Consider the following 56,047-nt stretch of genomic DNA (forward strand, 5'->3'; position numbering starts at 1 on the left):
GTTGTGATTTGTTATTGCAATACAGCTCAGATCTGCTTCACTAACGTATTTTTGTAGCACTTCCATGCTAAACGAAAAATCCCGATCTTGGATGCTGGATTTCGTGTGGATATGCAAATCAATCTTTTTCATAAATCTTAACTCTTGTCACACAGATGCCTCTTGCCCGACGGACAAGGCAACTTGCGTTACCTGGAAGTTCTTTCGTTCATTCGCCCAAGGCGCTCAACAGATAGTCAATCTTATCCTGCACCGCGGACGGCAGATCGGCAACCATATGTTGTGTATTCATTGTGGCAATATGCCCTTGATCGTAATTCGCTTGGCGAGATTTGATCGCTAAAGTACTGACAACCTTGTCGCTGACAGTCCGGTTTGTCTAAGTCTGGTACGGCAAATTCGTCCGCGGACTATGAGTTGGCCCACGCCTCGATTTTGCGTTCGCAGCGGACGACCGGTTGGGTGGGTCGCACCGCAGCATCTTTGTTGCCTGCGAATGTCCGGAAAGGGCCGTCAGTGCTCGCCGCGCTGTCGGTCCTTAGCGAGACGTCTGCCATGACGCCGAAGGTCTGCTTCGAGCCCATTGTGTAATTTGAAAAGGATTGCGATACAAACCCCATGAACACATGCCCCGAACCCGGCTGCAGGTTTTGCCTTGAAAACGATCTACTGGTTGATCGACCATTACTCGTTTTGCAGCACCTCTTTATCTTGGGATCAATTGAAGAACATAGACCCCATCAGGCTATGATTGTTCCTCACCGACATATAGAAACTCCATTTGATCTAAATGCACAGGAGTGGTCGGAAATTTCTGAGGCGCTTGCGTTTGTCAAAGCAAGCTTCGACAAGGGACGTGCCGATGGTTTCACAGTTGGCTGGAATGTGGGCGCCGCTGCAGGCCAGGATGTTTTTCATGCTCATTTGCATGTGATAGCGCGCTTCAAAGGTGATCCATCCGAGGGCCTAGGGATCCACGCGCTGTTCAGAACGGGAATTTGAGGGACGGCAGCTTCGTCCGCCCAGCCGACCTTCAGCCTCCGAAAATGCCCCGAGATCGACGAACGGCCGGTTTGGTGCAGCTGCACCGCAGCGAACTACTTGAGACTGAACGGCAGGATTGGGCCGTGTCCGACTTCGAACGGTCGGCCGGCCTGAACCGTTTATCGATCTGGTATCGGCGTTTCACCCTCGCCGTCTTGCACCTCGGGTTTCGGTTAAGCGTGGCTCGGCAGGTTCAGCAGATGGATTGGTGCGCTCTGGATAAACCTCTCGACTCTTTCAGGATCCGGTTCCGTGTCCCAGGCAGTTCGGCGATACGCGAGCGTACAGCTGATCAGGACGCCGACGGCGATGGAGGTGTCGGCGATTATGAAAAATATGTCCATCACGCTGTTGGTCCTTTCGAACTCCCCGTGCCTGACGATACCCGAGCTGGGCTGACCGGTCAAAGTCGAGGTCGATGCGCATACGGGTCGTCCAGTTGTGGCGGCGATGCCAACGCGGGTATTGCCTCACAAGAAAAGATCGGACGGATCGACCTGTGGAATGACCGCCGCAGCCGAGATCTGCATCATGGTCGTCGCCTCCACCCGGATGAAGTGCGCCCATGCAATCTGGTCTAGGCGTGCGGATCCGGCGTCCAGACAGACGCGGCGGCACGGATCGACCACATCACAGGCGGCGAGGCTCGATGCCCCCGCTGACATGGGACGGGTGATCGCCGGCGAGTGCCCGTGGACGACAAGGGCGTCGCCATTTCCATATTGATTTGATGTGGGATCCCAGGTCCACCCCCGGGACCACTCCAGGAAACTGCGCCTGATCCAGGCCCAATGCAGGTCATTGTCCGCATGCGCGCGATGACGGTCGAGATGTATGTCCGGTGCCGAGCACGGATCGAGGCCGGCATGGACGAACAGGATGTCGCCGATCCTGAAATGCGACGGCGCGCCCCGGATGATATCCGTGAAACCTGACGGCATCCGCGCTTCGACGGCGCGCATCGCGTCGGCCCACGGGAGGTCGCGCCAATCGCGATCCACTTCATCCATGACATCAATCCCACCGTTCATCAGCCAGAGGGACGGTGCGCCGGCGACGGCATCAGCATACATGAGTTCATGGTTGCCGGGCAGCAGGTGGGTCACGTCTGCCTTGGCAAGTTCCCGGGCCCGGACGGCGAGGTCCACTGCCTCGAGGCTGGCCGGACCCCTGTCGAGGATGTCACCGAGAAAGATGACAGTGCGCCGCACGCCCTTGGTTCGGGGCTGTGAAGCGATATCGGAGAGGCAAGAGCGGAGCGCACCCGCGCGGCCATGCACGTCACCGATCGCGAAGATCTCCTCCTCCACCGGGATTGCGGAGGGGATGGGCCGCGGTGGCCGCTGGATGAGTTGATAGCTGTCGCGCATGGTGTCCGATTATCGAGTCCCCGGGGCCGCGCCCCGTGAATTGTGGGCCGGGAGAACGCGAGGCTACCTCGCTGCTGCCGTCAAGGCTACCGGGCGTTCGCCCCTTACTCGGGGTCACGATTTAATAGCTACAATTCTATCGACACCGATGCGAAAGCGCGGATTTTCTGCGGGCTTTCGCTATGCGGCGCCTGACGGAGCCGTCCGTCGAAATTGAGCACTGTCCTGTTTTTCGCAGCATTTCCGTTGTCGGGCCTTTAACGGCGGTCGGCCCATCACGGTCACAGGCAAGACGCCTCTCATAAAACACCGTCTCCGACACCCGGCGCAGCATAGCTGCCGTCGGACCTGTCGAGACATGCCGTGAAAGGAAATCGAAATGGCATCTGAAGAACAAGCGCGCCGCACCCTCAACCGTTTCATCACCAGCTTCAACGCGGCCCTGGCTGGGCCGCCCACCGACCCGCTGGATCCAGAGGTCGCGCATATCGAGCTTTGGGCAACCGCCGTGGTCGGGTCGAACCTGGTCCTGGCCGGTTGGACAGAGCGTCATCCGGTCTTTGGAGAGACGAAGGTCTGGACCTCGCGGTTGATCCACATCACGGATGACCAAAAATGGGCGAGGACCGCGAGTCGCTGGTACAGCCTCGGAAAACCGTTCTCGGCGGAAATGGAAGAACTCTTCCCCGGCGCCCAGGACCTTGAAGCTGCCATCTCCTCATCCCCGGACTTCGTCACGGTCCCGATGGAGGTGGCCGTCCGTGCGATGGCGGACTTCCCCAACCTGATGACGAAACTCGCCGCAGGCAGTGCCTGCAAGGATCTTGTCCCGCAGTTCGAGGAAATCGAAGCAAAGTGGCCGCCGATGGATGGAGTCGCAAGGCATTGAAATAAAATAGAAATGACCGCGCCGAAAATGCTGGCGAGAAAAAATGTGGTCTCCCGCCAAATTTTTTTCTGCGAACTTTCAGTACCTCCTCATAGCTCTGATCGTACCGGCACCGAGGGGTGCCCAACGACAGAAAGGAAGGACCACACGCCCATGACAACCGGCTGATCGCGAAATCGGCCACCGGCATTCCGCCACTGCCTGGAGAGGTTCGAACACAGGCTCAGCGCCACGACCTCGGGCATCCCAACATCACTCGCAAGCTCGGCTCCCGTCTGAATCCAGCGATTCAGGCGACGGGATCGGCTTGTCCAAAGAAACGAGAAAATCATGTTCGACGAAAACTACTTCCGCAGCCGCGCCGTCCGGAAGATCCCCAAGAGCTCCAAGCTGCACTCCGTGGGCACGCTGACGTTCATCCGCCATGACGGTAAATCGCAAGAAGTCGGCTTCGGTAGCGGGCTGGAGCACGACGCAGCCCTGTGCTGCATCTATCACCCCGAATTCCTCGACCTTGAGGAGCAGCTGGAAAGGATCATGGCGCGCAAGACCGGCACCGTAGCAACGCCGTACTGGTTCGACTACCGGCTGACCCTGGTGGGCGGGAAGCGCATTGCGCTCTCCGTCAAGTACGCGAAAAAGGCCAGCACGCTGGCCTACCAGAGAACCATGGAGGCCGTACGCGCCGTTGCCGTGCCCGAAATCGCTGATCAGGTGAACACGATCTCGGAACGCAACATCGACCCGACCCTCCTGGCCAACTGCAGGCTCTTCCATGCGGCACGTTTCCCGGAGGAGGTGCTGGATGACCGCGTCAAAAAGGCACTGACCCAGTTGGATCGTCCCATGGCAATTCATGAGGCTCTGGAGCAGGCCGGCATCGGCCCAGACGGGTTTTGGAGCGCAGTGCGCGCGATCCGCTGGGGTGATGTCGAGGTCCTGTCCCGTGGCATCATCGACGAGCATGCTGTCATCCGGCCCCTCACCGCAATCGAGGAGGCTGCATAATGCCGGTTCATGTCATCAACGAAGAAAACTTCGACATCAGCTTCCTCGAGGTCGGCTGCGTCATTCGCCAGATCTCGCGCAACGGCAAGGTCACAGAACTCCGTGACAACGGTGTCGTGGTCGACTGGGAGGAGTGGACCAACCCGGTGACCGGCAAGGTGAAAGACGCCGGACCCGAACTCTACAAGACGGAGGTGATCCACCAGGATCACCTTTACGGCCAGCTTGAGGTGATCCGCCGCCCGATGTCCTTCGTGCGCTCCCGCTCCATCACAGAGGTGCGGCGCGATGAGCGCAACCACAAGGAAACGGCGCGCATGCTCGTCCGCAAGGCTTGCGTTCTTGCCAGCGAAGAGCTGATCGCTGAGGGCCTTATGGGGACAACCCGTGCGGAGCATGAGCGCAACTCCCTGCAGCTGGTGCATCGCGCGCGCACCATCCACGCGCGCATCGCCGAAGCGGCGCTGGCGCCCAACCGCCCGCACCCGATCCTGTCCTCGTGCAGCAAAGCCCTGCACGGCTCCCAGACCGGGCTGAAGCCCTACACGTTCGACCTCAAAGGGGAGAATGCCCATTGCGCGCGTGACGAGACCAAGATGGGGGCGACAATTTACAGGTGGGCGAGCAAGCATCGGGACGAGGGCGAAGACGGCCTGTACGACAAGTTTCGCAATTGCGGCGCCAACTCCGGGCACACTGATCAGCTTCGGGACTTCGTGACGAAAGTCCTGATGGAGCTTGAGGATCAGGAACGGCAGTCACTGGCGAACCTGCATGACAGTGTCAATGCCGCACTGCTGTTCGAAAACTGCGAGCGTCTGGCGAGAGACACCAATGCAGGGCTGCTGCCACAAAGGGTCAGCAAGGAGTTCGTCCAGACGCAGCGCGTGCTTCTTGGGTACGTCAACCGTGGCATCCGCAACCGGGGCTATGATGTGGCTTACCGCGACATGCATGCGGGCGGTCTGGGGATCGTCACCTCGCGCGCCCTCGAACGGGTCGAGATCGACGAGTACACCATCGACCTGCAACTCCTGATGAAAATCAGCGGTGCGTTCGATTACCTGTCGCCTAAAGAAGCGAAGGCCATGGGTCTGGATGGCACGGCACAGCGCGTCAAGATTTCCGCCGCGATCGATGTCCACACCCGCTGCCTGCTGGCCCTGCTCGTCGTCCCGGAAGGCACCGTGAACTCCCTGGCTCTGACGCTGGAGATGGTCTACTCGGACAAGTCCGATATCTCCGACGCCATGGGATGCACTTACAAGTGGTTGGAATACGGCGCGCCCGAGCTGATCGCTGTCGATCGCGGCGCCGCCTATATCACCGACCCAGCCTACCACATCCTGAACTCGCTCGGGATCACCAACATGGGGGTCCCTGCGGGAAAACCCTGGCTGAAGCCCTTCATCGAACGGGTGTTCCGGACCATGCACGAAAAGCTGCTCGCCCGGTTCTCGGGCAGGACCTTCGGTGACGTGGTCAAGCGCGGTGAAAACGATTCCCAGGGACGAGCGACCCTGGAACTGTCCGAGTTCCTGAAGTGGATGGTGCGGTGGGCCGTCGACGACTACCACAACGACCGCCACAACGCCTTGGGAACGACGCCGCGCGAAGCCTGGCAGGAGGCGACACGGTACAAGCGCCCTCGGACCCTGACCAACAAGGAAATGCGCCAGGCCTTTGGCGAGATCGTTCAGCGCCGACTGGGATCGTCGGGCTTGGTCATCGACAACATCAAGTACCAGTCCGACAACCTGATCGACATCTGGAGAAGCGAGGGGCACCAGCTGATCGAAACCCGCCGTTGGGCCGGCAACATCGGCACCATCGATATCCGCAAGGTCAGCGACAACGGTAAGGGCAAATGGGAGACGGCTGTCGTGTGTGATCCGGATTGGCTCGAAAAGACCGCCTTCGACGTCCGGGTCTGGAACGAGGATCGCCGGAAGATCAACCCAGAGGCAGAACAGACGCGCCTTCTGGAAATCGGGCATCGTGATCAGCGGTCCAAGGAGCTGAAGGCCCAGTCCAAGCTGTTTGCGCAGCCGCGCAGCGCGACGACCGGCAAGGAACTGACCGACGAACACATCGACACCTACACCGACACGGCAGAGCGGCGGTATCAGGCGGGCGAGCATCGGGGGCTTCTCGATGATGTCGTCGAGGGTGACGAACCTCAGGTCCCCGCCCGGCCGGAACCCCAGAAGCCCTATACGCCGCCGGACGCGGGTTTCCTGGACGATGACGACGTCCTGGAATGACCTCTCGCCACACTTACAACGCCGCCCTCTGGGCGGCGTTTTTCGTCGCCTGAGTAGCTTGGTTGCGGTCGATCTCGATCAATTCCCATCTCTCGGGGATGATAACTTGCACGGTGCAAGTATTGCTATATTTTTCAATTACTTGACTCAAATAGCCTCTCGGAAATATGACGATACGACCTTGCGAATCGGGCCACACGGAAGCGCCTTGATCGCATAAGTGGCATCCGCCTCCGGACCGGGGGGAATGCAGCAAGATGAGAGGACTTACATCTTGGAAAACCACCCCAATGATATCTGGCTCACCTACTACCGAAGCCACCTCCTCAACGTGTCATCAGAGCGATACGCCTACGCGGCTGACCGGGAGGTTTGGGAAACGGCATCCCCGAAATCGCTTGAATGGCTCGATCAACTGACGATGCCAAAGAGCCGTCGGCCGGTTTCTCTGGAGCAGGTCGATACAGCGTTCGCCACAGTCCTCGAAATGAAAAAGTGGGACCGTGAAACCATCGCAGCGATCCAGCGCGTCGTCCGGAGCCACGTTGAAGAGATCGCGAAAAACGCGGAATACGAAGGCCCGGCGTTTCCAAACTTGATGTTCACCGGGGAACTGGCATGGGAGTTCGCCGACGCCTTGGCCAGCGCGCTGACGCCGGGCGATGTTCACAGGAAGGACGACCTTACCAAAGACTGGGGGCAACCTCTGGTCGACGACCTTCTCCGCGCGATGGCCGCAAGCGAATACGCCCAGATCATTGTCCTGACGGAACCGCTTAATAGAACCGCGGCAATCTACCTCGACGGCCTCTTCATTGACGTGCCGGACAAGACAGTCAGCGTTTCGCGCTGGTCCGTGCAGGTGGACATTTCGCACGTCACCTGGTTTGGCGTACTCGACGTTCCGCTGGAAGACGTTCCCGAGACCCTCCTTCCGGCATTTCACCTGTTCCGGATCGATGCGATCAGTGATGAGGAGCTGGTGGAGCACCTGGTCGGTGTCGCCGTGCAACAAACCGGCGGCGAGCACATCGATGAAATTCGACAGTACGCCGAGCAATTGCTACGGACAACAACGTCACGCGATCCCGGAGGTCTCGCCGACGTGATGCTGGCCTACGTGCGCGACGAGCTTTAGGAATCGAGGTCAAAGCGGGCCGACGCCAGCTGTCACCGATTACTGCGCTCCATCAGGGTCGCCATTAATCGGCAGTGTATGGCGCCCCTACAGAGCAGAAGTTCGCTGCGGCCACCATCAGCGGCGGCAATGCGCAGGAAGCGGACGCTGCAAAACTGTAAACTGTGGTCGCCCGTCACGAGACACCTGGCCCAATCCGGACATTGATCCAACCATGCGCCGCCGCGCCGCAGCTCCCCCGAAGCGGTCATTGGAACAGTTGCGCAGCATTTTGGCCCGTTCGATGCCGGCAATGCGGACGAAGCCGCGATCAATAATCGCTGATCCTATGTCTGATCTCATATTCTGGCTGATAGCGATCTGTGGTAAGTCCACCGGGAACGCAGTTGCCCGAGGCTAATAACACAGTGTACCTACTTAGGTTTTCCAAAGCTGAATATCACTCGGAAACATTGAACAACGAAGAACTTCGTTTCACGCCAATCGAAGCGTGGAAGAACCTTGAAGGTTTAGATCCGGCTCGAGGAGACGCATGGGAGGGCGCTGATCGTATCGACCAACCTGACAACGTCAAGCATGTGAGAATTCGATTTGGCTCCGATCCTTCCCTGGGTTGGGTAGAACACAAAATTGCGGGGCCAATTATCACTCGTAACGGCCAAACTAAGTATGCTGCAACACATGGACTTTGCTTCAACATAGTTGATCGCAGAGTGCTTTCCGAAGCTATAGCTCAACGTTCTGAAGTATTGAATTTCCATCGATTTTGTTGTGAATTTGGGCCAAGCTTGTTGGTGGTCACCAACGTTTCGAATTTTCTCGATCTGACAATCGAGGCGATTAAAAAAGCCTTTCCACACAAGATCGAATCCTCGTCACACGGACCAGTCACATATGTGGCAGATAACCATCATGGAGAATATTCCATCTATTGCAAGCCAGCCCGCTTTGATTGGCAGCGAGAGTTTCGAGTCGTGCTGAATGCGCCAAGTTCAAAAGGTTGTCCCCTCATCCTGCCAGTCCCTGGGTTGCAAAATGCATGCCAGCTTATTGGCGAGCTGGAGCCAAATGCCGAGATTGTGCAAGACGAAGGTGGAGAGCCAACGCTCTCCTTTTCAGCAAAAGAAAAATCCGCAACGACCTCCTAAGCGGCCGTTCGTGATCTTCACGGCATCGGTCAGTCTGGGCTACAAACCGTCATGCGGCGATGCGGCAACCAATGGAGCCGACTGTGGTTGAAGCCACCGATGCTTTCGGCCCAAAGCCGACCTTGGTCAAATTCACTGTTGCCGCCGCCCAGCTTCCTCATACCGGACCTTCATGCCAACGCGTAGCAAGATCCAGGATCCCAAGGTCCGCAGTGCGGACTTTGCCGACGTTTGGCTATACTATGTGAAAGTCTGCTTTACCTTTTCAGTGCTCGCGTTTGCAAAGGCTATGATCCGACAAAGAAGCCAAAACATAGCAGTCTTCGGTCACTCCGCCGCCATCGCAGCCCTTGGAAATCCGCACCAGTTCTTTCTCAAGCGCGCGGAGGCGTTTGATCTTTGTGCGCACGTCCGAGAGCTGAGCCGACGCAATATCGTTGGCCTCTGCACACGACCGGTCTGGGTGGCTCTGTAGCTCGATCAAGGCGGCAATAGCTTCAATCGAGAAGCCAAGGTCGCGGGCATGCTTGATGAAGCTCAGGCGCTCCAGCCCCGCCGCATCATACCTACGCTGATTGCCTTCCGTGCGCTCCGGTGCGTCGAGAAGCCCAGACTCTTCGTAGTAACGGATCGTTGGAACCTTGACGTTCGTGCGTCTTGAAAGCTCACCAATAGAAAACATCAAAATACCTCTTGAACCTCTAGTCACTAGAGATCGTATATGAATTGGGACGCTGAAACCAGAGTGAACCATGTCCCAGAAATATCTCGCCGAATCCCCCATACTCGATTTTCGATCCGATGCGATCCAGGCGTTGATCGCCGAGCGCGGATGGTCTTCTCTTGACCCCGTCGCGCGCATCGGCGCGGCCTATGATTTCGCCCGAAACGAAATCCTGTTTGGATACAACAGCGACGATGCTCTGCCAGCCTCCCGCGTGCTGGCGGACGGATACGGGCAGTGTAATACCAAGGGTACGCTGCTTATGGCACTGCTCAGGGCGTTGGATATCCCCTGCCGGTTTCACGGCTTCACTATCGACAAGGGCTTGCAGCGTGGCGTCGTACCGGAACTGGTCTATCCACTTGCCCCCCGGAACATCATCCACTCTTGGGTCGAAGTTTTGATAGACGGCAAGTGGATCAATCTCGAAGGCTTTATCCTCGATCAAGGCGTTCTGAGAGCGCTTCAGGAGACCTTCCCGGATCGTACGTCGCTCTGTGCCTATGGTGCGGGGACAGATTGCCTTCAAGCTCCCCTCGTCGAGTGGTCTGGCCAAAGCACATACATACAGAAGACCGGGATCAACCACGACTTCGGTATCTTTGACAGTCCGGATGACTTCTACAAGGACCACCGCCAGCTGTCCGGTTTGCGCGGGCTACTCTACCGTTTCTTTGTTCGGCACTGGATGAACCGGCGCGTAGCGCGGATCAGGCAAGGCCATGTGCCAATCATCCCCGGTGGCGCAGACAATCTTCTTCCCAAACAGGCATCGATCATTCTGAAGGAGACCGTATGATGTCAGGGTGTTGCGGACATGATGCCAAGTTCGATGGCGTATCGGACGACTACAAGCGGCGGCTGTGGATCGTCATCGCACTGAACGCGATGATGTTTGCCGTCGAGATGACGGCAGGCCAGGTCGCACAGTCGCAAGCTCTGAAAGCCGACGCGCTCGACTTCTTGGGCGATGCTCTGACCTATGGCATCTCACTTGCCGTCATCGGTGCTTCGATCCGCGCACGGACGAATGCAGCGCTCGCCAAGGGCATCAGTCTTCTTCTTATGGGCCTGTGGGTCTTCGGCTCGACAGTCTACCGGGTTTTCTATGTCGGCTTGCCGGAAGCCGAAATTATGGGCGTTGTTGGCGCACTGGCATTGGCGACAAACCTTGCGAGCGTGCTGCTGCTGGTCAATTACAAGGACGGGGATGCGAATGTGCGCTCTGTCTGGCTGTGCTCGCGAAACGACGCCATCGGCAACGTCGCTGTGATGTTTGCAGCTTTGGGCGTATGGGGCACGGCCACCGGCTGGCCTGACCTGATCGTCGCTGCGATCATGGCAAGCCTGTTTCTGTCTTCCGCTTTCCAGATCGTGCGCCAGGCGCTCGCCGAACGCCGGGAGTTCAATTCACACGGTCATGCCGAAGTCTGATGGAGGCCTTTCTTACTCTACTTGGCTTGGGGATTGCCGCGGGAACCTTGGCCGCGCTCATTTGGTCGATTGCGCGTCCATCGCAGCGGCTCTGGCCTCCGGACGAATACACGAGCAGAACGCCTTTCCTTGTCTGGCTTCCAACATCCACTTTGTTCGGCGTGCTTGTTCTGCTTGGCATTCTTGGATGGGCGACCCTGCCATTTCCAGACTGGATGCGGTACTGGATCGGGGTGCCTTTAACTCTCATCGGAAACGCAGCCGTCTGGTTTGAAGTTACGCGCTTCGGGATTGCCCAAACCGGCGGTGCCGTTGGACATCTGCGAACCGACGGACTTTATCGCTACTCCCGCAATCCACAGTATGTCGCAGATATCCTCATGATCATCGGATGGATGCTGCTGACGGCCACGCCGCTCGTCGTTCTGGTCGGAAGTACCGCGATCCTCGTGCTGTTGGCCGCACCATTCGCGGAGGAGCCTTGGCTTCGCGCCCGCTACGGCGCGGACTTCGAGGAATACGTCTCGCGCGTTCGGCGTTTTCTCTGAAGCGGTCTTTCGCCACAACGCAGAAACTTGGAAGGTATGGGCTCGAAGCAGACCTGCGGCTGCGCAGCATGTCGTAAGCCTTTCAGGCAGTCGGCGACCGTCGTTCCCGGCCCTATGCGGGCCTTCACCTGACAACTGCCGCCGCAGCGCGGCGTCACCGAAACGGCCTTCCATGCTCGCCGCAGCATTTCCAACGGACCGAGTTCGGCAGTGCGGACTTTTCCGACATCGGGACTACAACCTCATGGGTAAGTGATCGAAACGCGAGAGGTATATGCTGGGGCTCGTCGAATGCCAGGTTCATGGTCGTCAGGGTATAGGGCTGGTGTGCGAGCACATCGCCCATGCCGTTGATGGCGACAATCCAAAAGTCGGGTTCTTTCATGGAAATGAAATAGATACCGCTCGGCCCGATGCATGGTGCAGGGCATGCGAAGACAGCCTCATCGAGCTCGACGGCGATCAGGGAGATCGCTGGTTCGATAATGCTGATTTCAAGGTATTTTGTCAGTGTTGCTGGGACGAAGCCGCCGCGGTCTGTAAGTGATCTGCAGGAGAGGGATCCCAGTCAACATGCGGCGCTTTGGCGTGTCCCGTACCCAGCCGAAAGGGTCGACATGGCGCGAGCGGCCCAATGCTGACATTGACGCGCGCCTATCTGGCTGCCGCGCAGCTTCCCCGAACCAGGCGTTGGACGCATCGCGCAGCATTTCGGTCGGGCCGAGGCCGGCAGTGCGCAGGGAGGCGAACGTGCTCTCCCAGTCAAGCCGAACCTTCAAGACCTAGTTGCTAGCCCCAAAGACCATACATAAAGAAATTTTCCTCTTCCTTGCATCAACTTATGGTTGGACGCATAACAACGATATCAGAACAAAGGCTCGGAGTGGCAGCTTGGATCTCGTCGAAACCCTGCGAAATAAGATTGGCTCCCTCAGTGACGGCGACCACACATCGGGCCTAAACGCTACTTTGGGTCATATTGAGGTTGCTTTTCGCCATTTGGCGCGAGGGCAAAGCGACGGAGATGAGACAGCATTTACGGATGCAATCTATCGTACCAACCAGGCTTTTGAAGGGGCGATTAAAGAGGCATACCGCGTCTTAACGGGGAAAGACCCTCGACGGAAAACCCCGCACAATATCGAAGAGTATCTCGAAGGAAATGGAACCTTTCGTGACAGGGTGCTAAGCCAGTTTAGAAATTATCGAACTGAATGGCGCAACCCCTCGACCCACGACTACAAGCTGTACTTTGACGAAAGTGAGGCATTTTTAGCGATTGTATCCGTTTCAGCTTTTGCTTGTTTGCTATCAGACCAGATCGCCGCAAAGATTGCATTTGACGCGAGCAAAACCGCGCTTGATAACTCCGTTTGTGCTCCCTCGAGCGGTCAGGGGGATACAACGCTAATTAATCAAATCTCAAAATTTGTGCAGAATTTCGGCTCAACTTTCACTCGGAACAAAGTTCATGGTCCTATGAGCGAAGGGGAGATGATTGGGTCACTGCATGGAGCGATTGCTTCCGCATTGCCCGAAGTCGAAGTTTCTTTGGAGAGTCGGCTGTCCCCCGAAAGTCAATATCGCGCGGACATGATACTAAAACGGGGCGATGAACGGGTGCTTTTGGAAATGAAGCGCTTCTCGCGTCATGGAGGGTTGGTGGTGGCTCGAGAGCAAGTCGAAATGTACTTGGAAGAATCCGGAATAAATCAGGCATTGCTTATATTCATGCCAGAAGCTCCTGAGGAAATTGAGATCACTGAATACAACCCAGCCGAAAGAAATTCTCAAATAAAAATACTCTTGCCCAAGAGTGTGATTAGGCATGGCTAGCTCGAAGACTATTTGGGCAGATAGCGGACTTGCGGTAATCCAGCAACAGGAGCCCAATTTCGCCTGAGGCTGACGCCGATCTTGGCCCTCTGCGGCCCTTAATCGGATGGGCTGTCGGTGCGACCGAGCTTCCCTGAAGTAGACGCTGGAATTCGCCCCGGACTTATGCAGCATTCCCACTGCCCAATTTTCTTGGACCTTCTGATGTTGCAAAAGCCAAGAGTTGTGCGCCACAAGTGGGGTCATTGGCTGCGTTAAGCCAATTTCCTTAGACTATTCGTGTGGGCAATTATGGCACTAGACTGTCAACGGGCATAAAGACGTCTCCGGTTTCAGCGGCATGCCTGACTTTGAGTGAAATCGCCCGGTCTATCGCGATGCCAAGCCTAAGCGCCTCATGAATATCGCGCCCGTCCATGCAGACCAGGCGGCGACCACGACCAAACCCTTGCAGGCCCACTTCAGTGAACCCTCCAAAGCTGACAAAAAGGCCACGGGCCCAAGATGCTTTCTGATCAAGTTTCGAATGAAATGCACCAAGCTCACCAATGCCGACCTTCTTATTCAGCCATTTTGCTTCTAGAAGATATGTCTCGCCTTCGAGCTCAAAACTACCATCAATCTGCTCTCCTACATTTTTGAATGGCTCCCGAGCGGATAGCCGAAATGCATTGAATAGGTCCTTGAGAAACTTCTCGAATTCATATCCGCGAGTATGTGGCTCAAGGTCTCGTATCGAAATTAGACGACTTCTAAAGCGATCAAATTCAATCTCTTCTACCTTGGGAGCTCCGACGACATTCACCGGCGTCGTGACCGTGCCGCCTTCCAATTTTGTGATCAGTGCCGAGAACTGCCCTGATGCGCGTGGAAACGGGTCGGGCGCGTTAGTAGGGCGGATTGCCTCCCTATGTTCCCACAGGGCACGCAGCGCACGCGCGGCAGTCCCATCGTCCACTTTGCCTAAAAAGCACTCAAGCCTTTTGCCCTTTGAGGTGCCGTTGGTGGCGTAGATGGGTGCATCGATATCAATATCGAGCTCACGAACGAAAAAATCTGCAAACGTCCTGTTGGAAAAATCCAAGACATAGCCTTTCGATTCGCCGCGCAATATTTGTTCAATCAGGCTTAAATCAAAAGAGCGCAAGCTACTCATAGAAAATTGTTCCTCTCTGTGCAGCGCCGACGAAGAAAAAATTCGAACGCCTTCTCGAATGGACTTCAGCATAGTTCCGCAGGTTAGCCAAGGCCAAGTCCAGAAGACCGCGCTTTGGAGTTCACACCCATTGCCAATCAGCAAGTGGTAGGCGCATACGTCCATCTATGTGAAGTCGCGTTGTTTCCATCGTCTGCTTCGCCCGACGCAAGGGTTGTCTGGTGGGTCAGCAGCCAATGTCAGATTTCCGCCCTTCCTGTAGGCAGGGCCACCGGATGCAAAAGCAGAACGAATGTCGTGATTAGGCTGGGTGCGGACCTTCGTCAGATCTGGGACGAACGTCCGGTCTTATGCACTTACCAGCAACCGTAGGCTGCAACGGCGCCCTGCAGCATGGCGCATACTCGAGTTCTTCGCCTGAACCTTGACGCGGCTTTCCATCGTTGAGGCAATAAGCCAAGATTGGAGCAGGCCGAAGACGGGCGAGGTTTCATCGCGACGCCCAAAGAATTCCAGGGAAAGGCATCTAATCGCATGAGCCTTTGTATCTGCCCGTTGGACAACGCCATGGGCTTCGATCCTGCACATTTCGAAGACCACCCGAACCCGGTCCGGCATGTCCTGATTGTCGAGACGATCTCGCCGTCGCAGGGGCTCTTCATGAACGCGATGCGCAAGGCCTTTGGTTCCGGTGCGACGTTCCACTACGAGGTTATCGACGATCTAGGCATCGTCGATGGCAGACTCGTCCATGTCCCCGCCGAACCGATATCTCCTGAAATGCTGATCAGGCGCGGATTGGACAGGGTAAAGGCTGCCGGAGCGAAAAGTGTGGCTTTCCTGCATTCCGGTCAAGCCGCCGCGGAAATTGATGAGTTGCTAACCCGGGCGCAGATCGATGGCCTCGAAGTCGTCGTGGCGGATTGGTCAGACATCGCGACCATGTGAGAGCGCGCGGTTGCCACCTGATCACCCCCTCAGGCGTCAGGAGACTACGCCTTCGTGATGGCCGGGGTCTGATCCGAGTTGTCGTCCGTCATCACGTCATCTCAGCTGATCATCCCTATCGTCCGGCCCCGTGCAGGTCGTGAAGTTCAGATGTTCACGACATCCGCGAAGCCCGGGACGCAAGCCGGATGCCTTAACCCACCGTTTCCGGACATTTCTTCAGCCTAAACACGCAAACCTGGACATTTTGCCCCGTGTGCGCGCCGTTAAACCCTCGCCTCCTGACATTACCCTCGGTGCCTTCCGGCGCCGACTTCGATCCAAGTCAGGTCCCCATGATCGTCGCCGTCAAGAGCCGACGCATGATTCCGTGCTCTCACGAGGCGTCGCTGCCGACGTCGATCTTCCTCGGTGCTAGTGCCCTCCTAACGCGGTAGAAAATCCAGACAAGTCTACCTTCCGTGATGCGAAGGTGCGGTTTCGACAGCGCGCCGCGCCTTTCGCTGCCTGACAAAGCCGGCTCTCGAGTTTCAGGACTGCAGGGCTTTTCGCAGCGAGATCGTCGTTGCGCGGGCGAACTCGGCCCGCCATGAATAAGGGAACACCAGCACCTATCCGACTGTCCGGAACGGGCCGCTTACGCGGCGCCGACCGCGGACCTGCGGCCAGAATTTCGCACGGATGCATCACGAAAAGCGGCTGCAACGCCCGTCGGGCGCAGGAATATCTTTATGATTACAATGACTTGTAAAAAAGTTGAAGAACCTCCCCTGAAAACGCTGCTCCTTTTCACGACCTGCTCATACTTGAGTCGTGTCAGCAGAAACATGGACTGACGGAAGCAACGCGGGAGCACGAAACGCATGGACAGGAAGACCGAACCCATCCTGAGCTGATCAGGGCCGGAGGAACCGCATCGCGGTCCTCTGATCGTGCCCCCGCAAACCACGACACTCACCGAAATCCCACCTAGCCCTCCTGCGGAAGCCCGCCAGGAGCCGGTGGCCCCTTGTCTCGAACGAAGAAGGAACTGCACATGTTTGAATTCCATGACCCCGCCCTCACCCCGGAAAGCTCCGTCGCCGAGAAGTGCGCTTGGCTGACCAACCGCTACATCAAGCTCGACCGCGATGTCGCCTTGGAGGAGCAGATCGCAGGGCTCTTCAAGATGGGTGACGATGACGCCCGCACGGCCGAGCCGATGATCGATTCCCTGACCGGCGAGACCCGCGGCATGATGGTTGTCGGCAACTCCGGCAGCGGAAAATCGGCCCTGCTCCGGCGCACCCTGCGTTCGAGCGGCGTCCTGTCGATCGCGGGACGGGAAACCGAGGGCAATACGCTCTACCTCACGGTTCCGCCCGAGGCGACCATCAAGGCTCTCGCAACCAGCATCGCCGAAGCGACGGGATATCCGAAGGTGAGCTCCCGCGCGAAATCCTATGAGACCTGGAGCATCGCGCGTCATCGGCTCGGCGAACGCGGGATCGGTCTTCTGGTCATCGACGAGGCGCATCACCTGATGCGGCGTGGCTCCGGCAAGGATGTCGAGGGCGCGATCCAGACGATGAAGAGCTTGCTTCAGGGCGAGCATCCCGTGGCAGTCATCATCGCCGGGGTCCAGAAGCTCCCGGACGCAATCATGGAGGATCCGGAAACGGATAGCCGCTTCCCGAAGTTCGAGCTCCCTCGGTTGCTCGAGGGCAGCAAGGACGCCGCGAGCTTCGCGCGCGGTATCCAGACGTGCGCACGCGCGCTCGGCCTGCAAATGCCGGAAGACGGCACGCTGACCGACCGGATCCTCTTCGCCGAGGCCGGGTCGATGGGGCGCAGCGTCAGGCTGGCCAAGAACATTATGATGAACGTGCTCATGGACGGGCGCAGTCAGATCCGGCTTCAGGACGCCCACCGGGCCTTTGCGATGCGCTACGGCAGCTTCCCGCAGTCGCCTTTCGACGCCTACGAGTGGCTCGCCCTGCGGCAGGACCTGATCGATGGCGGGTGGTCGCGCTGATGGCTCTCTATCCCCACATCGCCATCGATCCGCGCGAGACCGTGCTGTCCTACGCTGCGCGGCTTGCCGTCATTCACACCGGCATGGGCATCGACCGCCTGCTGCCCGACCTCGGCCTGCGGATCGAGGACCTGGTCCTCGGCAAGCTGGATGCGCTTGATGTGTTCGCAGGGGGCGTCGGCGTGCCGGTTACCGACCTCATCCCCTCCAACCTGCAAGCCTTCGGCAAGGACGCGATCTTCCGCGGCGAGGCCTGTCAGTGGAGCTTTATCGCCCGCAACGCCGACAAGTATTGCCCGGTCTGCCTGGCCGAGGATGGCGGGCCGCGGGACTGGAAGCAGCGGCTGATCTGGTGCTTCGCTCCGGTGCAGCGCTGCGCGTGCCATGGCGTCTGGCTCGAGCGGCTTCCCGCGTCAACCCGGACCCTTCAGGAAGCACTCGGGACGACCGATGATTTCGACGTCCCGCGTCCGACCGGGACGCCCACGCCTGGCTACCTGTCGTGGCTGCAGGGCCGGCTCGAGGGCACCGTCGAGGATGATCCCTGGCTCGCGGGTCAGGGGCTTCAGCAAATCCTGGACGCGGCTCTGATGCTCGGCGTCGTCATGGCAGAAGGCCACAAGGTCGCGCCCAAGACCCTGCCGCCGGAGCGTTCCGAGGCAGCGGTCGAGACGGGGTTCCAGATCTACGCGCAGGGGCCGAAGGCCGTCACCAAGGCGCTGGACCTGATCCGGGAAACCTCTCCAGCCCAAGCCGCGCAGGCGGGGCCGTTAGCCAAATACGGCAAGCTCTACGACTGGCTCGACCGGCAGTGCAACGGACGCGATCCCGGCCCGATCCGCGACCTGCTGCGAGAGCACATCATCGAACACGATGTTCTCGATGTCGGCGCCAAGATCCTTGGGCATGAGATCGAATTCCGCCGGTTCCACAGCGTTCAGAGCCTCGGCGACACCCTCGGCCGGAAATCCATCCAGATGGCGCGCATCCTGAAAAAGCTGGGCCGTATTCCGGCGGATACCACCGCCGAGGAGTGGAACCGTATTCGGTTCGACGCCACCGAAATCTCGGCACTGGTCGCGGATTTCGAGACCGCGATCCCGCTGGAGGATCTGGCCGACTATATCGGGGCGAGCTTTTCTCAGGCACGGACGCTGTATTCCGAGGGCATCGTGAAGCCGTTGATCCCGGCGGATAAGCCCGGGGCAGTTCGCAACGTGGTATTCGCGCGCAGGACCCTTGACGCGTTCCTTGCCCGGATCGCCGCCCTCCCCCTGGCCGAAGGGAAAGACCTGCATCCGATCAGCTACGTCTGCCAGCGCAAGGCCGGGACAACGGCCGAAATCGTGAAAGCCGTCTTGGCCAGCGAGCTGCCCGCCTTCCGGAATCCTAAGTCAACCGGGTTGGCATCGGTGGTCATGCCGGTAGATGAAGTTCTGGCGATCCGCGCCGCGTAAAGTCGTCCCGATTCCGTAATTCTGCCAAGGGTCCGCACTGCGGACCCTTTGTCGTTTTCAGATTGTGGCGAGGCCTGGGTTCGGGACAAACTTCCCCCGGTTTTGGGACGATCTTCACCTCGTTAGATTTGAGACGTTTGCAGGGCATTGATTTCATTGGGTGAATCAGGGTGAATCCGGCGGACGGGACAAACTTTTCCAAGTTCTTCACTGTTTGAAGAAGACGGTCAAGTTCGTCCCGAATCCGGGTAAGTTTGTCCCAAAGCCTGTATATAGGGGTGCCGAAAGGCGCCCCAATTTCAATCGCATTGGCTAATATGGATGAAGGCCGCCATAGGCCGCCGTTTTTTGCTGCGCGTTCTGGACTGCGCTGGACCTTGCGCGACCACGCCGCTGCGGATGAGTTATTTTTTCAACTATCAGCCAAGATCTCCTGTCGGTTTCGCCGATTGCGCGGCACTGCGGTCTACGAGAAAACGGTCCGACAGCGGCAGGCTCGCGGCGCCAAGTGCGGGGGCCTGTGGTCCAACCGTACCGGGGCGGATCTGGGGGCTGGTGATGCCGGCGAGCGGGTGGCGCTTTATGCGGTCGGTAACCTCTTGCACCAATCGGGTGCGCACCTGCTGTGCCATTTGCCCGTCAATCAGCACCGTATCAAAGTCGATGACACAACAGGTCATCGTGATGGCGCGGGCGATCCCCTCGGCGGCTCCGTCGATCCAGTCGTCCAGAATGTCAGGCGAAATATCCCAGTCTTCTGGCTGATCCCATGGCAGGCCTCCCTGTCCCCCGGCATCACGCCTCATCCTGTCCAGTGTCGCAAGGGACGCGACATCGACCAATTGCATCGATGCGCCCACCGGCAAGGACCCCAGCGCGGCAGCATTGCCCGAAAGGCCGGTATAGAGCGCATCGTCCAGAACCATACCGGCACCGATAAAGAACCCGATGAAGATATACAGGAAATCACGCGGGCGGGTCTGATCGCCAAACACCAGTTCCGCCCCGCACGCCGCCGAGGCATCGTTGCGCAGATATACGGGCATGTCCCAATGGGCGGCCAGTTCGGCGTCAATCTCGCGGTGGGCCCAATCGGCCATCTTTTCGGGGGCCACGCCCAGCGGTTCGGCCCAGTCCTGCAGCTGGAACGGGATCGCAATACCCAGACCCGCCACGCGCGCCCGTTGCCCGCGGTCCAGCCCATCAAGGACGTCTGTGATGGCATCATTGGCAAAGGCGATGACCCCGTCTGGTGTGGGGTAGTCGTAGCGCGCCTGTCTGCGCTGGATCACAGCGCCGGTGAAATCTGTCAGGCACAGGGCGATGCTGCGCCGTTCCACATGCAGACCCAGAAAATAGGCGCCTTGCGGGTTCAGCCCCAAAGGCACCGACGGCTGCCCCACCTTTCCGCGCACTGGCGCCCCCTTGATCAGCAGGCCTTCGGCCTCCAGCGCGCGCATGATGACAGAGATCGTTTGCGCGGACAGCCCCGTCATGCGCGAGATCTCTGCCTTGGCGAGCGGCCCATGTTGCCGGATCAGCGTCAGAACCAGCCGTTCATTATGGGCGCGCATGCCGGACTGGTTCGAGCCGCGCGTGTGCTCTGCCGATGTCGCTGTGGGGCGTCCGTCGTGTCCCGCCAAAAATCTGGAGGTCATAGGCCATACTCCGCACCGAGGATGTGATACCCTACGATCACCGCCAAGTGCCCTTGGGTCAATATAAAACATCGGGCAATTTCAATATGATGATGCTTTGTCAGGCCCGAACCCCTCGCAAGCTGACCCAAGGCTGGCTATAGGGAAACCTGTACGGGCAGGGAGCGGACAGGATGGAAGCAGGAAGCTGGGAGCTGTGGGCGCAGGGGGATCTTGCGCTGGTGCTAGACGTCGATCCACATGTGGCTTTTGCCTATCTGCTGCGCAACGGGGCGATGCTGTCATCGGTCTGGTTGTGCAATCTGCCCGGCCCATTGCCCGACACCGACGATGAGGACGCGCTGCCGGTCGTGGCCGCAGCCTTTGTGCTGCCCGGCCAGACCCCGCCGCGCAGTCTCGACGATCTGGATGTCAGCGCGACTGCGAACCGCTGGACAATTCGCTGGCCCGCGGGACGCGCGGTGCTGTCGCGCGACAGCGCTTTGGGCTGGTCGAGCGGTATACGCAGCGATGCGCCATTCGCCCACCCGCTGCGCGATCTGCCGCCGATCCCGCAGTGACAGCCGCCACCTGTTCACTGGTCACGCGCAGGCCAAGGTCTAGCTCAACCGCGACGCGCCACCCGATAGCGGCTGGAACAATGCGGCAGAGTGCTGGATAGTCGCGCAAAAGACCCGGCCTGAAAAACCAAAGGAATTTGATTCATGGATATTGTCACCCACCAGATTTCCCCGTTTGACGGACAAAAGCCGGGCACCTCTGGCCTGCGCAAGAAAACCCGAACCTTTATGGAGCAGGGCTACCTCGAAGCGTTCGTGCAATCGACCTTCAACGCGATCGAAGGCTGCACCGGCAAGACCTTTGTCATCGGCGGGGATGGCCGCTATTTCAACGCCGAGGCGATCCAGACCATTTTGCGCATGGCCGCTGCCAATGGCGCCGCGCGCTGCATTGTCGGCCAGAATGGCCTGCTGTCCACGCCCGCAGCCTCGAACCTGATCCGCAAACGTCAGGCAGACGGTGGCCTGATCCTGTCGGCCAGCCACAATCCCGGCGGCATCGACGCGGACTTCGGCATCAAATACAACATCGCAAACGGTGGCCCTGCCCCCGAACAGATCACCGCGGCCATTCATGCCCAGACCAAGACCATCACCGGCTACAAAACGCTGGATGCGGCTGATCTGGACCTGTCAGAACCTCTGAAGACAGAGCTCGGCACCATGGTGGTCGAGGTCGTCGATCCCGTTAGCGATTATGCCAGCCTGATGGAAAGCCTGTTCGATTTCCCAGCCATTCGCGACCTACTGGCCGGCGGCTTCGCGATCAAATTCGACGCTATGCATGCGGTGACCGGCCCCTATGCGCGCGAAATCCTCGAAAACCGGCTGGGCGCTCCGGCAGGAACGGTGCTCAACGGCACGCCGTCGGTTGATTTCGGCAAGGGCCACCCGGACCCCAACCCGATCTGGGCAAAGCCCCTGGTCGACATGGTCATGTCTGACAATGGCCCTGATTTTGCGGCGGCCTCGGATGGGGACGGGGATCGCAACATGATCCTTGGCAAAGGGGTCTATGTCACCCCGTCCGACAGCCTCGCCGTGCTGGCCGCCAATGCCCATCTCGCGCCGGGCTACAGCCGCGGCCTTGCAGGTGTTGCGCGCTCCATGCCGACCTCACGCGCGGCAGACCGCGTTGCCGAAAAGCTCGGCATCAATGCCTTCGAGACGCCGACAGGCTGGAAATTCTTCGGCAATCTTCTGGATGCGGGCCGCGCCACGATCTGCGGCGAGGAAAGCGCCGGCACCGGCTCGGATCACGTGCGCGAAAAGGATGGCCTCTGGGCGGTTCTGCTCTGGCTGAACATCCTTGCCGCCCGCCGCATGTCCGTTGCGGACATTATGCGCGACCACTGGCAGACCTACGGGCGTGACTACTATTCCCGCCACGACTACGAGGCCGTGGACAAAACCGTGGCCGAAACCATCATGGCCGATCTCGCCGCCATCACGGCGCTCCCCGACGGCATCGAAAAAATCGACAGCTTCGCCTACACGGACCCCGTCGACAACAGCCGCTCGGAAAATCAGGGCATGCGGGTCTTCTTCACATCCGGTGCCCGCGCCGTGATGCGTCTCTCCGGCACGGGGACCGAAGGCGCCACAATCCGGCTCTACCTGGAACAATACGAACCCGCCGACGGCCAGCTTGACCGCGAACCGCAACAGGCGCTCGCCCCCTTGATCGCGGCCATCGATGATCTGACCGATCTCAAGACCCGCACAGGCCGCGCAGGGCCCGACGTCATCACCTGAGCCGCGCGCTTTTTCTTGGGCAAAATACCTCGGGGGAGACCCCGCAGGGGGCGGGGGCAGCGCCCCCTCCCACGGGGCTGGGGGCGAATCCTCTTGCCATTCGCCCAAGCCTCGCTTATATCGCCCTCAACAGCGAGGTGCTGGGGCCGCAGGGTCCAGCCCCACCGATAGTTTTAGCGGGCCGCTGGCCCGCTTTTTTGTTTCTGCGCCCGAAAGGCCCGACATGAACCAGATGATCGCCAAAACAGGCATGGACAAGCGCATCGCCGAGATCGTGGCTCCGGTGATCGAAGACATGGGATTCGAGCTGATCCGCCTGCGTCTGCAGGGCGGGGAGACACCCCTGTTGCAGATCATGGCGGAACGCCCCGGCGGCGGGATCCACGTCGATGAATGCGCCGAGATCTCCACCGCCGTGTCTGCCGTGCTCGACGTCGAAGACCCTATTTCCGACCAGTACACCCTCGAGGTGGGCAGCCCCGGCATCGACCGTCCGCTCACCCGTCTCAAGGATTTCGACACCTACGAAGGCTATGAGGCCAAGATCGAGACCGCCGAGATGATCGACGGGCGCAAACGCTTTCGCGGTGTGCTCGCCGGTGTGGAAAACGGCGAGGTGCTGATCAACCTCGACGAGGGGACCATCGGTCTGCAATTCGACTGGCTGGCCGACGCCAAGCTGGTCATGACCGACGAACTGGTCCGAGAAATGCTCAAGGCCCGCAAGGCCAGCGCTATTGACGAAACCAAATACGACGACATCGAGGCCGAGGGGCCCGAGGAGGAGTAAGAGATGGCAATCACATCCGCCAACCAGTTGGAGCTCCTGCAGACGGCCGAAGCCGTCGCGCGCGAGAAGATGATCGACCCGGGTCTGGTCGTGGAGGCGATGGAAGAATCGCTCGCCCGCGCGGCCAAATCCCGCTACGGCGCAGAGATGGACATTCGCGTCTCGATCGACCGCAAGACCGGTCGCGCGACCTTCACCCGGGTGCGCACCGTGGTCGAGGAAGAAGAGCTCGAAAACTATCAGGCGGAAATGACCGTCCAGCAGGCTAAGCAATACATGGCCGACCCGCAGATCGGCGACACCTACGTCGAAGAGGTCCCGCCGGTGGAGCTGGGCCGGATCGCGGCGCAGTCGGCCAAGCAGGTCATCCTGCAAAAGGTCCGCGAAGCAGAACGTGACCGCCAGTACGACGAATTCAAGGATCGCGCCGGCACCATCATCAATGGTCTGGTCAAGCGCGAGGAATACGGCAACGTCATCGTCGACGTGGGCCGTGGCGAAGGCATCCTGCGCCGCAACGAAAAGATCGGCCGCGAGGCGTATCGCCCCGGTGACCGCATCCGCTGCTACATCAAGGACGTGCGCCGCGAGACCCGTGGCCCGCAGATCTTCTTGTCGCGCACCGACCCGCAGTTCATGGCAGAGCTGTTCAAGATGGAAGTGCCGGAAATCTATGACGGCATCATCGAGATCAAGGCCGTGGCCCGTGACCCCGGTTCGCGCGCAAAGATCGGCGTGATCTCTTATGACGGCGGCATCGACCCTGTCGGCGCCTGTGTCGGTATGCGCGGCTCGCGCGTGCAGGCCGTGGTCAACGAACTGCAGGGTGAAAAGATCGACATCATCCCGTGGAACGAGGACATGCCGACCTTCCTTGTGAACGCGCTGCAACCGGCCGAAGTGTCCAAGGTGGTTCTGGACGAAGACGCCGAACGCATCGAAGTCGTGGTGCCCGACGAACAGCTGTCGCTGGCCATCGGCCGTCGCGGCCAGAACGTGCGACTGGCGTCGCAGCTGACCGGTCTCGACATCGACATCATGACCGAGGAAGAAGAATCCAAGCGTCGTCAGGCCGAATTCGAAGAGCGCACCAAGCTGTTCATGGACACGCTGGATCTTGACGAATTCTTTGCCCAGCTTCTGGTGTCGGAAGGCTTTACCAACCTCGAAGAGGTGGCCTACGTCGAAGTGGACGAACTGCTGGTCATTGATGGTGTTGACGACAGCACCGCCGAAGAGCTTCAGACCCGTGCCCGCGAATACCTCGAAGAGCAGGCGCGCAAGGCGCTGGCCCGCGCGCAGGAACTGGGTGTCGACGAAAGCCTGATCAACTTCGAAGGCCTGACCCCGCAGATGGTCGAAGCTCTGGCAGAGGACGGTGTTCTCTCGCTTGAGGATTTCGCAACCTGCGCGGACTGGGAACTGGCCGGTGGCTGGACCACCGTTGACGGCCAGCGCCAGAAGGACGACGGCCTGCTGGAGAAATTCGGCATCGATCTGGCCGAAGCGCAAAACATGGTGATGACCGCCCGCGTTCTGCTGGGCTGGGTTGACCCCGATGATCTGGTGACCGAGGCCGAGGAAGACGACGCCGAAGCCCAGACCGAAGAAGCCGAGGAGTAAGCGATTGACCCGAGGGGGCCGCGACCATACCCGCGAGGACGGGCCGGAACGGAAGTGCCTCGCCACCGGCGAGGTACAACCCAAAACCGGCCTGATCCGTTTTGTCGTTGGGCCCGAGGGACAAATCGTTCCTGATCTGGCTGGAAAACTGCCGGGAAGAGGCCTATATGTCTCTTCCGAACGGACTGCGCTTGACAAGGCGGCAAAGAAAAACCTCTTTGCGCGTGGGGCAAAGCAGCCGGTTCAGGTCCCCGAGGGGCTATCGGATCTTCTGGAACAGATGTTGGCCAAACGGGTGATCGAACTGATCTCTCTGGCTCGGAAGTCCGGCGAGGCGGTTGCGGGGTATGAAAAAGTCAAAGGCTGGCTCCAGACGGAGGAGGCCACTGTCCTTATTCAGGCCGAAGACGGTTCTGGCCGGGGCAAGACGAAACTCAGCACGCCGTATGGCGGGCGATATATCGGTTGGCTGACGGCCGATGAATTGGGATCGGCCTTTGGTCGACAAACAGTGATACACGCTGCGCTTGGCACTGGCGGACTCGTTCCGCGTATTGTAGAGGATGCCATGCGTTTGAAGGGACTCCGAGGTCCGTCGCAACCGGCGACGACATCGGGTGATCGCGGCGGCAAGATCCGCCGGAAAGGATGAAGACGTTTTATGAGCGATAACGACGGCAAAAAAACTCTGGGTGTTCGTGGTGGTGGCGGCCGATCCGGCAACGTGAAGCAAAGCTTCTCCCATGGGCGCACCAAGAACGTCGTGGTGGAAACCAAGCGCAAGCGCGTTGTGGTGCCCAAGCCGGGTGCCGGCGCAGGCGCAGGTAAGGGCGGCCAAGTTGGCGGCTCTGGCGCGAAGCGTCCCGCGGGCATTTCCGATGCGGAAATGGAACGCCGCCTGAAGGCGCTGCAGGCCGCAAAGGCCCGCGAGGCCGAAGAAGCCGCGAAACGCGAGGCCGACGAAAAGGCGCGCGCCGAAGAGCGTGACCGCCTGCGGGCCGAAAAAGAGCAAAAGGAACGCGAACAGCGCGAAGCCGAAGAGCGTCTCAAGGCCAAGGCCGAAGAGGAAGAGCGCATCGCGCGCGAAGCCCGCGAAGCTGAAGAGAAAAAGGCCAAGGCCGCTGCAGCAGCTGCTGCGCAGCCCGCGCCCGAGGACGCCGCCCGCAAGGCGCCGCGCGGACCTGACGCCAAGCCGGGCAATGCGCCCCGTCGTGACAACGATGACGACCGTGGCCGTGGCCGTGGTGGCAACAAGGACGGCAACCGCCGGTCCGGCAAGCTGACGCTGAACCAGGCTCTGTCCGGTGGCGAAGGCGGCCGTCAGAAATCCATGGCCGCGATGAAGCGCAAGCAAGAGCGCGCGCGTCAAAAGGCGATGGGTGGCACGCAGCAGCGTGAAAAGGTTGTTCGTGACGTCAAACTGCCCGAGGCGATCACCGTCGCCGAGCTGGCAAACCGTATGGCAGAACGCGTCGGTGACGTGGTTAAGGCCCTGATGACAAACGGCATCATGGCGACCCAGAACCAGACGATTGACGCCGATACAGCGGAACTGATCATCGAGGAATTCGGCCACAAGGTTGTCCGTGTCTCTGACGCCGACGTTGAAGACGTCATTCAGGCGGTCGAAGACAAGGAAGAAGACCTGCAGCCGCGTCCGCCGGTCATCACCATCATGGGCCACGTCGACCACGGGAAAACCTCGTTGCTCGACGCGATTCGCCAGACCAATGTGACCTCGGGCGAAGCCGGCGGCATCACCCAGCACATCGGCGCCTATCAGGTGAAAACGAAGGACGGTCAGGTTCTGTCGTTCCTCGACACACCGGGTCACGCGGCCTTTACGTCCATGCGTTCGCGCGGTGCTCAGGTCACGGATATCGTGGTTCTGGTTGTCGCGGCAGATGACGCCGTGATGCCGCAGACGATCGAGGCGATCAACCACGCCAAAGCGGCCAAAGTGCCGATGATCGTGGCGATCAACAAGATCGACAAACCCTCTGCGAACCCGACCAAGGTGCGCACGGATCTTCTGCAACACGAAGTGATCGTTGAAGAAATGTCCGGTGAAGTGCAGGACGTCGAAGTGTCGGCGCACACCGGTCAGGGTCTGGATCAACTGCTGGAGGCCATCGCGCTTCAGGCGGAACTTCTGGAACTCAAAGCCAACCCCGACCGCCCCGCCGAAGGCGCGGTGATCGAGGCGCAGCTTGACGTGGGTCGCGGCCCCGTTGCGACGGTTCTGGTTCAGCGCGGTACGCTGCGTCAGGGTGATATCTTTGTTGTGGGTGAGCAGTACGGTAAGGTCCGTGCGCTGATCAACGACAAGGGCGAGCGCGTCAAAGAGGCCGGCCCGTCCGTCCCCGTCGAGGTGCTTGGCCTGAACGGCACGCCCGAGGCCGGTGACGTGCTGAACGTGACCGAAACCGATGCGCAGGCGCGTGAGATCGCGGAATACCGTGCCCATGCGGCCAAGGAAAAGCGCGCGGCTGCCGGTGCGGCCACAACGCTCGACCAACTGCTGCAAAAGGCCAAGGAAGACGAGAACGTCTCGGAGCTGCCCATTCTGGTCAAATCCGACGTTCAGGGCTCTGCCGAGGCGATCACTCAGGCGATGGAAAAGATCGGCAACGACGAGGTCCGCGTGCGCGTTCTGCACTCTGGCGTCGGCGCGATCACCGAAACCGACGTTGGCCTTGCCGAAGCATCGGGTTGCCCGGTCATCGGCTTCAACGTCCGCGCCAATGCGCCGGCCCGTAATGCAGCCAACCAGAAGGGCGTGGAAATCCGTTACTATTCGGTGATCTACGATCTGGTGGACGACGTGAAGAAAGCGGCCTCCGGTCTGCTGTCCAACGAGGTCCGCGAGAACTTCATCGGCTATGCCAACATCAAAGAGGTCTTCAAGGTCTCGAACGTGGGCAAGGTCGCGGGCTGTCTGGTCACCGAAGGCGTCGCACGTCGTTCCGCAGGTGTTCGCCTGCTGCGCGACAACGTCGTGATCCACGAGGGCACGCTGAAAACGCTAAAGCGCTTCAAGGACGAAGTGGCAGAGGTTCAGTCGGGTCAGGAATGCGGTATGGCGTTCGAGAACTACGACGACATCCGCGCAGGCGACGTGATCGAAATCTTCGAACGCGAAGAGATCAAGCGCACGCTGGACTAAGCGTCGCTTGTCCAAGGAAATCAAAGGCCGCCCCGGTGATCCGTGGCGGCCTTTTTTATTGCGCCGGGGGAGGACAGGCGTGTCGTACAGAGCGGGACAGGGTGCGACGAGAGCATAAAAAAGCCCGCGCGATGGCGCAGGCGGTACTATCAGACGCTATTTTGGCGATCAGGCGCTAACAGGACGACCTGCATAAACCGAAGAGCCGACACGGACTGTCATGCGACCATCCGGCAGGATCTTTTCCATGATTCCCTGAACTGCCACGTGGTTGCCGATTAAAATTGTTTTCAACATGACCCTATCCCTCCCAAGGTGTTGATTGGGACATGTTACTCTGACGGGGAATTTTGTACACTGTATAACTGTGTATAAATTTTCACATTTCCCGTTGAAATTTTAATCAATCGCCGACTTCTACCCGAATCTCCGGCTTTTCGATGGGTTGAATGTTGACGTTTGCTACGTCCGCGTCAGCTTGAGTGATTCGGGAGTGCGGCTGCTTCACTGTAAAACGCCGCCGATTTCCGGATGTGGCGCCACCTGCGCACTTTGGACCGAAAGTGCCCGTTCAGACGCAGTGCCACGTCCAAACTAACAGGAGCCCTGAAGGCAAATAAGCCGCTAAGACCATGTCTCAGCGGCTTATTATGGTGCCCAGAAGAGGACTCGAACCTCCACGGCCGTTAGGCCACTGGTACCTGAAACCAGCGCGTCTACCAATTCCGCCATCTGGGCACTGGAGTTGGTGGAGCGGTGTCTAAGGTTATGCGCGGGGGGTGTCAACGCGATTTTCTCAAAAAAATGACAGTCGAAGAAATTCTTTTTGCAGCGGGTTTTGGCCCCTCGATAAGGGGCAGCAAACAGGTCCGGAAAATCGCGTCAAACGGCCATCTTGCCCCGCAGCGCACATGGCCCTAAACCTGCACCAAAGGCGCAAAGGAGACGCATATGTCCAAGCTCGTCACCATCTACGGCGGTTCCGGTTTTGTCGGTCGCTACATTGCCCGTCGCATGGCCCGTGATGGCTGGCGTGTGCGGGTCGCCGTTCGCCGCCCGAACGAGGCGATTTTTGTCAAACCCTACGGTGTCGTGGGCCAGGTCGAGCCGGTGTTTTGCAACATCCGCGACGACAGCTCTGTGCGCGCGGCCATGCTGGGCGCAGACGCGGTTGTAAATTGCGTCGGCACGTTTGAGGCCAGCGGCAAGAACAACTTTGACGCGGTGCAGGACGAAGGCGCGGAACGGATCGCGCGGATCGCGGCAGAGCAGGGCATTGCACATATGGTGCACCTGTCGGCCATCGGCGCGGACGCATCGTCTGATAGCGGCTATGCCAGCTCCAAAGCCGCAGGCGAGGCTGGCGTGCTGCAGCATATGCCGGATGCGATGATCCTGCGGCCCTCTGTGGTCTTCGGGACCGAAGATGCGTTTTTCAACCGTTTTGCGACCATGACTCGGTTTAGCCCGTTCCTGCCGGTCGTCGGCGGCAGCACCAAGTTCCAGCCGGTCTATGTGGATGATGTGGCACAGGCGGCGTGTCTGGGGATCAAGGGGCAGGCCAGCGGGATCTATGAGCTCGGCGGCCCGGATGTTGCGACCTTCCGCGCCTTGATGGAACAGATGCTGGGTGTGATCCGGCGGCGCAAGCTGATCGTAAATATCCCCTTCGCTGCGGCGCGTGCGCTGGCTTGGGTCATGGGGATCGTGGACACACTGACGCTTGGCCTTGTCCCACAGCAGATCACGGCAGATCAGGTGATCCAGCTTCAGTCCGACAATGTGGTCGCTGGGGGGGCCAAGGGCTTTGCCGATCTGGGGATTCAGCCGACGGCAATCGCGGCGGTGCTGCCGGATTATCTGTGGCGCTTTCGCCCATCGGGGCAATACAACGCGATCAAGGAATCAGCCAAGAACCTTCGGACACACTAAGCCCGAGACAGCAAAACCCCCGCATCTGGCGGGGGTTTTTATTTGCGCCGATCCTGCCTGCCGCGCAAAACATCCAGCGCAGATTTGTTGACGCAAGGGGCGGGAACCGCCTGCACATCGTTCGACTGCGCCAACCATGTGTCACACTCCGCGGCCCAGCGGCATCCGCGACAGCGTGTCACCATTCCGGCCCATGTCTGCTGCGATAACGCGCCGCTGCGGGTGGCGTCTGTCAGATCGATGCCGCAGGCCTTGGCCATACGCTGAATCAGCCAGAAGTGGCGTCTTACGGGGCCCAGGGGGTGTGGGCGGTTCATGATGCACGCTCCGCCGCCAGACGCTGTAGCAGGTCCCTGTTGCGGCAAAAGGCGGGCACCGTATTCGCGCACAGATCCATCATATCGCTGCAATAGCCGGGCTGCGAACAGCCGGTGCAGCGCAGCACCGCATCGCCAAGCTCATCCACGCGAAGCGCACCGCGCGCAATGGCATCATCCAGTGCGACGCCCATGGCGGCGGCGCTGCGGTCGACCAATGCGGCGTGTCGTTTGATCCGGTCTGGGTCCATCATGGCACCACCCCTTTCCTTTGGGGAAACCGATAGCGGGCCAAGAAAAACGCCGCCTTGATTCAGGTCAAGACGGCGTTTGTCGGTGTTACAGCCCCGCAGCGGTGCGGCGCACGACCTCTTGTCGGGACGCGTTGGGCGGGTGGGTGCCCAGAAACTTGTCGCCGGGATCAGGGATGCGGGCAAAGAATTCGGCACCGCGCACAGGGTCATACCCCGCCCGATGGGCGATGATGGTGCCCAGCTGATCGGCCTCCAGCTCGAACTCCTTGGAGTAGGTGCGCGCCCCCACGGCGGCCCCCACCTGTTCGGCATTGCGGATGACCTCTGCCTCGGCGCCCAGAACAGCGGCGGTTCCGGCAAAGATCACGGCGCCCAGCGTCGCGCTTTCACGGGTTTTGGTCAGATGGTTTTCGATGTGATGGGCCGCTTCGTGTCCCATCACAAAGGCCAGCTCATCGGCGTTTTGTACCGAATTGATCATGGCAATGTTGAACGCCAGAATCGGGCGGCCAAAGCTGTCGACGGTCTGGAATGCGTTGGCAGGCTGATCAGGGCGATCATCCACGACGATCTGGAAATCGCAGTTCAACCCGCGTGTGCGATCGCGACACAGCCGCTCGGCCACGGGTTCTACGGTCTCGACCACCTGCACGAATTGCCGCGCGGCGGCATTTGCGCCCAAGTTTCCGGTAGTCGGGCTGGCAGCGCTGGGGCGCGTTTCCGTCTGCGGGGCAGAGCTGGTCGCGACCTCACAGCCTGCAAGCGCAAGCGCGGACAGAGCTGACAGGGCAAACAGGCGAAGCGAAGGGAGGGAGCGCATCAATTATAAAGTCCGGTGCAAACGTTTGTTCCCTCAATCATAGGGCGCAACGATGCGCTCTGCCAGAGCGGGGTGAACACAATTGCGCCAATCGGCAGTTTCGCGGTTCCCCCCGCCGCCGCCGCGCGCTACGGTTGGCGTATGTTCAGCATCGAGCACGAATTTGACGCCACTGTCGTCACCCTAGTCGACGAAGGTAGCACGCATCTCAAAGAGGATGTGGTCATCACCTCCTTCGAGGAATGTGTGACCGTCGTCCAATATGACCCCCGCACGGATCGCGAAATGACCGTCACGCTCAGCCTGTCGCAGATGCAGGATCTGGTGGCGGCCGTGAACCTGCCCGAAGGCATCTACCGCCGTGAGGAAAGTTAACCTTTCAGGGTGAACACCTTGTCGCGGCCGCGCGCGCCTGACACCAGCGTCAGGTCCGATTTCGCGCAGCCCAGTGCCCGTGCGAGCAGCTTTATCACCGCCGCATTGGCTTTGCCGTCCTCGGGCGCGGCGGTCACCGAAATCCGCAACAGATCGCCCTCGCGCGTGATGGCATTGCGCCCCGCCTGCGGGGTGACACGCACCGCCAACCGCGCGCCTGCCGCGGCCATATCTGCCAGTTCACCCTTTTTCATGGCTCGCGCGGTAGCAGTGCGCCGGTCATGGCGCAAGATTGGCGGTTGAAACTGGCGGCCAGACATCTTTCATACGTCACACCTGATGAAGGAGAGCATCTTGCCCCAGCCGAACCCCGCCGCGATGGATTTCCTGCTGACCCGCCGGTCGCGCCCCGCCAAGACCCTGACCGGACCCGCGCCGGATCGGGCCACGCTGGAAACCCTGCTGACCGCCGCCGCCCGCACCCCCGATCATGGCAAGCTGGAACCGTGGCGGTTTGTCGTGCTGCAGGAGGCGGCGCTTGTGCGCATGGCGCAGCAGGTGGAACAGGCCGGCGCGCGTCTGGGCAAGGATGCCGACACAATCGCCAAAGGGGCGGACGCCTTTCGCAACAGCCCGTTGTGCGTGGCGGTGATCGAGGTGCAGACCCCCTCGGACAAGATCCCGCCCATCGAGCAGACCTATTCCGCCGGTGCGGTCTGTCTGGCCTTGCTGAACGCGGCGCTGGCGTCGGGCTGGGGGGCGAACTGGCTGTCGGGCTGGGCCAGCCATGACCGTGGCTTTCTGACCGATGCGCTTGGCCTTGCCGGGCACGAAAGCCTTGCGGGCTTCATCCACATCGGCACCGAAAGCAGCACCCCGCCGGACCGCCCGCGCCCGGATCTGGACGCCATCACCACATGGCTCGACGCATGATTTTGCAGGCGTTTCTAAAGGCGCTGGCCCAGCTCGACGATCCGCGCTTTCGCCGCGTTCTGGCAAAGGGCATCGGCATCACGCTTTTGGTGTTGTTCGGCTTTGCCACCCTGTTGGTCTGGGGCAGCGGCTGGCTGGTGGGCGACAGCCTGACGGTGCCGTGGATTGGCGAGATCACTTGGGTGGACAACGTGATAAGCTGGGCCATGGTGCCGGTCACCGTGGTGCTGTCGATCTTCTTGATGGTGCCGGTGGCCTCTGCGGTGACGGGTCTGTTCCTCGAAGACGTGGCTCAAGCGGTCGAGGACCGGCATTACCCGCATCTGGGACAGGCCCAAACCGTCAGCTTTGGCGAAGCCATCCGCGACGGGCTGGGGTTTCTGGGCGTGTTGGCGCTGGCCAATATCGTGGCGCTGGTGCTGTACCTGCTCTTTGCGCCCTTTGCGCCGTTTATCTTCTGGGGGCTGAACGGCTTCTTGCTGGGGCGGGAATATTTCATCCTTGCCGCCATGCGCCGTGTCGGCCGGATCGAGGCAAAGCGCCTGTGGCGTCGCCATATCGTGACGGTCTGGATCGGGGGCGTGTTGATGGCGCTGCCGCTGAGCATTCCGCTGGTGAACCTGTTGGTGCCGGTTCTGGGCGCTGCGACCTTTACCCATGTGTTCCACCGCCTGACCGCTCAAGGCCCGCGGGGCTAGACCGGGGCGCGCTCAGGCCCCGGCCGCTCTGGCATCACAGCTCTTCGCGCGCGGGCATCCGGTTGAACATCCAGCCATCGATGTCACGCACGGTGATCAGCTCCAGCAGGATGATCGCCGCAAGGATACCCCAGATCACCAGCGCAATGCCGGTGGTGATCCACGCCTTGCGCTTCAGGTTGTGCTGCTCGGGGCTGCCCGCATGGGTGCCCGGAACCACATCACCCATGTCGCCCTGTGTCTTCAGTCGGACCGGAATGACGCAAAGAAACGTCATAAACCAGATCACGGCGAACAACACGATGCCAGAGGTCACACCCATCAGACTTGCTCCAGTTCCACAAGGCAGCCATTGAAATCCTTGGGGTGGAGGAACAGCACAGGCTTGCCATGCGCGCCGATCTTCGGCTCTCCGCTCCCCAGAACACGCGCGCCGCTGGCCTTGAGACGGTCGCGCGCTTCGATGATGTCGTCCACCTCATAGCAGACATGGTGCATGCCGCCAGAGGGGTTCTTTTCCAGAAACGCCTTGATCGGGCTGTCATCCCCCAGCGGGTAAAGCAATTCGATCTTGGTGTTCGGCAGTTCGATAAAGACGACGGTCACCCCGTGGTCGGGTTCGTCCTGTGGCGCCCCCACCTTTGCCCCCAGCGCGTCGCGGTATTGCGCCGACGCGGCCTCAAGGTCGGGCACTGCGATGGCCACGTGATTAAGCCGTCCGATCATGACATCTCTCCTCTCTGTCGTTGCGCCTATATGGCCCCTGCCGCCCCGACCGGACAAGAGTGACGCCCCGCGACACACCGCCCCGACGCAGCGGCGACCTTGGCGCGCGGACGACAGATTTACACCGTTCTGTTAAGCTTAACGCCTTCTTCACCCTGCTCCCCGCATCATGCTTGCGACTCGCCCGAGTCCTTTTGCCTGGAGGGACCAATGGATAAAAATGCTCAACTCGCCGCGCATCTGCGGCCCACGGCCAGCCGCCCGCTGCTCGGGCTGACCGTTCTGGTTGTCGAAGACAGCCGCTACTCCTGTGATGCCATGCGGCTGCTTTGCCTGCGCTCCGGTGCGCGCATCCGCCGTGCCGACTGCCTGAAATCCGCGCGCCGCCATTTGCAGGTTTATCGCCCCTCGGCGGTGGTGGTGGATCTGGGCCTGCCCGACGGCAGCGGCGCGGATCTGATTTCCGAACTCACCGTGGCCAATCCGCGCGTCGATGTGATCATCGGCTGCTCTGGCGACACATTTGCCGAGGATGTGGCGCTGGCCGCCGGGGCCGATGTCTTTCTGGGCAAGCCCGTGACCTCGCTCGCCGCCTTCCAGAATGCGGTGCTCTCCGGCCTGCCGCCGGAACGCCAGCCCAGCGGCCCGCGTCTGGTGGCCGACGATCCGATTCTGCCCGACCCGATGGCCTACCGCGATGACATGGCCCATGCGGCGGATGTGCTCGACGATCGCGACAGCGAGCTCAGCATGGCCTATGTGACGCAGTTTCTGGCCGGCGTGGCGCGCAGCGCGGGCGACGGTGCGCTGCAAAAAGCGGCAGAGGAGCTTGCCAATGCCCGCCGCGATGGCCGCCCCACCCAAAGCGGGCTGGCCCGTGTGGCCGCCCTTGTGCAGGACCGTCTGGCCGACCGCATGGCCATGTGATCAGCCCAGCAGGCCGGGGTCGGCGCCCAGCTCGACCCCCGGAAACACCACCTGCTCGATGTCGCTGACGCTCAGCCCGTACAGCCCACGGATCAGCCATCCCAGATGGGCGCGCAGATCGCGTGTGGGCATCAGGTCGCGCCCCGCATACAGATCCGCGCGCGCCAGACCGGGCCAGTCGGTGATCACACGCCCGCCCTTTAGCGCGCCTCCGCCAAGGATCATCGCCCCGCCGGTGCCGTGATCGGTGCCGCCCGTGCCGTTGATCCGCGCGGTCCGCCCGAATTCGGTGACCGCGGCGACCACCGTGCTTTGCCAGTTCTTGTCGCCCATAAATTCCTTGAGCGTCAGCATTGCCGTGGCCAGTTCGTCCAGCGCACGGCCCAGCACGCGATCCTGTTGCGCGTGACTGTCCCAGCCATTGATGCTGAAACAGGCGACCGAGGCCTCCTTGCGCAGCTTTTTGCCCGCGAACTCTGCCACGCGTTGCGTCTGGCTGCGGCCTCGGGTGGCTTTCATATCGGCCATCATCTCGTCCATGGCGGCCTCGGCCCCGCCGATCATGGCCACCGCATCGCCGTCGCTGTCCGCCAGATCAAAGGCCCGCGCCAGAGCGTCGGCCATGGCGGGATCGTCGGCCATGATCAAATGCGCCAGCCGCATGGCCTGCGGCGACAGCGCCAGATCCGAATCCGGCGACCAACGGGTGATCGGTTGCGCCCCGCTTGCAATGGCCAGCGGCCCGTTGCCCAACGCATATGTCGATTGCGCCGTGACATTGGGCAGCAGGCCGGCCATGCGGTTCAGCCATCCGTCACGCGGACCACCGGGCCCGTCGCCGCCCGCCTCCAAAAGATCCTGCCCGTCGAAATGGCTGCGTTTGTCCCTGTACGGGGTCGACACCGCATGCACAAAAGACAGCTCTCCCGCCTGCCACAGCGGCATCAACCGCTCCAGCCCGCGATGCGCCGCCCACATCCCGCCATCCAGCGCGATCAGATCGCCGGGTGTGCCACGCAGGGTGGCGAAACCGGGATCGCCCACCGGCGCCACCGTGCCCAGCCCGTCCATGCCGCCACGCAATAAGATCACCACCAGCCGCCCCTGACCGGGCACCGAGGCAAAGCTCAGCGGCGTGACCAAGGGCGAGGCCGCCAGCGAGCAGCCGATCACCCCGTTCAGAAATCCGCGTCGATCCATCATTTCGGCATCCTTTGGGTCACACCCGTTGAAAGGCGGGGCTGGCCAGAACCAGCCCGACGCCGTCGGCCACGCTTTCGGCGGCACCGGCGGCAAAGCGCACCGCCTCCGGCACATCCGGCCCCAGCGCCACATCCACAAAACGGCGCGGATCGGGCAGGGCGGGCATCAACATCTGCGGCATGGTCACTGCCCACTGCAATCGCGCGGCCATGGCCTGCGGCGTGATCCATGCGCTGTCTTCCTCGGGCAGCCCGTCGGGGCCATCGGGCTTTTGCCACGTGTGCCCCATGTGCCGCATGGGCAGCACGAACCGCTGGCGAAACGGGTTCTCGCGCAGCTCTGTCAGCGCGGCTGCAGACATATCCAAGGCCCGACAGGCGGAGGCGATAAAATCGAACGGTGGTTTCACGTTGCGCCGCCCCGGCGTCCAAGCGGCAGGGTGATTCAGCAAGGCTGCATAGACCGTCGGCAGATCACCTGCTGATTCGCGCCACGCCGCAGCCACCGCCGCCACCAAGTCCGGCGGAGGCTGATCGGACAGAAAATGCACCGCCAGCTTCCACGCCATGTGATCGGCCACGGCGGGGTGGTTGGCGATATCGCGCAGCGCCGCCTCGATGTCGCGGATATGGGCGGCACCGTCCCCGCCGTAGCTTTGCCCCAGAACGGTTTCGGCGCCCGGCTCTGCCATATTCTTGCGAAACTTGCGCCCCGATTTCGCGTCAAAAGTCAGCCCCGTCAGCAGCTCGGCCAGCTCGCGCACGTCGTCTTGGGTATAGGGGCCATCGGCGCCCAACGTGTGCAGCTCCAGTATCTCGCGGGCGAGGTTTTCGTTCATGCCGCGCTTGGCCGGTTTGCCCTGCGTGAACGGCGCATTCGGCCCCGAGGAGATATGCTGGTCAAGGTATTGCTGCATCAGCGGATGCGTGACCGCCGCCACCAGCAGATCCTCGAACCGCCCCGCAATCAGGGGCCGCAGCGCGCTTTGCATATAGGGCGAGGTGCCGCGGCGTATAATTCCCGCCTTGCCGGTGGCGGTGAAATGATCGGCCCAGAAAAACACCAGCCGTTCGCGCAGCGGCGTCTGCGTGTTCACCCGCCGCAGAATATGCGCGGCCATCCATTGCATCGACTCCTCGCGCGCATCGCGCTGCAACAGCTTGATCTCCTTGGTCAGAACCTGACCCTCGGGCGTGTTGCGGATTTTGCGCCGCTGTTTCTCCAGCGCCTGTTTGGCCACCATGCGCTGACGGAAATCGTCAAACCCCTCGATGGGGAAGGCCGCCGCCATCGCATCCGGCCCTGTCACACCGTCAAGCATGTCGTCCACGCTGGAGGGCGGGGCGATACGGGGCGACAGGCCACAGCCAAACCGCGTGTCTGCAATCGTGGGATCAAAGGCCATTGGCGGTCTCTTGGTCACTGCGTCTGGCGACAGTGTACAGCCTGCGCCGCCATCGCCACAGGGAAAGTTTGCGGGCGGCGGAACCCTGCGCGTGCCGCAGCGTTAAGGATCTGATCGCGCCACGGGTGCGCGTCAGCGGGGCGGTATCGCGCCTCTGCCAGCCAAATGGGGGAGACCATGACAGACATCTATACCGCCATCAAAGCCGACCACGACCGCCACCGCGAACTGCTGTCCACAATCGAGGACACCACTGGCGCATCGGACGCGCGCAAGGCCGCGTGGGATGAATTCTACCACGATGTCAAAGCCCACGCAGCCGCCGAAGAAGAGACGTTTTACGCCAAATTGATCTCGAAAACCTGGGGTCAGGACAGCGCCCGCCATTCGGTCCACGAACACCAGCAGCTCGACGATCTGATGGAAGAGCTCAACGAGATGGACATGGCGTCCTCCGGTTGGCTCAACAAATTCAAAACCTTGCAGCATGATTATCTGCACCACGTGGACGAGGAAGAGGACGAGGTGTTCTCCCGCGCCAAAGAGGTGATCAAGGAGTCCGAGATCAAAGGCTACGGCGAACGCTTCTTGCAGCGCAAAGAGGAAGAAGCCGGCCTGATCGAGGAAAAGAAAGAGGATTCGCTCGAAGATTGATCTGTGCATCCGCCGCAGAGGACGCGCCGCCCTTGTCCCGAGGGCGGCGTTTGTCGTTTTGATGCCTTAACTAATCGTTAACTCGCCACGGCCATGTCCGTTTTCGGACACATTATTTGTTAACCATAAGAGGGCACTCAAAACGGAGAGACGACCATGGCAACTGATGCAGCTGTGATGATGGCCGCCGCGATCATGTCGATGATCCTGCCGCTGACCGCCCTGAAATTGCTGGTCAAACGCGTGGTTCGCCGCACCCGTGGCGATGATGTTGCCGAACGCCGCGATGATGCCGCCCGTGCCGCCATTGTGTGCTGCTCCGCTCTGGCGATGGCCGCGTCTGTTTACCTTGTGGGCCCTGATGTGATCGGCACCGATCTGGTCGCCGCGCGCTAAACAAAAAGGGCGCCCCGAAGGACGCCCCGAAACCAGAGTTGCCGCAGCCTATTCCGCCAGATGCCCCAGCGCGTCATGCGCCACATCGGGCGTCTTGCGCGTCGGGAAATACGGATTGCGCGGGTTGATGAAAATCCCCAGCGCGATCAGGGCAAAGGCCAGTTCGTAGACCTCCCATTTGCGGCTGACGGTTAGCACGCCAATCACAATGGATGTCACCAGCGTCGCCACCATGTGATGCTTTTGCGGCACTGGCACCGCCAGCCAATCCGCCAGACCACGCACCCATGCGGCACGCGACCACAGCAGCGGCAGCACGATCAGATAGCTCAGCAGAACCACAGACAGCAGGTTGCCAAAGATCACCTCGTCCAGCTTGACCCCGCCAACCACCATGTTGTGCAGCGTCAGCTCTTGCTGGTCGTTGTGTTCCAGAAAGATTCCGGTCGTTTCCAAGCCGAAAATCCGCTGTCCCCACGAAATCTCCTCGCCGGAGGCGAAAAAGAACAGCGCGGCATACAAGCCGGACAGAATGGCAAACCGAAGACCCGCGCGCGGCGCACCGGCAACCGCGCGATAGGTCAGAGCAATGGCACCAAACAGCAAAAAGACCGAGGTGCCGTATTCGACCAGACGATCTTCGGCGGCAAAGGTGTCGCTGAAGTAGTCCGGCGCAGCGATCGCGATCACAACGGTCGCGGTCATCAGGATGGCCAAAAGCACCATCAGCAGAGTGTTGATTCGGGGATATGTGTACATTTTATGACACCTAGACCGATGCGGTGTCCGCACAAGGGACGCAAGGCGGCAATCACGCGTAGTTGAACGAATCGGCGAAAATCCCCACCATACCAGTGGGTTGCGGAGTCAACCACTTGGCCGTGAACGCGAAAAGGGCGCCCCGAAAGGCGCCCCCTGATTGTGAAGTTTTGGTGAAACTTAGTCTTGCGGGATCACCCGCAGGCCCAGCTCCATCAGCTGATCGCTCGTCGGATCGGACGGCGCGTTCATCATCAGGTCTTCGGCACGCTGGTTCATCGGGAACATGATGACCTCGCGGATGTTCGACGTGCCCGCCAGCAGCATGGTGATGCGGTCGATGCCCGCAGCACAGCCACCGTGCGGCGGCGCGCCGTAGTGGAAGGCGTTGAACAGCGCACCAAAGCGGTTCTTCACCTCGTCGGCGCCATAGCCCGCGATCTCGAACGCTTTCAGCATCAGGTCGGGCTGGTGGTTGCGGATCGCGCCCGACACCAGCTCGTAGCCGTTACAGGCCAGATCGTACTGGTAGCCCTTCACCGCCAGCGGATCGCCGTTCAGCGCATCCATCCCGCCCTGCGGCATGGAGAAGGGGTTGTGCTCGAAATCAATGGCGCCGGTTTCCTCGTCCTGCTCGTAGATCGGGAAGTCCACGATCCACGCAAAGGCAAAGCGGTTCTCGTCGATCAGCTTCAGCTCGTGGCCCAGCACGTCGCGCGCCTTGCCCGCGACCTTCTGGAAGGAGGCCGGTTTGCCGCCAAGGAAGAAGGCCGCGTCGCCCACGCCCAGACCCAGCTGCTCGCGGATCGCCTCGGTGCGCTCGGGGCCGATGTTCTTGGCCAGCGGACCGGCGGCTTCCATGCCCTCGCCCTGATCGCGCCAGAAGATATAGCCCATGCCCGGCAGACCCTCTTTCTGCGCCCAGGAATTCATCCGGTCACAGAATTTGCGGCTGCCGCCTGTCGGCGCGGGGATGGCGCGGATCTCGGTGCCATCTTGTTCGAGCAGCTTGGCAAAGATCGCAAAGCCGGAGCCGCGGAAGTGTTCGGACACGTCCTGCATCTCAATGGGGTTGCGCAGGTCGGGCTTGTCTGTGCCGTATTTCAGCGCCGCCTCTTTGTAGGGGATCTGCGGCCATGTGTCGGGCGCATCCACGGTCTTGCCGCCGCCGAATTCCTCGAACACACCGGCCAACACGGGCGCGATGGTGTCGAACACGTCCTGCTGTTCGACGAACGACATCTCAAGGTCGAGCTGGTAGAAGTCGGTGGGCGAGCGGTCGGCGCGCGGGTCCTCGTCGCGGAAGCAGGGCGCGATCTGGAAATACTTGTCAAAGCCCGACACCATGATCAGCTGCTTGAACTGCTGCGGCGCCTGCGGCAGCGCGTAGAACTTGCCCGGATGCAGACGCGACGGCACAAGGAAGTCGCGCGCCCCTTCGGGCGAGGACGCGGTGATGATCGGCGTCTGGAATTCCTTGAACCCTTTGTCCCACATACGACGCCGCATCGACGCCACAACATCGGAGCGCAGGGTCATGTTCTTCTGCATCGCCTCGCGGCGCAGGTCGAGATAGCGGTACTTCAGCCGCGTCTCTTCTGGGTATTCCTGATCACCAAAGACCAGCAGCGGCAGCTCGTCCGCTTTGCCCAGCACCTCAAGATCACGCACAAAGACTTCGATCTCGCCGGTGGGCAGCTTGGGGTTCACCAGTTCGGGATCGCGGGCTTTGACGTTGCCGTCGATGCGGATGCACCATTCCGACCGCACTTTTTCCATCTGGGTGAACACGGGGCTGTCGGGATCGCACAGCACCTGCGTGGTGCCGTAGTGGTCGCGCAGGTCGATGAACAGAATGCCGCCGTGATCGCGGATCCGATGAACCCAACCGGACAGGCGAACGGTGTCACCGACGTTGGCCCGGGTCAGGTCAACACAGGTATGGCTGCGATAGGCGTGCATGGTCTCTCACCTTATAAAGGGAATGGCAAAGTCACTGGCGGATACACCGTCCCGCGCGGTCAAAGTCAACCCGCCTAAGGGTCCAGCGCCCCCACGACAAGGGGGTTTTCCGCACGATGCCTGTGAAATTTCGCAAATTCAAAGGATGGAACGCAAGTCCGCGCCCGCGTGTTGATGTGCCGACGCGGCAGGTGCGCCCTGCGGCGAGACATTAACAAAAGGACGATCCGATGAAGATTCTGATGGTGCTCACCTCGCATGACAAACTGGGCGATACCGGCGAAAAGACCGGCTTCTGGCTCGAGGAATTCGCCGCGCCGTATTACGTCTTCAAGGACGCAGGCGCCGAGATCACGCTGGCCTCTCCCGCCGGTGGGCAGCCGCCGCTGGACCCGAAGTCCGATGCCGAGGACAGCCAGACCGACGCCACCCGCCGGTTCAAGGGCGACGCCGACGCACAGCAGGCGTTGGCCACCACGCGCAAGCTGTCCGACGTGACCCATGACGCGTTTGATGCGGTGTTCTACCCCGGCGGCCACGGCCCGCTGTGGGATCTGGCCGAGGACGCCCATTCCATCGCGCTGATCGAACGCACGCTGAACGACGACCGCCCCGTGGGGCTGGTCTGTCACGCGCCGGGCGTTCTGCGCAATGTGCGCGGCACAGACACCGAATGGCTGGTCAAAGGCCGCAAGGTCACCGGTTTCACCAACGGCGAGGAAGAGGCCGTTGGCTTGACGAATGTTGTGCCTTTCCTTGTCGAGGATATGCTGAAGGAACGCGGCGGCAGCTACTCCAAGGCCGATGATTTCGCAGCCTACACCGTGGTCGATGGCAAGCTGGTCACCGGCCAGAACCCCGCGTCCTCGGAAGAGGCGGCCAAGGAACTGCTGAAACTGGTCTGATCACGCCCAAAGCGTTGCACATTTACAAGGGAGGCGGTTGATCCGTCTCCCTTTTTGCCTCCTGCGCCGGTCCACAGGCGCACGCCACATTATCGCCACATTCAAAACCTACTCGAAAGTATAAATTAGATTAAACCTTTGCATATAAACATGGGGGCCGCCATGAAACCCACGCCAGCCCGCCCGATTGAAGGGCGTCCCGGAAAGCCGCTGACCGACGACACGGTGCATCTGATCCATGACCTTGTGGCCGAGGCGGACAGGTTCGACCGGATGACTGACGCCGAAAGCCGCGCGCATCGCAATGCGGCCTGCGCCTCGCTGCGCGTCACACCGACACCTCCGCCCGCCAAACCCCAGGCCCACCTGTCCCGCGTGCCCGCGCATATGTTCGAGGATCTCGCCCCCGCCGATCCGCCGCTGCCCCATCCGCCACGGCGGCGCGGGTTTCTGGCGCGTTTGCTGGGCCGCGGCTGACCTGCGGGAAGGGCGCGACAAACAAGCGGCTTTTGAGGGGTTGAACCCCACCTTTTGATCTCTATAACGCAGGACAATTTGGGCGTTGGCCGAGTCACCGCCCTCTGTCCCGCCGCGCTGTTTCAAGAGGTCTGCCCATGCCCAAACGTACCGATATCAAATCCATCATGATCATCGGCGCCGGTCCCATTGTGATCGGACAGGCCTGCGAATTCGACTACTCCGGTGCTCAGGCCTGTAAGGCGCTGCGCGAAGAAGGCTACCGGGTCATTCTGGTGAACTCGAACCCTGCGACGATCATGACCGATCCGGGTCTCGCCGACGCCACCTACATCGAACCGATCACGCCCGAAGTTGTTGCCAAGATCATCGAAAAAGAACGCCCCGACGCGCTGCTGCCGACCATGGGCGGGCAAACCGGCCTGAACACCTCTCTCGCGCTTGAAGAAATGGGCGTGCTGGCGAAATACAATGTCGAGATGATCGGCGCCAAGCGTGAGGCCATCGAGATGGCCGAAGACCGCAAGCTGTTCCGCGAGGCGATGGACCGTCTCGGCCTCGAAAACCCCAAGGCGGAAATCGTTACCGCGCCGAAGCTGGACAACGGCAAGCGCGACCTTGAGGCCGGTGTGAAAATGGCGCTGGAAACGCTGGAGCACATCGGTCTGCCCGCGATCATCCGTCCTGCCTTTACCCTTGGCGGCACCGGCGGCGGCGTGGCCTACAACCGCGAGGATTACATCCACTACTGCCGCTCGGGCATGGATGCCTCGCCAGTGGGTCAGATCCTTGTGGATGAATCCCTGCTGGGCTGGAAAGAATACGAGATGGAAGTCGTCCGCGACAAAGCGGACAACGCGATCATCGTCTGCTCCATCGAAAACGTCGATCCCATGGGCGTGCACACCGGTGACAGCATCACCGTCGCGCCCGCGTTGACCCTGACCGACAAGGAATACCAGATGATGCGCACGGCCTCGATTGCCGTGCTGCGTGAAATCGGTGTCGAAACCGGCGGCTCCAACGTGCAATGGGCGGTGAACCCGGAAAACGGCCGTATGGTCGTGATCGAGATGAACCCCCGCGTGTCGCGTTCGTCTGCACTGGCGTCCAAGGCGACCGGCTTCCCGATTGCGAAAATCGCGGCGAAACTGGCGGTGGGCTACACGCTGGATGAGTTGGACAACGACATCACCAAGGTCACGCCTGCCTCGTTTGAGCCGACCATTGACTATGTCGTCACCAAGATCCCGAAATTCGCCTTCGAGAAATTCCCCGGCTCGCAGCCTTATCTGACCACCGCGATGAAATCCGTGGGCGAGGCAATGGCCATTGGCCGCACCATTCACGAATCCATGCAAAAGGCTCTGGCCTCGATGGAATCCGGCCTGACCGGCTTCAACGAGGTGGCCATCCCCGGCCTGAAGGAAGGCCCGTGGGAAGCCGTCGGCAGCGATGGCAAGGCCGCCGTGGTCAAGGCGCTGTCCGAGGCAACCCCCGACCGTCTGCGCACCATCGCCCAAGCCATGCGTCACGGTCTGTCCAACGACGAGATCCAGGGCGTCACGTCCTATGATCCGTGGTTCCTCGACCGTCTGCGCGAAATCGTCGAGGCCGAGGCAGAGATCCGCAAGAACGGTCTGCCCGTCACCGAAGACGCGCTGCGCGAGCTGAAGATGCTCGGCTTCACCGACGCCCGTCTGGCCGAACTCACCGGCCGCACCGAAGGTCAGGTCCGCCGCGCCCGTCAGAACCTCGGCGTCAATGCTGTGTTCAAACGCATCGACACCTGTGCCGCCGAATTCGAGGCGCAGACCCCCTACATGTACTCCACCTACGAAGAGCCCATGATGGGCGAGGTCGAATGCGAGGCGCGTGCTTCGGACCGCAAAAAGGTGGTCGTGCTGGGTGGTGGTCCGAACCGGATCGGGCAGGGCATCGAATTCGACTACTGCTGCTGTCATGCCTGTTTCTCGCTGTCCGATCAGGGCTACGAGACCATCATGATCAACTGCAACCCCGAGACCGTGTCGACCGACTATGACACCTCGGACCGTCTGTATTTCGAGCCGCTGACCTTTGAACACGTCATGGAAATCCTGCGTGTGGAACAGGCCAACGGCACGCTGCACGGCGTGATCGTTCAGTTCGGCGGCCAGACCCCGCTGAAGCTCGCCAACGCGCTGGAGGAAGAGGGCATCCCGATCCTCGGCACCTCGCCCGACAGCATCGATCTGGCCGAAGACCGCGACCGTTTCCTGAACCTCGTCAATGATCTGGGCCTGAAGCAGCCGAAGAACGGCATCGCCTCCACCGACGCCGAAGCACTTGAGATCGCGGCGAAAATCGGCTTCCCGCTGGTGATCCGCCCGTCTTACGTTCTGGGTGGCCGCGCCATGGAAATCGTGCGCGATATGGACCAGCTGAAACGCTACATCGCCGAGGCGGTTGTGGTCTCCGGCGACAGCCCCGTGCTGCTCGACAGCTACCTGTCCGGCGCGACCGAGCTCGACGTGGACGCGCTGTGTGATGGCACCGACGTGCATGTGGCGGGCATCATGCAGCACATCGAAGAGGCGGGCGTGCACTCCGGCGACTCTGCCTGCTCGCTGCCGCCCTATTCGCTGTCGCGTGACCTGCTTGATGAAATCGAACGCCAGACCGTGGCGCTGGCCCGCGCGCTCAACGTGGTCGGCCTGATGAACGTGCAGTTCGCGATCAAGGATAACGAGATCTACCTGATCGAGGTCAACCCGCGCGCCTCGCGCACCGTGCCCTTTGTGGCCAAGGCCACCGACAGCGCCATCGCGTCGATTGCCGCGCGCCTGATGGCCGGTGAAAAGCTCTCTGCCTTCCCGATGCGCGAAGCCCACGCCGAAGCGACCGACTACGACACCGACGTGCCGATGGCTGATCCGATGACGCTGGCCGATCCGAACATGCCGTGGTTCTCCGTCAAAGAGGCGGTGCTGCCCTTCGCCCGCTTCCCCGGCGTCGACACGCTGCTTGGCCCGGAAATGCGCTCCACCGGCGAGGTCATGGGCTGGGATCGTTCCTTCCCCCGCGCCTTCCTGAAGGCACAGATGGGCGCAGGCACGCATCTGCCCACCGAAGGCACGGTCTTCATCTCCATCAAGGACGAGGACAAGACCCCGCTGATGACCGAGGCGGCACAGACCCTGTCCGATCTCGGCTTCAAACTGGTGGCCACGGGCGGCACCGCGTCCTTCCTGTCCGGTGCGGGCATCGCCTGTGACACGGTCAAAAAGGTCTACGAAGGCCGCCCGAACATCGTCGACATCATGAAGGACGGCGGCATCCAACTGGTGCTGAACACCACCGAAGGCGCGGCCTCTGTGTCGGATTCGCGGGAAATGCGCTCCGTCGCGCTGTACGACAAGATCCCGTATTTCACGACCGCCGCCGGCGCCCACGCCGCAGCCCTCGCCATGAAAGCCCGTGAAGAGGGCGAACTGGTGGTGAAGTCGTTGCAGGGGTAAGCGCAGCTGAGACAAACAAAAAGGGCGGCCCGATCTCTCGGTGCCGCCCTTCTTCATTCAGATGACTGAAAGCTTACCAGGACCAGTCGAATTTACGGATCGCCATGATGCTGACGGTGCCTGCGTCCTCGTTCTCGACCACGGGGCTGTCGCCCGCATCGCCCACAAGACGGGTCCAGCCCAGCGAGCCTTCGACCGCCCAGGCGTCGTTGAAATCATGGCGCACGGTCATTTCCAGACCGGCTTTGTACAGGCCGCCGTCGCCATTGTATTCCGCCAGCGACGCGCCTGCGGGCACGTTGAAATAGGTGTCCATATATTCTTCGTCGGCAAAGGCCAGACGCGGGCCAAAGCGGACTTCGGTGTTCTGGCCATAGGTGCGGATCATGTCCGAGCCAATATCGCCCACAACGCCGTCATGGCCGGTCACACCCTTGCGGACCGCGCCCCAGACTTCGACATTGTCCCAGCGATAGGAAATCCGGCCACCCAGTTCCAGCGCGGCGTCGACATCGTCGATCCCCTCCAGCCGGTCGTATTCGTCGGCATCGCGTTCCGCGAGGTAGCGGAAGGACGGGCCGAAGCCAAAGCCCAGCTCGTCGCCGCGATCCACGGTCAGGCCCAGCAGGTTCAGACCCGTCACAGCGCCGGTGCCGGTGGGGCCGGTCAGGTATTCGTCGGACCCTTCATAGGCGGGGGCGGCCTTGGCACCCAGACCCAGCTCAAAGGCAAGGTCGGCGGCAAAGGCGGGGGTCGTGCTGGCGATCAGCACCAGCGGCAGGGCGATGCGCATGGGCGGGCTCCTTTGAATGCGTTTGTCCGCCATCTAGCACGGCTTGGGCCGCGCGCTAGGGGGAATCGGCGGCAAAACGCTGCTTTGGGCGATCCCGCGCTCACGTTCGCGCGACGGGGGTTAACAACCGGCCGGTTTTTGCGCCGAACCGGTCGGTTCGCAGGTAAAGATGTGGTTAATCGGGCAGGGTTAAGGCATCGGTCGGGGCGTTAACACCTGCGCTCTCCACATCGTCTGCGGGCTCTGTTAAACCGCGATCAAAGTTATTCAGGAGAGCCGCCCATGAAGCCCGTCATTCTCACCATTCTCGACGGTTGGGGCCTGCGCGAAGACAGTGCGAACAACGCTCCGGCGCTGGCAAAAACCCCGACAATTGATCGGCTTATGGCAACATGCCCCAATGCCACGCTGATCACGCACGGGCCGGATGTGGGGCTGCCCACCGGCCAGATGGGCAATTCCGAGGTGGGGCATACCAACATTGGCGCGGGCCGCGTGGTGGCGATGGACCTTGGCCAGATCGACCTGTCGATCGAGGACAAAAGCTTCTTTGAAAACAAGGCGATCTTGGATTTTGCCGGTGCCGTTAAGACCGCAGGCGGGCAGGCGCATGTGATGGGACTGACCTCTGACGGGGGGGTGCATGCCCATACCGATCACCTGCTTGCAGCGGTAAAAGCGCTTGTGGATCAAGGGCTTGAGGTTCTGGTCCATGTGATCACCGACGGCCGCGACGTGGCGCCCACCTCTGCTGCGGATCAAGTGGCCGCCTTTGACGCAGCCTTGCCCGAGGGCGCAAAAATCGCAACCGTTTCAGGGCGTTACTACGCGATGGACCGCGACAACCGATGGGAACGTGTCGAAAAAGCCTACCGCGCCGTGATGGAGGGCCAAGGCGCCAGCACCCACGCCACAGCTGTCGATGGAATCAAAGCCAGCTATGCTGTTGATACTGCTGACGAATTTGTTCTTCCCTTCACTGTGGGGGACTACGCTGGCATAGGCGTTAACGACGGATTGTTCTTTGTTAACTTCCGTGGCGACCGCGCGCGCGAGATCCTCGCCGCCATCGGCGCGCCGGATTTTGACGGCTTCGCACGCGAGAAAAAACCGCTGTCCCGCCTGTTGGGCATGGTGGAATATTCCGACGCCCACAACGGCTATATGACCACGGCTTTCCCGAAACGCGAGATCGTAAACACCTTGGGGGAATGGGTGGCCAAGCAGGGCAAAACCCAGTTCCGTCTGGCAGAAACCGAGAAATATCCGCATGTTACCTTCTTCCTCAACGGCGGGAAGGAAACTCCCGAACCGCATGAGGACCGCTACATGCCAAAGTCGCCCAAGGTGGCGACCTACGACATGCAGCCGGAAATGAGCGCCGCAGAGGTCACGGAAAAGTTTCTCGAGGCCATCGGTCACGGCTATGATCTGATCGTGGTGAACTACGCGAACCCTGATATGGTGGGGCATACCGGTGATCTTGACGCCGCCATCGCCGCCTGCGAAGCGGTTGATCATGGCCTTGGTCAAGTTGTTGAAAAGCTGGAACAAACCGGAGGTGCGCTGCTGGTGATCGCCGATCACGGCAACTGCGAAACCATGGTCGATCCGGTCACCGGCGGGCCGCACACGGCGCATACCACCAACCTTGTTCCCGCGATCCTGTTCGGCGCGCCCGAAGGCACCAAGCTGAAATCCGGTCGTCTGGCCGATGTGGCCCCGACCTTGCTTCAGCTTATGTCATTGGAACAGCCCGAGGAAATGACAGGGGAGAGCCTGATCCAGTGACACGCTTTGCGCTGTTGTTTGCCCTTTTGGCGGCGCCTGTTCTGGCACAGGACGCGGGCGAAGACGCGCGCCGTGCCGCCGCCGCGCTAGAGCAGGCCTCGGTCCAGTTGTCGCGGGCAAATGGGGCGAGCGACCGCGTGTCCGCATTGACCGACACGATCCGCGCCTTCGAGGACGGGCTTGCCGCGATGCGCGACGGGTTGCGCGCCGCCGCCATCCGCGAGACCGAACTGACGCGCAAACTTGCAGCGCAAGATCAGGAAATTTCCCAGCTTTTGGGGGTGCTTAGCTCTATGGGTGGGCGTGCTACACCGGGGGCTTTGGTCCACCCCCAAGGGCCGCTTGGCACCGCGCGTTCGGGCATGTTGGTCGCCGCTGTGACCCCCGGTCTGGCGCAGAAGGCCGACAGCCTGCGCGCCGATCTTGAAGAGGTCACAGCCCTGCGCGAGATCCAGCAAAACGCGGCACAAACGCTGGCCGAAGGGCTGCAAGGGGTCCAGACAGCCCGCACCGATCTAAGCAAGGCCGTGGCCGACCGCACCGACCTGCCGAAGCGTTTCACCGAGGATCCCGTGCGCACCGCCCTGTTGATCTCGGCGACGGAAACGTTGCAGGGCTTTGCCTCGGGGCTGAGCCAGATCACCGAAGATGACCCCGCGCCGATGCCCTCGATCGAGGATGCGCGCGGCACGCTGCCCCTGCCGGTGCGCGGTGTGGTGCTGCGCCGCGCGGGCGATCCTGACGCCGCAGGTGTCGCACGCCCCGGTATCGTTCTGGCCACGCAGCCCGGCGCCTTGGTCACCACGCCCACCGCCGCGACGATCCGCTACAACGGGCCATTGCTCGATTACGGGCTGGTCACCATTCTGGAGCCTTCGCCCGAAGTGCTGTTTGTGTTTGCCGGAATGGACACGGTTTACGGCGAAATTGGCGAAGTTTTGCCCGCAGGCAGCCCGGTGGGGCTTATGGCCGCGCCTGTCGATGCCTCACTTCAAGGTGAAGGGGGTGGCGCTGGCCGTTCGGAAACGCTTTACATAGAGGTCAGAGAGGGCGACGCGCCCAATGATCCACTGCAGTGGTTCGCAACCGACAAGGGATGAGATATGAAGAAATTCGTGATGGCCGCCCTCGCGGGCACCTTGGCTTCGGTGGTGGCGACGACGCAATTCGTCGGCCCGCTGCTGGCGCAAGAGGACACCCGCAGCCTGACGGTCTACGAGCAGCTCGACCTGTTCGGCGACATCTTTGAGCGCATCCGCGCCCAATACGTCGAAGAAGTGGACGAACGCGACCTGATCGAGGCGGCAATCAACGGCATGCTGACGTCGTTGGACCCGCATTCGAGCTACCTGCCGCCCGACGATGCCGAGGACATGCGCGTCCAGACCCGTGGCGAATTCGGCGGTCTTGGCATCGAGGTCACGCAAGAGGACGGTTTCGTCAAAGTGGTCTCGCCTATCGACGACACCCCCGCGATGGAGGCCGGCATCGAGGCGGGCGATTTCATCACCCATGTGGATGGGGAATCCGTTCTGGGGCTGACGCTGAACGAAGCGGTCGAGATGATGCGCGGCCCGGTCGGGTCCGAGATCCTGATCACCGTCGTCCGCGAGGGCGAGGAAGAACCCTTTGACGTCGAGATCGTGCGTGACACCATCAAACTGACCGCCGTGCGCTCGCGCACCGAGGGGGAAACCGTCGTGCTGCGTGTGACCACGTTCAACGACCAGACCTATCCGAACCTTGCCGACGGGCTGGCCGAACAGGTCGAGGCCGCAGGCGGCATGGACAATGTGAACGGCTTTGTTCTGGACCTGCGCAACAACCCGGGCGGTCTTCTGACACAGGCAATCCGCGTCTCTGACGCCTTCCTTGACGCTGGTGAAATTGTCTCGACCCGTGGCCGTGATCCGGCAGATGGGGACCGCTACAATGCTGTCCCCGGCGATCTGGCCGAAGGTAAGCCCATCGTGGTTCTGATCAACGGCGGCTCCGCGTCGGCATCGGAAATCGTTGCAGGCGCCTTGCAGGACCACCGCCGCGCCATCGTGGTCGGCACGAAATCCTTTGGTAAAGGGTCAGTTCAGACGGTCATGCCCCTGCGGGGCGAGGGCGCGATGCGCCTGACCACGGCGCGGTATTACACCCCGTCGGGCCGGTCCATTCAGGCCTTGGGCGTGTCTCCTGACATCGTGGTGGAACAGCCGCGCCGTGATCCGGAGGCCGAGGAGGACGAGGAAGAAACCAACATCTTCTCGCGGACCGAGGCAGATTTGCGCGGCTCGCTCGACAATGATTCGCTGACCGAGGAAGAGATCGAACAGATCGAAGCAGACCGCGCCAAGGCCGAAGCCGCCGCCGCGCTGCGCGAAGAGGATTACCAGTTGGCCTATGCCATCGACATCCTCAAAGGTCTGTCGGCCTTGGGTCCGAACGACTGATCGACCGAATGACGGAAATCTTGGAACGGGCGGGGGCATACCTCGCCCGTTTTGCTGTAAGGGTATGGTTCAAACGGGCTGTCGTGATAGATGCTCGACGGGACCGCAGACGACGAAGGACAAGACATGACACCCGAAGACATCGCCAAACTGCCCTATCGCCGCAATGTCGGTGTCATGTTGGTCAATGCCGCCGGAGAGGCCTTTGTCGGGCAGCGCACGGACCGCCAGCCGCATGAACCGCCCGCATGGCAGATGCCGCAGGGTGGCATCGACAAGGGCGAAGACCCCCGCACGGCGGCCTTGCGCGAGTTGACAGAGGAAACCGGCGTCACCGCGGATCTGGTCACGATCGAGGCGGAAACCGACGGCTGGATCGCCTATGACCTGCCGCATGATCTGGTGCCGCGCATCTGGAAGGGGCGGTACAAGGGCCAGGAACAGAAATGGTTCCTGATGCGCTTTCACGGGCAGGACAGCGACATCCGGCTGGATGCCGATGCCCATCAGGAATTTTCCGAATGGCGCTGGTCGGCGGCGGACGACGTGATCGCCCATATCGTCCCGTTCAAGCGCAGCGTTTACGAACAGGTGATCGCAGCCTTCCGCGACCACCTGTAAGCTTTAGCGCAGCCGCGCCAGCAGGGTCATCGACGGGTAGCCGTCGGGCACCAACCCGCTGCGTTTCTGGTAGCTTTGAATGGCAGAGGTGGTGTTGGGGCCGATACGCCCGTCCACGCCGCCTGTGGCAAAGCCCGCGCGTGTCAGCCGCGTTTGCAGCTCTTTGCGTTCCGTGCTGGTCAGCGGGCGATCCTCGCGTGGCCAGTCGCCCTTGAAGGGGGCGGCGCCTTTGATGCGGTCGGCCAGATGGCCCACGCCCATGGCGTAGGCATCGGCGGCATTGTAGCGCTTGATCACGCGGAAGTTCTTGAACACCAGAAAGGCCGCGCCCTTGTGCCCCGCAGGCAGCAGGATCTCCGCAGAGCCGTGGTCACGCACTGGCTGGCCGTCCATGCCACGCACCCCCAGCCGCGCCCATTCCGACGGCATCCGCGCGATCCCGAGGTTGGCGTAGTTGAAATCCCGGGGCAGGCGGACTTCGACGCCCCAGGGCATGCCCTTGATCCAGCCGTTCTTGGCCAGATAATTCGCGGTTGAGGCCAGAGCATCGGAGGGATCGTCGCCCCAGATGTCGCGTCTGCCATCGCCGGTGAAATCTACCGCAAGGCTTTGGAAAGATGTTGGCATGAACTGGGTGTGCCCCATCGCCCCGGCCCAGGACCCCTTCATGTTGTCGGGGGTGGTGTCGCCCGCCTCGAGGATCTGCAAGGTGGCGATAAGCTGTTTTTCAAAGAAGCTGGCCCGCCGCCCGTCATAGGCCAGACTGGCCATCGCTTCGACCACATTCTCGGTGCCGCGAAAGCTGCCGTAGTTGGTTTCCATCCCCCAGACCGCCAGTACGATTTCCTTGTCGACGCCGTAATGCGCCTCGATCCGGTCCAACAAGGCCGCATGTTTGCGCAGCGCGGCACGGCCATTGTCCACCCGCGTATCGGACACGGCGCTGTCGAGATAGCTCCAGATGCCTTTGGCGAACTCGGCCTGCTTCTGGTCCTTGGCCACGATATCGGGGTCAAAGCGCACATTGGCAAAGGCGCGGTCAAACGTCCGGGGCGAGATCCCCTGCGCCAGGGCGCGCGGGCGAAAGCCGGTCTTCCAGCGTTCAAACCCCTGATGGCTGGCGGTGCTTGTGGGGGCGGGTTGCACGCGGCTCAGCGCGGTGGGGCGCAGGAAGGGCCGCAGGGAGCGCGCGGGCGCCACCTGCACCGCATCAAACGGCGCGGCGCGGCTGACGACCTCTTCGATCTGGGCTACGGGCAGCGCCGCGCGGGCGCGCGGGCGCAGGGATTCGGCGACGGGATTCGCATAGACCGCCGCAGGGCCAAGGAGCAAAAGCCCCAGCCCAAGGCTGAACTGCCGATTCATGACGATGTCTCTACTGCTCTTTTTTATTAAGGGCAGTTTAACCAATTTCCCCTCCCTTGGGGAGGGGGGATCGTTCACATTGGCATGTGCTCGCGCAGGCCGGCGTTATTTCTGACGGCGCTGGCGGGTGACCTTGCGCTTGGTCTTGGTGTCTTTTGCCTTGGCTTTGACGACCTTGCGCTTGGGCGAGGGGCCGCCTTTGCTGCGGCCCGATCCGCGTCGGAAACCGCCGCGTCCTCGTCCGCCACCACGACTTTCAAAGGCCTCGCCGTTCAGCTCCAGCAGCTCAAAGGCGATGCCTCCGGTGACCGGTGCGGCCTCTGTCAGTTTGACCCGTGCGCGCATGCCGATGCTGATGATCCGCCCGCTTTGCGAGCCCATCAACGTGCCGTTTTCCCGATCAAAATCGAAATACTCGTTCCCGAGAGTCGAGATCGGGACAAGACCGTCGGCCCCTGTCTCGTCAAGCTTCACGAACAGGCCGAATTTGGCGATGCCCGACACGCTGCCAGCAAATTCTGCGCCGATCCGGTCGGACAGGAAGGCCGCCAGATACCGGTCTGTGGTGTCACGTTCGGCCATCATCGACCGGCGTTCGGTGTCCGAGATATGGTTGCCGGTGTCTTCGAGCCGTTCGATCTCCTCCGGGGTCAGCCCGTCTTTGCCCCAGCCATGGGCCGTGATCAGCGCGCGGTGCACAATCAGGTCCGCATAGCGTCGAATGGGCGAGGTGAAATGCGCGTAGTCCCGCAAGGCAAGGCCGAAGTGGCCAAAGTTCTTGGGCGCATAATAGGCCTGCGTCATGGACCGCAGCGTGGCCAGATTGATCAGCTCCGCCTCGTCCGTGCCCGACGCCGCGTGCAACAGCTTGTTGAGATGACGGGTCTGCAGCACTTGACCTTTGGCCAGTGTCAGACCGGCGGCACCTGCGGTTTCGCGCAGGGCCTCCATCTTGTCCTCGGGCGGTTCCTCATGGACGCGGAACAGCAGCGGGGTTTTCTTCTGGATCAGGGTTTCGGCGGCGGCCACATTGGCCAGCACCATGAATTCCTCGATCAGCTTGTGCGCGTCCAGACGGTCGGCAAAATCGACGGAGGTGACCTTGCCCTCGTCAGACAGGACGATCTTGCGTTCCGGCAGGTCCAGATCCAGCGGCTGGCGGCGTTCGCGGGCCGAACGCAGCGCGGCATAGGCGGCGTACAGCGGGCGGATCACCTCTTGCATCATCTCGGCGCAGCGGTCGCTGGGGTCGCCATCCATGGCGGCCTGCACCTCTTGGTAGGTCAGCGAAGCAGGCGAGCGCATCAGGCCACGCACAAACCGCTGCCCGATCTTGTTGCCCTCGGCGTCGATCTGCATGCGCACGGCGATACAGGCGCGGGGCACCCCCTCGTGCAGGGAGCATAGATCGCCGGACAGGCGGTCCGGCAGCATGGGCACCACGCGGTCGGGGAAATACGACGAGTTGCCGCGTTTGCGGGCCTCGCGGTCCAGTGCCGATCCCGGTGTCACGTAATGGGCGACGTCCGCGATGGCGACCCACAGGACATGGCCGCCCGCGTTCTTGGGATCATCGTCGGCTGCAGCAAAAACCGCGTCGTCATGATCGCGCGCGTCGCTGGGGTCGATGGTGACCAAAGGCAATTCGCGCAGGTCCTCGCGGCCTGACAGACCGGCGGGCTTTTTCGAATCCGCCTCGGCCAGAACGTCCTGCGGAAAGGAATCGGGGATGCCGTGTTGGTGAATGGCGATCAGGGACACTGCGCGCGGTGCCGTGGGATCACCCAGCCGTTCAACGATGCGCGCACGGGGCAGGCCCATGCGGCCCTTGGGACCGGCCTGCTCTGCCTCGACCAATTCGCCATCTTGCGCGCCACCGGCGGCGTCGGGTCCGACGATCCATTCCTTGTCCGATCCTTTGTCGATGGGCAGGATGCGGCCCCCTTCGGCGCTTTGACGGAAAATGCCGACCACGCGGCGCGGCGACAGGCCGATGCGCCGGATCAGGCGCGCCTCGTAGTTGTGATCCTCCTCCTGCACAGCCTGAAGCCGTGCAAGGATGCGGTCGCCTTCGGCCAGTGCGGGGTCCGATGCCTTGAGCACCAGCAACACCACCGGCTCCACGCCCTCGCCGTGCCATTCCAGCGGGCGGGCGAACAGATCGCCATTGCTGTCCGGTGCGCGCACCTGCAGCACCGACACCGGCGGCAGCCGGTCGGGATCGCGGTAGGTCTTCTTGCGCTTCTCCAGATGGCCCTCGGCT

At 61.2% G+C, this 56,047-nt stretch carries 53 protein-coding genes and 1 tRNA gene (2 of these 54 running past the window's edge); 34 read left to right on the plus strand and 20 right to left on the minus strand.

The features are described from left to right. Positions 1–132, minus strand: partial view of a PHP domain-containing protein gene (locus ACN5AZ_RS09690; protein WP_419428669.1) — the start only. 1,902 nt of this gene lie to the left of the window's left edge; the window shows 132 of its 2,034 coding nt (coding positions 1–132); it begins with the start codon at positions 130–132; its stop codon lies beyond the left edge, outside the window. Positions 133–618: 486 nt separating this feature from the next. On the opposite strand from ACN5AZ_RS09690, the gene ACN5AZ_RS09695 reads away from it, so the two are divergent. After that, entirely contained in the window at positions 619–1,002 is a 384-nt protein-coding gene (locus tag ACN5AZ_RS09695) for an HIT family protein (protein ID WP_419428670.1), read from the plus strand. Between the two features lie 512 nt (positions 1,003–1,514). On the opposite strand, the gene ACN5AZ_RS09700 is transcribed toward ACN5AZ_RS09695, so the two are convergent. Next, positions 1,515–2,414 carry a metallophosphoesterase gene (locus tag ACN5AZ_RS09700; protein ID WP_419428671.1) on the minus strand — a complete coding sequence of 300 codons (900 nt, stop codon included), beginning with the start codon at positions 2,412–2,414 and terminating at the stop codon, positions 1,515–1,517. 379 nt (positions 2,415–2,793) lie between these two features. Here ACN5AZ_RS09700 and ACN5AZ_RS09705 point away from each other — a divergent pair, with 379 nt between their 5' ends. The 5 genes from ACN5AZ_RS09705 (at position 2,794) to ACN5AZ_RS09725 (ending at position 8,861) form a co-directional block, all read left to right on the plus strand. Then, positions 2,794–3,303: a DUF6634 family protein gene (locus tag ACN5AZ_RS09705; RefSeq protein WP_419428672.1), complete on the plus strand. Its 510-nt coding sequence runs from the start codon at positions 2,794–2,796 to the stop codon at positions 3,301–3,303. Positions 3,304–3,633: 330 nt separating this feature from the next. Continuing rightward, the gene (locus ACN5AZ_RS09710; RefSeq protein ID WP_419428673.1) at positions 3,634–4,311 is read left to right on the plus strand and encodes a hypothetical protein; all 678 of its coding nucleotides are present in this window, start codon (positions 3,634–3,636) and stop codon (positions 4,309–4,311) included. Next, positions 4,311–6,575 (plus strand): hypothetical protein, encoded by a 2,265-nt coding sequence (locus ACN5AZ_RS09715; RefSeq protein WP_419428674.1) that lies wholly within the window; start codon positions 4,311–4,313, stop codon positions 6,573–6,575. Before ACN5AZ_RS09710 ends, ACN5AZ_RS09715 begins: the two co-directional genes overlap by 1 nt. 247 nt (positions 6,576–6,822) lie before the next feature. Continuing rightward, the gene (locus tag ACN5AZ_RS09720) at positions 6,823–7,713 is read left to right on the plus strand and encodes a hypothetical protein (RefSeq protein ID WP_419428675.1); all 891 of its coding nucleotides are present in this window, start codon (positions 6,823–6,825) and stop codon (positions 7,711–7,713) included. 452 nt (positions 7,714–8,165) lie between these two features. Beyond that, complete coding sequence (locus tag ACN5AZ_RS09725) at positions 8,166–8,861, plus strand: hypothetical protein (protein WP_419428676.1); 696 nt, start codon at positions 8,166–8,168, stop codon at positions 8,859–8,861. A gap of 265 nt (positions 8,862–9,126) precedes the next feature. On the opposite strand, the gene ACN5AZ_RS09730 is transcribed toward ACN5AZ_RS09725, so the two are convergent. Further along, the gene (locus tag ACN5AZ_RS09730; RefSeq protein ID WP_419428677.1) at positions 9,127–9,543 is read right to left on the minus strand and encodes a MerR family transcriptional regulator; all 417 of its coding nucleotides are present in this window, start codon (positions 9,541–9,543) and stop codon (positions 9,127–9,129) included. A gap of 70 nt (positions 9,544–9,613) precedes the next feature. Here ACN5AZ_RS09730 and ACN5AZ_RS09735 point away from each other — a divergent pair, with 70 nt between their 5' ends. From ACN5AZ_RS09735 to ACN5AZ_RS09755, 5 genes are all read left to right on the plus strand, one after another. After that, the gene (locus ACN5AZ_RS09735) at positions 9,614–10,384 is read left to right on the plus strand and encodes a transglutaminase-like domain-containing protein (RefSeq protein WP_419428678.1); all 771 of its coding nucleotides are present in this window, start codon (positions 9,614–9,616) and stop codon (positions 10,382–10,384) included. Next, complete coding sequence (locus ACN5AZ_RS09740; RefSeq protein WP_419428866.1) at positions 10,384–11,019, plus strand: cation transporter; 636 nt, start codon at positions 10,384–10,386, stop codon at positions 11,017–11,019. The genes ACN5AZ_RS09735 and ACN5AZ_RS09740 overlap by 1 nt, the downstream gene beginning before the upstream one ends. Then, positions 11,019–11,567 carry a methyltransferase family protein gene (locus ACN5AZ_RS09745; protein ID WP_419428679.1) on the plus strand — a complete coding sequence of 183 codons (549 nt, stop codon included), beginning with the start codon at positions 11,019–11,021 and terminating at the stop codon, positions 11,565–11,567. The genes ACN5AZ_RS09740 and ACN5AZ_RS09745 overlap by 1 nt, the downstream gene beginning before the upstream one ends. Positions 11,568–11,841: 274 nt before the next feature. Beyond that, complete coding sequence (locus ACN5AZ_RS09750) at positions 11,842–12,114, plus strand: hypothetical protein (RefSeq protein ID WP_419428680.1); 273 nt, start codon at positions 11,842–11,844, stop codon at positions 12,112–12,114. A gap of 344 nt (positions 12,115–12,458) precedes the next feature. Further along, positions 12,459–13,403, plus strand: a complete 945-nt coding sequence (locus ACN5AZ_RS09755; protein WP_419428681.1) for a hypothetical protein — start codon at positions 12,459–12,461, stop codon at positions 13,401–13,403. 289 nt (positions 13,404–13,692) lie between these two features. Here ACN5AZ_RS09755 and ACN5AZ_RS09760 read toward each other — a convergent pair whose 3' ends face one another. Next, positions 13,693–14,631 carry a restriction endonuclease gene (locus ACN5AZ_RS09760; protein ID WP_419428682.1) on the minus strand — a complete coding sequence of 313 codons (939 nt, stop codon included), beginning with the start codon at positions 14,629–14,631 and terminating at the stop codon, positions 13,693–13,695. A 390-nt stretch (positions 14,632–15,021) separates the two neighbouring features. Here ACN5AZ_RS09760 and ACN5AZ_RS09765 point away from each other — a divergent pair, with 390 nt between their 5' ends. The 3 genes from ACN5AZ_RS09765 (at position 15,022) to ACN5AZ_RS09775 (ending at position 18,978) form a co-directional block, all read left to right on the plus strand. After that, positions 15,022–15,507, plus strand: a complete 486-nt coding sequence (locus ACN5AZ_RS09765) for a hypothetical protein (protein WP_419428683.1) — start codon at positions 15,022–15,024, stop codon at positions 15,505–15,507. A 1,036-nt stretch (positions 15,508–16,543) separates the two neighbouring features. Then, entirely contained in the window at positions 16,544–17,521 is a 978-nt protein-coding gene (locus ACN5AZ_RS09770; protein WP_419428684.1) for a TniB family NTP-binding protein, read from the plus strand. Then, complete coding sequence (locus ACN5AZ_RS09775; protein WP_419428685.1) at positions 17,521–18,978, plus strand: TniQ family protein; 1,458 nt, start codon at positions 17,521–17,523, stop codon at positions 18,976–18,978. The genes ACN5AZ_RS09770 and ACN5AZ_RS09775 overlap by 1 nt, the downstream gene beginning before the upstream one ends. A gap of 419 nt (positions 18,979–19,397) precedes the next feature. On the opposite strand, the gene ACN5AZ_RS09780 is transcribed toward ACN5AZ_RS09775, so the two are convergent. Then, on the minus strand, positions 19,398–20,636 hold the full coding sequence (locus ACN5AZ_RS09780) for an ROK family transcriptional regulator (protein WP_419428686.1): 1,239 nt from the start codon (positions 20,634–20,636) through the stop codon (positions 19,398–19,400). Between the two features lie 173 nt (positions 20,637–20,809). On the opposite strand from ACN5AZ_RS09780, the gene ACN5AZ_RS09785 reads away from it, so the two are divergent. The 6 genes from ACN5AZ_RS09785 (at position 20,810) to infB (ending at position 28,530) form a co-directional block, all read left to right on the plus strand. Further along, entirely contained in the window at positions 20,810–21,196 is a 387-nt protein-coding gene (locus ACN5AZ_RS09785; RefSeq protein WP_419428687.1) for a hypothetical protein, read from the plus strand. Between the two features lie 144 nt (positions 21,197–21,340). After that, positions 21,341–22,951: an alpha-D-glucose phosphate-specific phosphoglucomutase gene (locus ACN5AZ_RS09790; protein ID WP_419428688.1), complete on the plus strand. Its 1,611-nt coding sequence runs from the start codon at positions 21,341–21,343 to the stop codon at positions 22,949–22,951. A gap of 223 nt (positions 22,952–23,174) precedes the next feature. Next, positions 23,175–23,741, plus strand: coding sequence for a ribosome maturation factor RimP (rimP, locus tag ACN5AZ_RS09795; RefSeq protein WP_419428689.1), 567 nt, complete (start codon positions 23,175–23,177; stop codon positions 23,739–23,741). Between the two features lie 3 nt (positions 23,742–23,744). Continuing rightward, positions 23,745–25,364 carry a transcription termination factor NusA gene (gene nusA / locus ACN5AZ_RS09800; RefSeq protein ID WP_419428690.1) on the plus strand — a complete coding sequence of 540 codons (1,620 nt, stop codon included), beginning with the start codon at positions 23,745–23,747 and terminating at the stop codon, positions 25,362–25,364. Positions 25,365–25,368: 4 nt separating this feature from the next. Then, entirely contained in the window at positions 25,369–26,016 is a 648-nt protein-coding gene (locus ACN5AZ_RS09805) for an RNA-binding protein (protein ID WP_419428691.1), read from the plus strand. A 9-nt stretch (positions 26,017–26,025) separates the two neighbouring features. Continuing rightward, a complete protein-coding gene (gene infB / locus ACN5AZ_RS09810; RefSeq protein ID WP_419428692.1) occupies positions 26,026–28,530 on the plus strand; it encodes a translation initiation factor IF-2 in 2,505 nt (834 codons plus the stop codon). Between the two features lie 168 nt (positions 28,531–28,698). Here the strand turns inward: infB and ACN5AZ_RS09815 are convergent, their stop codons facing one another. Both ACN5AZ_RS09815 and ACN5AZ_RS09820 read right to left on the minus strand, forming a co-directional pair. After that, entirely contained in the window at positions 28,699–28,827 is a 129-nt protein-coding gene (locus tag ACN5AZ_RS09815) for a hypothetical protein (protein WP_419428693.1), read from the minus strand. 354 nt (positions 28,828–29,181) lie between these two features. Then, positions 29,182–29,268, minus strand: a tRNA-Leu gene (locus tag ACN5AZ_RS09820). 213 nt (positions 29,269–29,481) lie between these two features. On the opposite strand from ACN5AZ_RS09820, the gene ACN5AZ_RS09825 reads away from it, so the two are divergent. Then, a complete protein-coding gene (locus tag ACN5AZ_RS09825; protein ID WP_419428694.1) occupies positions 29,482–30,462 on the plus strand; it encodes a complex I NDUFA9 subunit family protein in 981 nt (326 codons plus the stop codon). Between the two features lie 38 nt (positions 30,463–30,500). On the opposite strand, the gene ACN5AZ_RS09830 is transcribed toward ACN5AZ_RS09825, so the two are convergent. From ACN5AZ_RS09830 to ACN5AZ_RS09840, 3 genes are all read right to left on the minus strand, one after another. Then, on the minus strand, positions 30,501–30,779 hold the full coding sequence (locus ACN5AZ_RS09830) for a DUF6455 family protein (RefSeq protein WP_419428695.1): 279 nt from the start codon (positions 30,777–30,779) through the stop codon (positions 30,501–30,503). Further along, complete coding sequence (locus ACN5AZ_RS09835) at positions 30,776–31,033, minus strand: DUF6455 family protein (RefSeq protein WP_419428696.1); 258 nt, start codon at positions 31,031–31,033, stop codon at positions 30,776–30,778. The genes ACN5AZ_RS09830 and ACN5AZ_RS09835 overlap by 4 nt, the downstream gene beginning before the upstream one ends. Before the next feature lie 85 nt (positions 31,034–31,118). Beyond that, positions 31,119–31,853 (minus strand): M48 family metalloprotease, encoded by a 735-nt coding sequence (locus ACN5AZ_RS09840; protein ID WP_419428697.1) that lies wholly within the window; start codon positions 31,851–31,853, stop codon positions 31,119–31,121. A gap of 141 nt (positions 31,854–31,994) precedes the next feature. Between ACN5AZ_RS09840 and ACN5AZ_RS09845 the strand changes: the two genes are divergently transcribed. After that, a complete protein-coding gene (locus ACN5AZ_RS09845; protein ID WP_419428698.1) occupies positions 31,995–32,228 on the plus strand; it encodes a hypothetical protein in 234 nt (77 codons plus the stop codon). Here ACN5AZ_RS09845 and ACN5AZ_RS09850 read toward each other — a convergent pair. Continuing rightward, positions 32,225–32,482 carry a DUF167 domain-containing protein gene (locus ACN5AZ_RS09850; protein WP_419428699.1) on the minus strand — a complete coding sequence of 86 codons (258 nt, stop codon included), beginning with the start codon at positions 32,480–32,482 and terminating at the stop codon, positions 32,225–32,227. The genes ACN5AZ_RS09845 and ACN5AZ_RS09850 overlap by 4 nt on opposite strands. A 100-nt stretch (positions 32,483–32,582) precedes the next feature. Between ACN5AZ_RS09850 and ACN5AZ_RS09855 the strand changes: the two genes are divergently transcribed. Beyond that, positions 32,583–33,161, plus strand: coding sequence for a nitroreductase family protein (locus ACN5AZ_RS09855; protein WP_419428700.1), 579 nt, complete (start codon positions 32,583–32,585; stop codon positions 33,159–33,161). Further along, positions 33,146–33,859, plus strand: coding sequence for an EI24 domain-containing protein (locus ACN5AZ_RS09860; protein WP_419428701.1), 714 nt, complete (start codon positions 33,146–33,148; stop codon positions 33,857–33,859). Before ACN5AZ_RS09855 ends, ACN5AZ_RS09860 begins: the two co-directional genes overlap by 16 nt. A gap of 34 nt (positions 33,860–33,893) precedes the next feature. On the opposite strand, the gene ACN5AZ_RS09865 is transcribed toward ACN5AZ_RS09860, so the two are convergent. Together ACN5AZ_RS09865 and mce are read right to left on the minus strand one after the other, a co-directional pair. Then, positions 33,894–34,181 (minus strand): DUF1467 family protein, encoded by a 288-nt coding sequence (locus tag ACN5AZ_RS09865; RefSeq protein WP_419428702.1) that lies wholly within the window; start codon positions 34,179–34,181, stop codon positions 33,894–33,896. Next, positions 34,181–34,585 (minus strand): methylmalonyl-CoA epimerase, encoded by a 405-nt coding sequence (gene mce, locus ACN5AZ_RS09870; RefSeq protein WP_419428703.1) that lies wholly within the window; start codon positions 34,583–34,585, stop codon positions 34,181–34,183. The genes ACN5AZ_RS09865 and mce overlap by 1 nt, the downstream gene beginning before the upstream one ends. A 210-nt stretch (positions 34,586–34,795) precedes the next feature. On the opposite strand from mce, the gene ACN5AZ_RS09875 reads away from it, so the two are divergent. Beyond that, a complete protein-coding gene (locus ACN5AZ_RS09875) occupies positions 34,796–35,512 on the plus strand; it encodes a response regulator (protein WP_419428704.1) in 717 nt (238 codons plus the stop codon). Here ACN5AZ_RS09875 and ACN5AZ_RS09880 read toward each other — a convergent pair whose 3' ends face one another. Beyond that, a complete protein-coding gene (locus ACN5AZ_RS09880) occupies positions 35,513–36,715 on the minus strand; it encodes a DUF1501 domain-containing protein (RefSeq protein ID WP_419428705.1) in 1,203 nt (400 codons plus the stop codon). It abuts the gene before it with no gap. A 16-nt stretch (positions 36,716–36,731) separates the two neighbouring features. After that, a complete protein-coding gene (locus ACN5AZ_RS09885) occupies positions 36,732–38,120 on the minus strand; it encodes a DUF1800 domain-containing protein (RefSeq protein WP_419428706.1) in 1,389 nt (462 codons plus the stop codon). A gap of 177 nt (positions 38,121–38,297) precedes the next feature. On the opposite strand from ACN5AZ_RS09885, the gene ACN5AZ_RS09890 reads away from it, so the two are divergent. Next, the gene (locus tag ACN5AZ_RS09890) at positions 38,298–38,774 is read left to right on the plus strand and encodes a hemerythrin domain-containing protein (protein WP_419428707.1); all 477 of its coding nucleotides are present in this window, start codon (positions 38,298–38,300) and stop codon (positions 38,772–38,774) included. Between the two features lie 156 nt (positions 38,775–38,930). Continuing rightward, complete coding sequence (locus ACN5AZ_RS09895; protein WP_419428708.1) at positions 38,931–39,170, plus strand: hypothetical protein; 240 nt, start codon at positions 38,931–38,933, stop codon at positions 39,168–39,170. A gap of 48 nt (positions 39,171–39,218) precedes the next feature. Here the strand turns inward: ACN5AZ_RS09895 and ACN5AZ_RS09900 are convergent, their stop codons facing one another. After that, entirely contained in the window at positions 39,219–39,929 is a 711-nt protein-coding gene (locus ACN5AZ_RS09900) for a hypothetical protein (RefSeq protein ID WP_419428709.1), read from the minus strand. Positions 39,930–40,109: 180 nt separating this feature from the next. After that, positions 40,110–41,891 carry an aspartate--tRNA ligase gene (gene aspS / locus ACN5AZ_RS09905; RefSeq protein ID WP_419428710.1) on the minus strand — a complete coding sequence of 594 codons (1,782 nt, stop codon included), beginning with the start codon at positions 41,889–41,891 and terminating at the stop codon, positions 40,110–40,112. Positions 41,892–42,121: 230 nt separating this feature from the next. On the opposite strand from aspS, the gene ACN5AZ_RS09910 reads away from it, so the two are divergent. From ACN5AZ_RS09910 to carB, 3 genes are all read left to right on the plus strand, one after another. Further along, a complete protein-coding gene (locus ACN5AZ_RS09910; RefSeq protein ID WP_419428711.1) occupies positions 42,122–42,796 on the plus strand; it encodes a type 1 glutamine amidotransferase domain-containing protein in 675 nt (224 codons plus the stop codon). Positions 42,797–42,958: 162 nt separating this feature from the next. Then, positions 42,959–43,273 carry a hypothetical protein gene (locus ACN5AZ_RS09915; protein ID WP_419428712.1) on the plus strand — a complete coding sequence of 105 codons (315 nt, stop codon included), beginning with the start codon at positions 42,959–42,961 and terminating at the stop codon, positions 43,271–43,273. Positions 43,274–43,410: 137 nt separating this feature from the next. Next, a complete protein-coding gene (carB, locus tag ACN5AZ_RS09920) occupies positions 43,411–46,773 on the plus strand; it encodes a carbamoyl-phosphate synthase large subunit (RefSeq protein ID WP_419428713.1) in 3,363 nt (1,120 codons plus the stop codon). A gap of 73 nt (positions 46,774–46,846) precedes the next feature. Here carB and ACN5AZ_RS09925 read toward each other — a convergent pair whose 3' ends face one another. Continuing rightward, positions 46,847–47,566 carry a MipA/OmpV family protein gene (locus tag ACN5AZ_RS09925; protein WP_419428714.1) on the minus strand — a complete coding sequence of 240 codons (720 nt, stop codon included), beginning with the start codon at positions 47,564–47,566 and terminating at the stop codon, positions 46,847–46,849. Between the two features lie 282 nt (positions 47,567–47,848). Between ACN5AZ_RS09925 and gpmI the strand changes: the two genes are divergently transcribed. From gpmI to ACN5AZ_RS09945, 4 genes are all read left to right on the plus strand, one after another. Beyond that, positions 47,849–49,357 (plus strand): 2,3-bisphosphoglycerate-independent phosphoglycerate mutase, encoded by a 1,509-nt coding sequence (gpmI, locus tag ACN5AZ_RS09930; protein ID WP_419428715.1) that lies wholly within the window; start codon positions 47,849–47,851, stop codon positions 49,355–49,357. Further along, the gene (locus ACN5AZ_RS09935) at positions 49,354–50,457 is read left to right on the plus strand and encodes a murein hydrolase activator EnvC family protein (protein WP_419428716.1); all 1,104 of its coding nucleotides are present in this window, start codon (positions 49,354–49,356) and stop codon (positions 50,455–50,457) included. The genes gpmI and ACN5AZ_RS09935 overlap by 4 nt, the downstream gene beginning before the upstream one ends. A 3-nt stretch (positions 50,458–50,460) precedes the next feature. Beyond that, positions 50,461–51,798 carry a S41 family peptidase gene (locus ACN5AZ_RS09940; RefSeq protein WP_419428717.1) on the plus strand — a complete coding sequence of 446 codons (1,338 nt, stop codon included), beginning with the start codon at positions 50,461–50,463 and terminating at the stop codon, positions 51,796–51,798. A 126-nt stretch (positions 51,799–51,924) separates the two neighbouring features. Next, positions 51,925–52,419: an RNA pyrophosphohydrolase gene (locus ACN5AZ_RS09945; protein WP_419428718.1), complete on the plus strand. Its 495-nt coding sequence runs from the start codon at positions 51,925–51,927 to the stop codon at positions 52,417–52,419. A 3-nt stretch (positions 52,420–52,422) separates the two neighbouring features. On the opposite strand, the gene ACN5AZ_RS09950 is transcribed toward ACN5AZ_RS09945, so the two are convergent. Beyond that, positions 52,423–53,784, minus strand: a complete 1,362-nt coding sequence (locus ACN5AZ_RS09950) for a lytic murein transglycosylase (protein ID WP_419428719.1) — start codon at positions 53,782–53,784, stop codon at positions 52,423–52,425. A gap of 105 nt (positions 53,785–53,889) precedes the next feature. Then, positions 53,890–56,047 carry the 3' portion of a ribonuclease R gene (gene rnr, locus ACN5AZ_RS09955; protein WP_419428720.1) on the minus strand. The gene runs 143 nt beyond the window's last position, so the window shows 2,158 of its 2,301 coding nt (coding positions 144–2,301); its start codon lies off the right edge, out of view; its stop codon occupies positions 53,890–53,892.

This window comes from Sagittula sp. SSi028 (assembly GCF_048553715.1).
Taxonomy (GTDB): domain Bacteria; phylum Pseudomonadota; class Alphaproteobacteria; order Rhodobacterales; family Rhodobacteraceae; genus Sagittula.

Excerpts from the sequence above, each read along its gene's own strand:
- ACN5AZ_RS09695 (WP_419428670.1), top strand. The coding sequence starts at position 619 with ATGAACACATGCCCCGAACCCGGCTGCAGGTTTTGCCTTGAAAACGAT.
- ACN5AZ_RS09700 (WP_419428671.1), bottom strand. The coding sequence starts at position 2,414 with ATGCGCGACAGCTATCAACTCATCCAGCGGCCACCGCGGCCCATCCCC.
- ACN5AZ_RS09705 (WP_419428672.1), top strand. The coding sequence starts at position 2,794 with ATGGCATCTGAAGAACAAGCGCGCCGCACCCTCAACCGTTTCATCACC.
- ACN5AZ_RS09710 (WP_419428673.1), top strand. The coding sequence starts at position 3,634 with ATGTTCGACGAAAACTACTTCCGCAGCCGCGCCGTCCGGAAGATCCCC.
- ACN5AZ_RS09715 (WP_419428674.1), top strand. The coding sequence starts at position 4,311 with ATGCCGGTTCATGTCATCAACGAAGAAAACTTCGACATCAGCTTCCTC.
- ACN5AZ_RS09720 (WP_419428675.1), top strand. The coding sequence starts at position 6,823 with ATGCAGCAAGATGAGAGGACTTACATCTTGGAAAACCACCCCAATGAT.
- ACN5AZ_RS09730 (WP_419428677.1), bottom strand. The coding sequence starts at position 9,543 with ATGTTTTCTATTGGTGAGCTTTCAAGACGCACGAACGTCAAGGTTCCA.
- ACN5AZ_RS09735 (WP_419428678.1), top strand. The coding sequence starts at position 9,614 with ATGTCCCAGAAATATCTCGCCGAATCCCCCATACTCGATTTTCGATCC.
- ACN5AZ_RS09740 (WP_419428866.1), top strand. The coding sequence starts at position 10,384 with ATGTCAGGGTGTTGCGGACATGATGCCAAGTTCGATGGCGTATCGGAC.
- ACN5AZ_RS09745 (WP_419428679.1), top strand. The coding sequence starts at position 11,019 with ATGGAGGCCTTTCTTACTCTACTTGGCTTGGGGATTGCCGCGGGAACC.
- ACN5AZ_RS09750 (WP_419428680.1), top strand. The coding sequence starts at position 11,842 with ATGCTGGGGCTCGTCGAATGCCAGGTTCATGGTCGTCAGGGTATAGGG.
- ACN5AZ_RS09760 (WP_419428682.1), bottom strand. The coding sequence starts at position 14,631 with ATGCTGAAGTCCATTCGAGAAGGCGTTCGAATTTTTTCTTCGTCGGCG.
- ACN5AZ_RS09770 (WP_419428684.1), top strand. The coding sequence starts at position 16,544 with ATGTTTGAATTCCATGACCCCGCCCTCACCCCGGAAAGCTCCGTCGCC.
- ACN5AZ_RS09775 (WP_419428685.1), top strand. The coding sequence starts at position 17,521 with ATGGCTCTCTATCCCCACATCGCCATCGATCCGCGCGAGACCGTGCTG.
- ACN5AZ_RS09780 (WP_419428686.1), bottom strand. The coding sequence starts at position 20,636 with ATGACCTCCAGATTTTTGGCGGGACACGACGGACGCCCCACAGCGACA.
- ACN5AZ_RS09785 (WP_419428687.1), top strand. The coding sequence starts at position 20,810 with ATGGAAGCAGGAAGCTGGGAGCTGTGGGCGCAGGGGGATCTTGCGCTG.
- ACN5AZ_RS09790 (WP_419428688.1), top strand. The coding sequence starts at position 21,341 with ATGGATATTGTCACCCACCAGATTTCCCCGTTTGACGGACAAAAGCCG.
- rimP (WP_419428689.1), top strand. The coding sequence starts at position 23,175 with ATGAACCAGATGATCGCCAAAACAGGCATGGACAAGCGCATCGCCGAG.
- nusA (WP_419428690.1), top strand. The coding sequence starts at position 23,745 with ATGGCAATCACATCCGCCAACCAGTTGGAGCTCCTGCAGACGGCCGAA.
- infB (WP_419428692.1), top strand. The coding sequence starts at position 26,026 with ATGAGCGATAACGACGGCAAAAAAACTCTGGGTGTTCGTGGTGGTGGC.
- ACN5AZ_RS09815 (WP_419428693.1), bottom strand. The coding sequence starts at position 28,827 with ATGTTGAAAACAATTTTAATCGGCAACCACGTGGCAGTTCAGGGAATC.
- ACN5AZ_RS09825 (WP_419428694.1), top strand. The coding sequence starts at position 29,482 with ATGTCCAAGCTCGTCACCATCTACGGCGGTTCCGGTTTTGTCGGTCGC.
- ACN5AZ_RS09830 (WP_419428695.1), bottom strand. The coding sequence starts at position 30,779 with ATGAACCGCCCACACCCCCTGGGCCCCGTAAGACGCCACTTCTGGCTG.
- ACN5AZ_RS09835 (WP_419428696.1), bottom strand. The coding sequence starts at position 31,033 with ATGATGGACCCAGACCGGATCAAACGACACGCCGCATTGGTCGACCGC.
- ACN5AZ_RS09840 (WP_419428697.1), bottom strand. The coding sequence starts at position 31,853 with ATGCGCTCCCTCCCTTCGCTTCGCCTGTTTGCCCTGTCAGCTCTGTCC.
- ACN5AZ_RS09845 (WP_419428698.1), top strand. The coding sequence starts at position 31,995 with ATGTTCAGCATCGAGCACGAATTTGACGCCACTGTCGTCACCCTAGTC.
- ACN5AZ_RS09850 (WP_419428699.1), bottom strand. The coding sequence starts at position 32,482 with ATGAAAAAGGGTGAACTGGCAGATATGGCCGCGGCAGGCGCGCGGTTG.
- ACN5AZ_RS09860 (WP_419428701.1), top strand. The coding sequence starts at position 33,146 with ATGGCTCGACGCATGATTTTGCAGGCGTTTCTAAAGGCGCTGGCCCAG.
- ACN5AZ_RS09865 (WP_419428702.1), bottom strand. The coding sequence starts at position 34,181 with ATGGGTGTGACCTCTGGCATCGTGTTGTTCGCCGTGATCTGGTTTATG.
- mce (WP_419428703.1), bottom strand. The coding sequence starts at position 34,585 with ATGATCGGACGGCTTAATCACGTGGCCATCGCAGTGCCCGACCTTGAG.
- ACN5AZ_RS09875 (WP_419428704.1), top strand. The coding sequence starts at position 34,796 with ATGGATAAAAATGCTCAACTCGCCGCGCATCTGCGGCCCACGGCCAGC.
- ACN5AZ_RS09880 (WP_419428705.1), bottom strand. The coding sequence starts at position 36,715 with ATGATGGATCGACGCGGATTTCTGAACGGGGTGATCGGCTGCTCGCTG.
- ACN5AZ_RS09885 (WP_419428706.1), bottom strand. The coding sequence starts at position 38,120 with ATGGCCTTTGATCCCACGATTGCAGACACGCGGTTTGGCTGTGGCCTG.
- ACN5AZ_RS09890 (WP_419428707.1), top strand. The coding sequence starts at position 38,298 with ATGACAGACATCTATACCGCCATCAAAGCCGACCACGACCGCCACCGC.
- ACN5AZ_RS09895 (WP_419428708.1), top strand. The coding sequence starts at position 38,931 with ATGGCAACTGATGCAGCTGTGATGATGGCCGCCGCGATCATGTCGATG.
- ACN5AZ_RS09900 (WP_419428709.1), bottom strand. The coding sequence starts at position 39,929 with ATGTACACATATCCCCGAATCAACACTCTGCTGATGGTGCTTTTGGCC.
- aspS (WP_419428710.1), bottom strand. The coding sequence starts at position 41,891 with ATGCACGCCTATCGCAGCCATACCTGTGTTGACCTGACCCGGGCCAAC.
- ACN5AZ_RS09910 (WP_419428711.1), top strand. The coding sequence starts at position 42,122 with ATGAAGATTCTGATGGTGCTCACCTCGCATGACAAACTGGGCGATACC.
- ACN5AZ_RS09915 (WP_419428712.1), top strand. The coding sequence starts at position 42,959 with ATGAAACCCACGCCAGCCCGCCCGATTGAAGGGCGTCCCGGAAAGCCG.
- carB (WP_419428713.1), top strand. The coding sequence starts at position 43,411 with ATGCCCAAACGTACCGATATCAAATCCATCATGATCATCGGCGCCGGT.
- ACN5AZ_RS09925 (WP_419428714.1), bottom strand. The coding sequence starts at position 47,566 with ATGCGCATCGCCCTGCCGCTGGTGCTGATCGCCAGCACGACCCCCGCC.
- gpmI (WP_419428715.1), top strand. The coding sequence starts at position 47,849 with ATGAAGCCCGTCATTCTCACCATTCTCGACGGTTGGGGCCTGCGCGAA.
- ACN5AZ_RS09940 (WP_419428717.1), top strand. The coding sequence starts at position 50,461 with ATGAAGAAATTCGTGATGGCCGCCCTCGCGGGCACCTTGGCTTCGGTG.
- ACN5AZ_RS09945 (WP_419428718.1), top strand. The coding sequence starts at position 51,925 with ATGACACCCGAAGACATCGCCAAACTGCCCTATCGCCGCAATGTCGGT.
- ACN5AZ_RS09950 (WP_419428719.1), bottom strand. The coding sequence starts at position 53,784 with ATGAATCGGCAGTTCAGCCTTGGGCTGGGGCTTTTGCTCCTTGGCCCT.